The organism is Pseudomonas sp. 25 R 14 (assembly GCF_900004755.1).
Taxonomy (GTDB): Bacteria; Pseudomonadota; Gammaproteobacteria; order Pseudomonadales; family Pseudomonadaceae; genus Aquipseudomonas; species Aquipseudomonas brenneri.
On sequence record NZ_CVTS01000031.1, the window covers coordinates 111,063 to 163,110 of the forward strand.

53 protein-coding genes (1 of these 53 running past the window's edge) are annotated in these 52,048 nt (G+C 60.8%); 25 read left to right on the top strand and 28 right to left on the bottom strand.

Features of this window, described 5'->3' with window-relative positions; genetic code table 11:
* The 9 genes from BFQ03_RS07590 to BFQ03_RS07630 form a co-directional block, all read right to left on the bottom strand.
* Nucleotides 1-502 carry the 5' portion of a LexA family transcriptional regulator gene (locus tag BFQ03_RS07590; RefSeq protein WP_082445637.1) on the bottom strand. The gene continues 272 nt to the left of window position 1, outside the view, so the window shows 502 of its 774 coding nt (coding positions 1-502); the start codon lies at nucleotides 500-502; its stop codon lies off the left edge, out of view.
* 225 nt (nucleotides 503-727) lie between these two features.
* A complete protein-coding gene (gene ppa, locus BFQ03_RS07595) occupies nucleotides 728-1,255 on the bottom strand; it encodes an inorganic diphosphatase (protein WP_003176323.1) in 528 nt (175 codons plus the stop codon).
* A 111-nt stretch (nucleotides 1,256-1,366) separates the two neighbouring features.
* Nucleotides 1,367-2,179, bottom strand: coding sequence for a M90 family metallopeptidase (locus tag BFQ03_RS07600; protein WP_032861660.1), 813 nt, complete (start codon nucleotides 2,177-2,179; stop codon nucleotides 1,367-1,369).
* 6 nt (nucleotides 2,180-2,185) lie between these two features.
* Entirely contained in the window at nucleotides 2,186-2,842 is a 657-nt protein-coding gene (locus BFQ03_RS07605; RefSeq protein WP_029292285.1) for a DedA family protein, read from the bottom strand.
* Nucleotides 2,843-3,130: 288 nt separating this feature from the next.
* Complete coding sequence (locus BFQ03_RS07610) at nucleotides 3,131-3,589, bottom strand: GNAT family N-acetyltransferase (RefSeq protein WP_029292284.1); 459 nt, start codon at nucleotides 3,587-3,589, stop codon at nucleotides 3,131-3,133.
* Between the two features lie 105 nt (nucleotides 3,590-3,694).
* Nucleotides 3,695-4,537 (bottom strand): ethanolamine ammonia-lyase subunit EutC, encoded by an 843-nt coding sequence (eutC, locus tag BFQ03_RS07615; RefSeq protein ID WP_065942791.1) that lies wholly within the window; start codon nucleotides 4,535-4,537, stop codon nucleotides 3,695-3,697.
* Complete coding sequence (locus BFQ03_RS07620; RefSeq protein WP_065942792.1) at nucleotides 4,534-5,928, bottom strand: ethanolamine ammonia-lyase subunit EutB; 1,395 nt, start codon at nucleotides 5,926-5,928, stop codon at nucleotides 4,534-4,536. The genes eutC and BFQ03_RS07620 overlap by 4 nt, the downstream gene beginning before the upstream one ends.
* Nucleotides 5,929-5,980: 52 nt before the next feature.
* On the bottom strand, nucleotides 5,981-7,414 hold the full coding sequence (eat, locus tag BFQ03_RS07625) for an ethanolamine permease (RefSeq protein ID WP_032861664.1): 1,434 nt from the start codon (nucleotides 7,412-7,414) through the stop codon (nucleotides 5,981-5,983).
* A gap of 141 nt (nucleotides 7,415-7,555) precedes the next feature.
* On the bottom strand, nucleotides 7,556-9,076 hold the full coding sequence (locus tag BFQ03_RS07630) for an acetaldehyde dehydrogenase ExaC (protein ID WP_032861665.1): 1,521 nt from the start codon (nucleotides 9,074-9,076) through the stop codon (nucleotides 7,556-7,558).
* Between the two features lie 291 nt (nucleotides 9,077-9,367).
* Between BFQ03_RS07630 and BFQ03_RS07635 the strand changes: the two genes are divergently transcribed.
* The 5 genes from BFQ03_RS07635 to BFQ03_RS07655 all read left to right on the top strand — a co-directional run bounded on the left by BFQ03_RS07635 (nucleotide 9,368) and on the right by BFQ03_RS07655 (nucleotide 15,278).
* Nucleotides 9,368-11,293 (top strand): sigma-54-dependent Fis family transcriptional regulator, encoded by a 1,926-nt coding sequence (locus BFQ03_RS07635; protein WP_065942793.1) that lies wholly within the window; start codon nucleotides 9,368-9,370, stop codon nucleotides 11,291-11,293.
* 425 nt (nucleotides 11,294-11,718) lie between these two features.
* Complete coding sequence (locus BFQ03_RS28920; RefSeq protein WP_139115657.1) at nucleotides 11,719-12,834, top strand: hypothetical protein; 1,116 nt, start codon at nucleotides 11,719-11,721, stop codon at nucleotides 12,832-12,834.
* A gap of 191 nt (nucleotides 12,835-13,025) precedes the next feature.
* On the top strand, nucleotides 13,026-14,375 hold the full coding sequence (gene mpl / locus BFQ03_RS07645; RefSeq protein WP_032861668.1) for a UDP-N-acetylmuramate:L-alanyl-gamma-D-glutamyl-meso-diaminopimelate ligase: 1,350 nt from the start codon (nucleotides 13,026-13,028) through the stop codon (nucleotides 14,373-14,375).
* Nucleotides 14,372-15,001: a flavin prenyltransferase UbiX gene (ubiX, locus tag BFQ03_RS07650; protein WP_032861669.1), complete on the top strand. Its 630-nt coding sequence runs from the start codon at nucleotides 14,372-14,374 to the stop codon at nucleotides 14,999-15,001. The genes mpl and ubiX overlap by 4 nt, the downstream gene beginning before the upstream one ends.
* The gene (locus BFQ03_RS07655; protein ID WP_032861671.1) at nucleotides 14,994-15,278 is read left to right on the top strand and encodes a YceK/YidQ family lipoprotein; all 285 of its coding nucleotides are present in this window, start codon (nucleotides 14,994-14,996) and stop codon (nucleotides 15,276-15,278) included. The genes ubiX and BFQ03_RS07655 overlap by 8 nt, the downstream gene beginning before the upstream one ends.
* Nucleotides 15,279-15,367: 89 nt before the next feature.
* Here BFQ03_RS07655 and BFQ03_RS07660 read toward each other — a convergent pair whose 3' ends face one another.
* The 3 genes from BFQ03_RS07660 to BFQ03_RS07670 form a co-directional block, all read right to left on the bottom strand.
* A complete protein-coding gene (locus BFQ03_RS07660; RefSeq protein WP_032861672.1) occupies nucleotides 15,368-16,009 on the bottom strand; it encodes an oxidoreductase in 642 nt (213 codons plus the stop codon).
* A gap of 29 nt (nucleotides 16,010-16,038) precedes the next feature.
* Entirely contained in the window at nucleotides 16,039-17,757 is a 1,719-nt protein-coding gene (locus tag BFQ03_RS07665; protein ID WP_065942794.1) for a C13 family peptidase, read from the bottom strand.
* A 138-nt stretch (nucleotides 17,758-17,895) separates the two neighbouring features.
* Nucleotides 17,896-18,351 carry a MaoC family dehydratase gene (locus BFQ03_RS07670; RefSeq protein ID WP_032861675.1) on the bottom strand — a complete coding sequence of 152 codons (456 nt, stop codon included), beginning with the start codon at nucleotides 18,349-18,351 and terminating at the stop codon, nucleotides 17,896-17,898.
* A gap of 285 nt (nucleotides 18,352-18,636) precedes the next feature.
* Here BFQ03_RS07670 and BFQ03_RS07675 point away from each other — a divergent pair, with 285 nt between their 5' ends.
* From BFQ03_RS07675 to BFQ03_RS07690, 4 genes are all read left to right on the top strand, one after another.
* Complete coding sequence (locus tag BFQ03_RS07675; RefSeq protein ID WP_032861676.1) at nucleotides 18,637-18,999, top strand: CidA/LrgA family protein; 363 nt, start codon at nucleotides 18,637-18,639, stop codon at nucleotides 18,997-18,999.
* The gene (locus tag BFQ03_RS07680; protein ID WP_065942795.1) at nucleotides 18,996-19,712 is read left to right on the top strand and encodes an LrgB family protein; all 717 of its coding nucleotides are present in this window, start codon (nucleotides 18,996-18,998) and stop codon (nucleotides 19,710-19,712) included. Before BFQ03_RS07675 ends, BFQ03_RS07680 begins: the two co-directional genes overlap by 4 nt.
* Before the next feature lie 21 nt (nucleotides 19,713-19,733).
* A complete protein-coding gene (locus tag BFQ03_RS07685; protein WP_032861680.1) occupies nucleotides 19,734-20,324 on the top strand; it encodes an LON peptidase substrate-binding domain-containing protein in 591 nt (196 codons plus the stop codon).
* Nucleotides 20,325-20,431: 107 nt separating this feature from the next.
* On the top strand, nucleotides 20,432-20,638 hold the full coding sequence (locus BFQ03_RS07690; protein ID WP_032861949.1) for a hypothetical protein: 207 nt from the start codon (nucleotides 20,432-20,434) through the stop codon (nucleotides 20,636-20,638).
* A 1-nt stretch (nucleotide 20,639) separates the two neighbouring features.
* Here BFQ03_RS07690 and BFQ03_RS07695 read toward each other — a convergent pair whose 3' ends face one another.
* Entirely contained in the window at nucleotides 20,640-21,956 is a 1,317-nt protein-coding gene (locus BFQ03_RS07695) for a bifunctional DedA family/phosphatase PAP2 family protein (RefSeq protein ID WP_032861681.1), read from the bottom strand.
* 144 nt (nucleotides 21,957-22,100) lie between these two features.
* On the bottom strand, nucleotides 22,101-22,784 hold the full coding sequence (locus tag BFQ03_RS07700) for a DNA-3-methyladenine glycosylase (protein ID WP_032861684.1): 684 nt from the start codon (nucleotides 22,782-22,784) through the stop codon (nucleotides 22,101-22,103).
* 175 nt (nucleotides 22,785-22,959) lie between these two features.
* On the opposite strand from BFQ03_RS07700, the gene BFQ03_RS07705 reads away from it, so the two are divergent.
* The 13 genes from BFQ03_RS07705 to BFQ03_RS07765 all read left to right on the top strand — a co-directional run bounded on the left by BFQ03_RS07705 (nucleotide 22,960) and on the right by BFQ03_RS07765 (nucleotide 35,436).
* On the top strand, nucleotides 22,960-24,225 hold the full coding sequence (locus tag BFQ03_RS07705) for a glutamate-5-semialdehyde dehydrogenase (RefSeq protein ID WP_065942796.1): 1,266 nt from the start codon (nucleotides 22,960-22,962) through the stop codon (nucleotides 24,223-24,225).
* On the top strand, nucleotides 24,225-24,869 hold the full coding sequence (nadD, locus tag BFQ03_RS07710; RefSeq protein WP_032861688.1) for a nicotinate-nucleotide adenylyltransferase: 645 nt from the start codon (nucleotides 24,225-24,227) through the stop codon (nucleotides 24,867-24,869). The genes BFQ03_RS07705 and nadD overlap by 1 nt, the downstream gene beginning before the upstream one ends.
* Nucleotides 24,870-24,939: 70 nt before the next feature.
* Nucleotides 24,940-25,434 (top strand): ribosome silencing factor, encoded by a 495-nt coding sequence (gene rsfS, locus BFQ03_RS07715; protein ID WP_032861691.1) that lies wholly within the window; start codon nucleotides 24,940-24,942, stop codon nucleotides 25,432-25,434.
* A 9-nt stretch (nucleotides 25,435-25,443) separates the two neighbouring features.
* A complete protein-coding gene (gene rlmH / locus BFQ03_RS07720; protein ID WP_003185785.1) occupies nucleotides 25,444-25,911 on the top strand; it encodes a 23S rRNA (pseudouridine(1915)-N(3))-methyltransferase RlmH in 468 nt (155 codons plus the stop codon).
* A 15-nt stretch (nucleotides 25,912-25,926) separates the two neighbouring features.
* Nucleotides 25,927-27,822, top strand: a complete 1,896-nt coding sequence (gene mrdA / locus BFQ03_RS07725; protein ID WP_032861694.1) for a penicillin-binding protein 2 — start codon at nucleotides 25,927-25,929, stop codon at nucleotides 27,820-27,822.
* Between the two features lie 31 nt (nucleotides 27,823-27,853).
* The gene (gene rodA / locus BFQ03_RS07730) at nucleotides 27,854-28,957 is read left to right on the top strand and encodes a rod shape-determining protein RodA (RefSeq protein ID WP_050593408.1); all 1,104 of its coding nucleotides are present in this window, start codon (nucleotides 27,854-27,856) and stop codon (nucleotides 28,955-28,957) included.
* A 17-nt stretch (nucleotides 28,958-28,974) separates the two neighbouring features.
* Nucleotides 28,975-29,985 carry a lytic murein transglycosylase B gene (gene mltB / locus BFQ03_RS07735; RefSeq protein ID WP_032861698.1) on the top strand — a complete coding sequence of 337 codons (1,011 nt, stop codon included), beginning with the start codon at nucleotides 28,975-28,977 and terminating at the stop codon, nucleotides 29,983-29,985.
* Nucleotides 29,985-30,980 (top strand): septal ring lytic transglycosylase RlpA family protein, encoded by a 996-nt coding sequence (locus BFQ03_RS07740; RefSeq protein ID WP_032861700.1) that lies wholly within the window; start codon nucleotides 29,985-29,987, stop codon nucleotides 30,978-30,980. The genes mltB and BFQ03_RS07740 overlap by 1 nt, the downstream gene beginning before the upstream one ends.
* A 172-nt stretch (nucleotides 30,981-31,152) precedes the next feature.
* Nucleotides 31,153-32,310 (top strand): D-alanyl-D-alanine carboxypeptidase family protein, encoded by a 1,158-nt coding sequence (locus BFQ03_RS07745; RefSeq protein ID WP_029292257.1) that lies wholly within the window; start codon nucleotides 31,153-31,155, stop codon nucleotides 32,308-32,310.
* A gap of 85 nt (nucleotides 32,311-32,395) precedes the next feature.
* A complete protein-coding gene (locus tag BFQ03_RS07750; RefSeq protein WP_015886061.1) occupies nucleotides 32,396-32,671 on the top strand; it encodes a DUF493 domain-containing protein in 276 nt (91 codons plus the stop codon).
* A complete protein-coding gene (gene lipB / locus BFQ03_RS07755) occupies nucleotides 32,671-33,318 on the top strand; it encodes a lipoyl(octanoyl) transferase LipB (protein WP_065942797.1) in 648 nt (215 codons plus the stop codon). Before BFQ03_RS07750 ends, lipB begins: the two co-directional genes overlap by 1 nt.
* Before the next feature lie 25 nt (nucleotides 33,319-33,343).
* Complete coding sequence (gene lipA, locus BFQ03_RS07760; protein ID WP_162237654.1) at nucleotides 33,344-34,345, top strand: lipoyl synthase; 1,002 nt, start codon at nucleotides 33,344-33,346, stop codon at nucleotides 34,343-34,345.
* Nucleotides 34,346-34,503: 158 nt separating this feature from the next.
* Nucleotides 34,504-35,436 (top strand): S66 peptidase family protein, encoded by a 933-nt coding sequence (locus tag BFQ03_RS07765; RefSeq protein ID WP_032861703.1) that lies wholly within the window; start codon nucleotides 34,504-34,506, stop codon nucleotides 35,434-35,436.
* A gap of 86 nt (nucleotides 35,437-35,522) precedes the next feature.
* Here the strand turns inward: BFQ03_RS07765 and BFQ03_RS07770 are convergent, their stop codons facing one another.
* The 5 genes from BFQ03_RS07770 to leuS form a co-directional block, all read right to left on the bottom strand.
* Nucleotides 35,523-36,848, bottom strand: a complete 1,326-nt coding sequence (locus BFQ03_RS07770) for a lytic murein transglycosylase (protein WP_032861704.1) — start codon at nucleotides 36,846-36,848, stop codon at nucleotides 35,523-35,525.
* Nucleotides 36,849-36,909: 61 nt separating this feature from the next.
* Nucleotides 36,910-37,074 carry an alternative ribosome rescue factor ArfA gene (gene arfA, locus BFQ03_RS07775; protein WP_065942798.1) on the bottom strand — a complete coding sequence of 55 codons (165 nt, stop codon included), beginning with the start codon at nucleotides 37,072-37,074 and terminating at the stop codon, nucleotides 36,910-36,912.
* 137 nt (nucleotides 37,075-37,211) lie between these two features.
* A complete protein-coding gene (holA, locus tag BFQ03_RS07780) occupies nucleotides 37,212-38,249 on the bottom strand; it encodes a DNA polymerase III subunit delta (protein ID WP_032861707.1) in 1,038 nt (345 codons plus the stop codon).
* A gap of 39 nt (nucleotides 38,250-38,288) precedes the next feature.
* Complete coding sequence (lptE, locus tag BFQ03_RS07785) at nucleotides 38,289-38,894, bottom strand: LPS-assembly lipoprotein LptE (RefSeq protein WP_032861708.1); 606 nt, start codon at nucleotides 38,892-38,894, stop codon at nucleotides 38,289-38,291.
* 90 nt (nucleotides 38,895-38,984) lie between these two features.
* Nucleotides 38,985-41,591: a leucine--tRNA ligase gene (gene leuS, locus BFQ03_RS07790; protein WP_032861709.1), complete on the bottom strand. Its 2,607-nt coding sequence runs from the start codon at nucleotides 41,589-41,591 to the stop codon at nucleotides 38,985-38,987.
* A 262-nt stretch (nucleotides 41,592-41,853) separates the two neighbouring features.
* On the opposite strand from leuS, the gene BFQ03_RS07795 reads away from it, so the two are divergent.
* Both BFQ03_RS07795 and BFQ03_RS07800 read left to right on the top strand, forming a co-directional pair.
* On the top strand, nucleotides 41,854-42,171 hold the full coding sequence (locus BFQ03_RS07795) for a hypothetical protein (protein ID WP_032861710.1): 318 nt from the start codon (nucleotides 41,854-41,856) through the stop codon (nucleotides 42,169-42,171).
* 84 nt (nucleotides 42,172-42,255) lie between these two features.
* Entirely contained in the window at nucleotides 42,256-43,017 is a 762-nt protein-coding gene (locus BFQ03_RS07800) for a YdcF family protein (protein WP_065942799.1), read from the top strand.
* Between the two features lie 53 nt (nucleotides 43,018-43,070).
* Here the strand turns inward: BFQ03_RS07800 and lnt are convergent, their stop codons facing one another.
* The 5 genes from lnt to miaB all read right to left on the bottom strand — a co-directional run bounded on the left by lnt (nucleotide 43,071) and on the right by miaB (nucleotide 48,506).
* On the bottom strand, nucleotides 43,071-44,594 hold the full coding sequence (lnt, locus tag BFQ03_RS07805) for an apolipoprotein N-acyltransferase (protein ID WP_032861713.1): 1,524 nt from the start codon (nucleotides 44,592-44,594) through the stop codon (nucleotides 43,071-43,073).
* An 8-nt stretch (nucleotides 44,595-44,602) separates the two neighbouring features.
* Nucleotides 44,603-45,442, bottom strand: coding sequence for an HlyC/CorC family transporter (locus tag BFQ03_RS07810; protein WP_032861714.1), 840 nt, complete (start codon nucleotides 45,440-45,442; stop codon nucleotides 44,603-44,605).
* A 42-nt stretch (nucleotides 45,443-45,484) separates the two neighbouring features.
* Complete coding sequence (gene ybeY / locus BFQ03_RS07815; RefSeq protein ID WP_065942800.1) at nucleotides 45,485-45,943, bottom strand: rRNA maturation RNase YbeY; 459 nt, start codon at nucleotides 45,941-45,943, stop codon at nucleotides 45,485-45,487.
* Nucleotides 45,936-46,940 (bottom strand): PhoH family protein, encoded by a 1,005-nt coding sequence (locus BFQ03_RS07820; protein WP_029292238.1) that lies wholly within the window; start codon nucleotides 46,938-46,940, stop codon nucleotides 45,936-45,938. The genes ybeY and BFQ03_RS07820 overlap by 8 nt, the downstream gene beginning before the upstream one ends.
* A 237-nt stretch (nucleotides 46,941-47,177) precedes the next feature.
* Nucleotides 47,178-48,506, bottom strand: a complete 1,329-nt coding sequence (gene miaB, locus BFQ03_RS07825) for a tRNA (N6-isopentenyl adenosine(37)-C2)-methylthiotransferase MiaB (RefSeq protein WP_032861716.1) — start codon at nucleotides 48,504-48,506, stop codon at nucleotides 47,178-47,180.
* Between the two features lie 132 nt (nucleotides 48,507-48,638).
* Here miaB and BFQ03_RS07830 point away from each other — a divergent pair, with 132 nt between their 5' ends.
* Nucleotides 48,639-48,965, top strand: coding sequence for a DUF1820 family protein (locus BFQ03_RS07830; RefSeq protein WP_003215457.1), 327 nt, complete (start codon nucleotides 48,639-48,641; stop codon nucleotides 48,963-48,965).
* A 119-nt stretch (nucleotides 48,966-49,084) separates the two neighbouring features.
* Here BFQ03_RS07830 and BFQ03_RS07835 read toward each other — a convergent pair whose 3' ends face one another.
* The 4 genes from BFQ03_RS07835 to BFQ03_RS30555 all read right to left on the bottom strand — a co-directional run.
* Nucleotides 49,085-49,639, bottom strand: a complete 555-nt coding sequence (locus tag BFQ03_RS07835) for a tetratricopeptide repeat protein (protein WP_032861717.1) — start codon at nucleotides 49,637-49,639, stop codon at nucleotides 49,085-49,087.
* 225 nt (nucleotides 49,640-49,864) lie between these two features.
* Nucleotides 49,865-51,148 (bottom strand): glutamate-1-semialdehyde 2,1-aminomutase, encoded by a 1,284-nt coding sequence (gene hemL, locus BFQ03_RS07840; protein ID WP_065942801.1) that lies wholly within the window; start codon nucleotides 51,146-51,148, stop codon nucleotides 49,865-49,867.
* 17 nt (nucleotides 51,149-51,165) lie between these two features.
* Nucleotides 51,166-51,789, bottom strand: coding sequence for a thiamine phosphate synthase (gene thiE, locus BFQ03_RS07845; RefSeq protein ID WP_065942802.1), 624 nt, complete (start codon nucleotides 51,787-51,789; stop codon nucleotides 51,166-51,168).
* An 18-nt stretch (nucleotides 51,790-51,807) separates the two neighbouring features.
* Nucleotides 51,808-52,048: bifunctional hydroxymethylpyrimidine kinase/phosphomethylpyrimidine kinase (locus BFQ03_RS30555; protein ID WP_239695227.1), on the bottom strand; the 241-nt coding region annotated here is incomplete at its 5' end.

Genomic DNA, 52,048 nt, shown 5'->3' on the forward strand with positions numbered 1-52,048 from the left:
CGATGATTTGCGTGCGGCCACGGTCGATGGCCAGGATGGCGCGGTCCTGGATGATGTCGGTCATGCTGTTGCCGACCATGTAGGCCCCCAGGGCACGTTCGGCGGTGACGTTGAGTTGTTCCAGGGTGTGCAGGGAGAGGCGTAGGCTTTCTTCGGTGTTGAAGGAGGCGTGGAGGGGGATTTCCACGTCGATTTTTTCCGGGCCGCTGCTGGGGCCGCAGAGGTAGTGGCCGCAGTCTTCGCGTGCGTCAGCGTTGTTTGCTGTGTTGGGGCCTTCCAGTTGGTAGTTGGTCGGCGGGTGTTTGGGGCCTTCGCCGGTACGCAGCCAGCGGCTGGTGACACACAGCAGTTCTGCTATTTCGTCGAGCCGGGCCATGGGCACGCCACGCTTGAACCAGTTGTTTACGTGCTGGGGCGTGACGTCGCGATTCTTGGCGAAGTCGGATGCGGAAAGATGAACTTCCCGAAGTAATATTCTTAAGCGATCACCTGATGTATTCATAAACGCAGAGTTTACTGGCCGGAAAACTAGATCAAATAAACTATGTGTTGAGTTGGTGTATGTAGGTATTTCCTTATTGAAAGTGAAATCCTGTCGATAATGTATTCAGTTAAACGTTAGTTGATGATTTGTTTATTCTATTGAACTTGTTGTTTATTTTTTTCCACAAAAAAAGCCCCGGATGATCGGGGCTTTTTTGATTGCCGTGGCAATGAGTAGCGGGTATCAGCCTTTATAGGCGGCTACCGACTTCATGATCTCGGCACGGGCGGCGTCTGCGTTGCCCCAACCGTCGATCTTCACCCATTTGCCTTTTTCGAGGTCTTTGTAGTTCTCGAAGAAGTGCTTGATCTGCTCCAGCAACAGTGGCGGCAGGTCGGTGTATTCCTTCACGTCGACGTACAGCTGGGACAGCTTGTCGTGTGGTACGGCGATAACTTTGGCATCGCCGCCGCCGTCGTCGGTCATGTTCAGGATGCCAACCGGGCGGGCACGGATGACCGAGCCTGGGGTGACCGGGTAAGGCGTCACGACCAGCACGTCGAGGGGGTCACCGTCGTCTGCCAGGGTGTTAGGGATGAAACCGTAGTTGGCCGGGTAGAACATCGGGGTGGCCATGAAACGGTCAACGAACAGGCAGTCGCTGTCTTTGTCGATTTCGTATTTGATCGGCGCATGGTTGGCCGGAATCTCGATGGCGACGTAGATGTCGTTCGGCAGGTCTTTGCCAGCCGGAATCTTGCTGTAGCTCATTGGGCGTTGCCCCCGTTATTGGCCAGGTAAACTGGCCGGATTGGCCTAAAAGTGGCGGCGATTATAGGCATATTCCTGCGCCGATGCCACGCGCCAGACGTCGTACGGTACTTAGCCTTCAGTCTGATAGCGCGGGTCGCTGGCCTGCAGATGTTTCAGGCGGGCCAGTGGGTCCTGGCGGTAAAAGTGGCTCAGTTGCTCGTAGACCTGTGGATAACTTTCTGTGAGTAAATCCGGGGCGCTGAAAAAATACTCGCTGGTGACAGCAAAGAATTCCGCAGGGTTTTCCGCCGCGTAGGGGTCGATGGCGGTTTCGGCGTCGGGGTTGTGGTCGAGTTGGCGGTTGAGGTCGTCATAGGCGCCCTGCATCACGCTCGCCCACTCTTGCACGCGCATGTCGCCATGCAGCGGCGGCAGGCCATTGGCATCGCCATTGAGCATGTCGAGCTTGTGCGCGAGTTCGTGGATTACCAGGTTGTAGCCTTCCCAATTGCCACTGGCCAGCACGCCCGGCCAGGCGAGGATCACCGGGCCTTGCTGCCAGGCTTCACCACTGTGTTCGCCGTCCCATTCATGTTCCACGCCGCTGGCGTCGCGATGGCGCTGGGGGCTGCGAAAGTCATCGGGGTAGAGGATGATTTCGTGGAAGCCCTGGTACCAGTCCAGGTCGCCCAGGTTCATCAGCGGCAGTTGCGCCTGGGCGGCGAGCAGCAGGCGTTGTTCCTGGTGCAGTTCGACGCCGGGCAGGGCCGTGAGGTGTTTTTCGGTGAGGAACAGGATGCTGGCTTCACGCAGCCATTGGTCCTGTTCGGCGCTGATGCCGTCGAGGAAGGTCAGGTGATGGCGCACCCGCTGCCAGGTTTCATCGGCAACGGGATGTTTGGCCAGGATGCGCCGGCGACGCCAGGCGCTGAGGGACCACATGGCCGATCAGTGCGGCTTGGCTTCGGATGAGGTGCGGCCAAAGCGGCTGCGCGCCACGCCAATGATCATCGGCACCAGTGACAGCAGGATGATGAACACCACCAGCAGCGACAGGTTTTTCTTGATGAACGGCACGTTGCCGAAGAAGTAGCCGAGGGTGACCAGGCCGCCGACCCAGAGGATGGTGCCCAGCACGCTGAAGCCGAAGAACCGTGGGTAAGGCATTCTGGCGACACCGGCGACGAACGGCGCGAAGGTGCGCAGGATCGGCAGGAAGCGCGCCAGGGTCACGGTTTTGCCGCCGTGCTTGTCGTAGAAATCGTGGGTCTTTTGCAGGTAATCGCGGCGGAAGATTTTCGAGTTGGGGTTGCTGAACAAGCGTTCTCCGGCGGTTCGGCCGATCACGTAGTTGGTACTGTCACCCATGATCGCCGCCAGCATCAGCAGGCCGCCCAGTAGGACCGGGTCCATGCCACCGCCAGCCGCTACGGCGCCGGCAATGAACAGCAGCGAATCGCCCGGCAGGAACGGCATCACCACCAGGCCGGTTTCGCAAAAAATCACCAGGAACAGGATGGCGTAGATCCACGGACCGTAATTGGTTACCAGCAGGTCGAGGTACACGTCGAGATGCAGGATAAGGTCGAGCGGGTTGAAATCCATGGATGGCACCTGTGTGGACGGCCTGGCTCAGCGGGCCTGTGCGGAAGCTTCGGGTAATAAGGCTACAGGCGTATGCCGATTTTCTTACAGCCCTAAAAGGTCGGCATTATACGGATTGAGTGGTGAAAAGCGTGTTGGTTTTGTAGCGGGGGATGTCGCAGCTATTCTGGCTAGCACTGATCCAAATGTGGGAGCAGGCTTGCCTGCGATAGCATCACCGAGGTCTGACTGACACACCGAGGTGTATGCATCGCAGGCAAGCCAGCTCCTACATTTTTTTGCGGTGTTTCAGTCTTCGCTGATCGGGAGTGTGTAGTTCTTGAACTCGGTGTCTTCACGAAAGCCCATGGATTCATAGGTCTTCTGCGCCACGGCGTTATCGCTGCTGGTCGACACGCGCAAACGCACGGCATTGGTTTCCTTGGCCATTTTTTTCGCGGTGCGCATCAGGTTATCGGCTACCAGTTGGCGGCGGGCGTCCTCGGCGACGTAGATATCATTGAGGATCCACACCCGTTTCAATGACAGCGAGGAAAAGCTCGGATACAGCTGGCAAAAGCCAAGCAGCTTGCTGTCGTCGTCATCCGGCAGCGCCAGGTAGATCACCGATTCCTTGCGGCGCAGGCGCTTTTCCAGAAAGGCCCGGGACGAGTCAGGAAAGGGCAGCGCACCGTAGAACTCACGGTATTTGACGAATAATGGGGTCAACAGGTCCAGGTGTTCCAGAGTCGCTTGAGTAATCCGCATGCTAGGCCTCAACTTCTATAGGAATACGACGGCAAACGATCCATTACTCGGGCGCCCGCTGCTTGATGCTGCCTAAAGCGGCTAAAAATCGCAATCGTGTCGGCATCACTCCTTTGGCGGACTGAGCAGGAAATTGCCTTTCATCAGGTCCGGATCATCCGTTTCAAGGGTCTGAACCTGTGCCTCGTCCTTGAGGTTGACCCCCGACAGTTGTCGCCGGCAGGCCTCGCGCATCAAGTACAGCAGGCGGTGCGCGGCCATGCCGTAGCTCAAGCCCTCCAGGCGCACGTTGGAAATGCAGTTGCGGTACGCATCGGTGAGGCCGACCTTGGGGTTGTAGGTGAAATACAGCCCCAGACTGTCCGGCGAGCTGAGCCCCGGCCGTTCGCCAATCAGGATCACCACCATTTTTGCGCCGAGCAGTTGCCCGATTTCATCGGCGACCGCGACCCGGCCTTGTTCCACCAGAATCACCGGCGATAGCGACCAGCCTTCAGCGTGGGTTTGTTCTTCCATGCGTGTCAGAAACGGCGCGGTGTGTTTATGCACCGCCAGCGCTGATAAACCATCGGCCACCACCACCGCCAGGTCCACTCCGCCTGGGTTGGCCTGGGCGTAGTCGCGCAGGGTCTGTGCTGACTCATCGCTCAGGCGCCGCCCCAGGTCCGGGCGCTGCAGGTAGCTGTGGCGGTCGAGTGCGGCGCTGTGCAGCAACAGGCTGTCGCGGCCGCGCTCGGCCATCTGGCGGCTCAATCCGGCATGGTCGAACGGTAGGTGTACCGCATCGCGGGCCTGGGCGTGGGCGAACTGGAAGTCCAGTTGTGCGCCCGTGGGAATGCTGGTGCCGGTGCGGCCCAGGGCAATCCGCGCCGGGGTCAGGCGCCGCAGTTCCAGCCATGGGTTGTCGTTTTCTGGCGTATCAAGCTGCACTTCGGGCTCCTTCTTCATCCCAGTTGCGCCAAGGCATGGCGGAAGGCCGGTGGCAGGTTGTTGCCAAACCGCACCTTGCCATCGGCTTGCGTGAAGATGCCCATTTTCGCCAGCCACTGTTCAAACTCCGGCGCGGGCTTCAAGCCCAGGGTCTGGCGGGCGTAGAGCGCGTCGTGAAAGGACGTGGTCTGGTAGTTGAGCATGATGTCGTCGGAGCCCGGGATGCCCATGATGAAGTTGATCCCGGCCACGCCCAGCAGGGTCAGCAGGGTGTCCATATCGTCCTGGTCGGCTTCGGCATGGTTGGTGTAGCAGATGTCGCAACCCATCGGCACGCCCAGCAGCTTGCCGCAGAAGTGGTCTTCGAGGCCGGCGCGGATGATCTGCTTGCCGTTGTACAGGTACTCGGGGCCGATGAAACCGACCACGGTATTGACCAGAAACGGCTTGAAATGCCTGGCCACGGCATAGGCGCGGGTTTCGCAGGTTTGCTGGTCGATGCCAAAGTGCGCATTGGCGGACAGGGCGCTGCCTTGCCCTGTCTCGAAATACATCAGGTTTTGCCCCAGGGTCCCGCGATTCAGGCTCAAACCCGCATCGTAGCCTTCCTGCAACACATTCAGGTTGATCCCGAAGCTGGCGTTGGCTGCTTCGGTGCCGGCAATCGACTGGAACACCAGGTCCAGTGGCACGCCACGGTTGATCGCCTCGATGGAGGTGGTGACGTGGGTCAGCACGCAGGCCTGGGTCGGAATCTCGTAGCGCTGAATGATCGCGTCGAGCATCTCCAGCATGGCGCAGATCGAGGCGATGCTGTCGGTGGCCGGGTTGATGCCGATCATGGCGTCGCCGTTGCCATACAAAAGACCGTCGAGAATGCTCGCGGCGATCCCCGCCGGCTCATCCGTGGGGTGGTTGGGTTGCAGGCGTGTGGACAGGCGCCCGCGCAGGCCCAGGGTGCCGCGAAACTGGGTAACGACGCGGATTTTCTGCGCCACCAGCACCAGGTCCTGCACGCGCATGATCTTCGACACGGCGGCGGCCATTTCCGGCGTCAGGCCGGGTGCCAATGCCCGCAGGCTGTGTTCGTCGGCCGCATCGCTGAGCAGCCAGTCGCGCAGGCCGCCAACGGTCAGGTGGTTGACCACGGCAAAGGCCTGCTGGTCGTGGGTGTCGATGATCAGCCGGGTGACTTCATCGCTTTCATAGGGGATCAGCGCTTCTTCAAGGAAGTGCTTCAAGGGAATATTGGCCAGGGCCATTTGTGCTGCCACACGTTCGCCATCGTTCTGCGCGGCAACGCCTGCGAGAAAGTCCCCGGAGCGGGCGGGACTGGCCTTGGCCATCACGTCCTTGAGGCTGTCGAAACGGTAGGTCAAGGCGCCGACCGAATGAGAAAAACTTGCCATACAGACTCTCCATGACGACGCGGGCGGTGGCCCGCGCCGTGGTTTACGGCGTTTAGTGCAAGGCGGCCTCTGCGGCCTGGATCGCCGCGAACTCTTCTTCCGGCGTGCCTGCTACCAAGTGATGCCGACTGTAGAAAGCAAAGTAAGCAATTAATACTCCATAGATGATCGCCGCGCCAATCACCACGCGTGGATCCACCAGGAAGCCCGCGACTACTGCGATACACGCCAGCACCAGAGCCAGGCCCGAGGTGAAGATGCCTCCCGGTGTGCGGTACGGGCGCTCCATTTTGGGGCGACGGATGCGCAGGGTGATATGCGCGGCCATCATCAACACGTAGGAAATGGTCGCGCCAAACACCGCCACCAAAATCAGCAGGTCGCCCTGGCCGGTCAGCGACAGGCCAAAACCGATGATCCCCGGGATCACCAGCGCCAGCACCGGCGCCTTGCTTTTATTGGTCTGCGACAGTTTGCGCGGCAGGTAACCGGCGCGGGACAGGGCGAAGATCTGCCGGGAATAGGCGTAGATGATCGAGAAGAAACTCGCGATCAGTCCGGCCAGGCCCACCAGGTTGACGAAGCTGCCCATCCAGGTCGAGCCGCCGTAGGCCAGGGCCAGGGATTCGACCAGCGGGTTGCCCGATTTGACCAGCGCCAGGGTGCCCGCGCCACCGGGGGCGATCACCAGGATCAGCAGGGCAAAACTGGTCAACACCACAATCGCGCCGATCAGGCCGCGCGGTAGGTCGCGTTTCGGGTTCTTGGTTTCTTCGGCGGCCAGGGGCACGCCTTCGACGGCGAGGAAGAACCAGATCGCATAGGGGATCGCGGCCCACACGCCAACATAACCAAATGGCAGGAAACTGCTGGCGCCCTTGGCCTCGGTCACCGGGATATCCAGCAGGTTGGCGACGTTGAAGTGCGGCACCATGGCCACCAGGAATACCCCCAGGGCAATCGCGGCGACGGCGGTGATCACAAACATCAGCTTCAGCGCTTCCCCGACACCAAAGATGTGGATGCCGATAAAAATGATGTAGAACGCCAGGTAGATCATCCAGCCGCCGATGCCGAACAGCGACTCGCAATAGGCGCCGATAAACACCGCGATGGCGGCGGGGGCGATGGCGTATTCGATCAGGATCGCGGTGCCGGTGAGGAATCCGCCCCAAGGCCCGAATGCACTGCGGGCAAAGCCATAGCCGCCGCCTGCGGTGGGGATCATGGAGGACAGTTCGGCCAGGGAAAAACACATGCACAAGTACATGGTGGCCATCAGCAGCGTGGCGAGGAACATCCCGCCCCAACCACCCTGGGCCAGGCCAAAGTTCCAGCCGGCGTAGTCGCCGGAAATCACATAGGCAACACCGAGGCCGACCAGGAGCACCCAGCCGGCGGCGCCTTTTTTCAGTTCGCGTTGTTGGAAATATTCGGAGCCGACTTTTTCGAAGTCGACGGAGGATCCTGTCGGTTCGCTAGGCATGGGAAAGTACCTTTTTTATTGTTTTAACTCGGCGGATGTCTGCCGAATGCACGTCGCAACTACTGATGAAGATCCAAATGTGGGAGCGAGCAAGCCCGCTCCCACATTTAATTGCATTTCAAGTGTGAGAGCGGGGGAGGGTTAGAAGAACCCCAGCGGGTTGATGTCGTAGCTCACCAGCAGGTTCTTGGTCTGCTGATAGTGATCCAACATCATCTTGTGCGTTTCACGACCCACGCCGGACTTCTTGTAACCCCCAAACGCCGCATGCGCGGGGTAGAGGTGGTAGCAGTTGGTCCACACACGCCCGGCCTTGATCGCCCGGCCCATGCGGTACGCGCGGTTGATATCGCGGGTCCACAAGCCAGCGCCCAGGCCAAACTCGGTGTCGTTGGCGATCGCCAGGGCTTCGGCTTCATCCTTGAAGGTGGTGATGCTGACCACCGGGCCAAAGATTTCTTCCTGGAACACGCGCATCTTGTTGGTGCCCTTGAGCAGGGTCGGCTGGATGTAATAGCCGCTGGCCAGGTCGCCGGTCAGTTTCTCCACCTTGCCGCCGGTCAGCAGCTCGGCACCTTCGCCCTTGGCGATTTCCAGGTATGACAGGATCTTGTCGAATTGCTGCTCGGACGCCTGGGCGCCGACCATGGTGTCGGTGTCCAGCGGGTCGCCACGCTTGATCGACTCGACCTTCTTCATCACCACTTTCATGAAGTCGTCGTAGATCGACTCTTCCACCAGTGCGCGGGATGGGCAGGTGCACACTTCGCCCTGGTTGAAGAACGCCAGCACCAGGCCTTCGGCGGCTTTTTCGATGAACTGTGGCTCGGCTTTCATGATGTCGGCGAAGAAGATGTTCGGCGACTTGCCGCCCAGCTCAACGGTGGACGGAATAATGTTCTCGGCCGCGCAATGCATGATGTGCGAGCCCACTGGCGTGGAGCCGGTAAAGGCGATCTTGGCGATGCGCTTGCTGGTGGCCAGGGCTTCGCCTGCTTCCTTGCCAAAACCGTGGACCACGTTCAGTACGCCCGGTGGCAGCAGGTCGCCGATCACTTCCATCAGCACGTTGATGCCCAGCGGGGTCTGCTCGGCCGGTTTGAGTACCACGCAGTTGCCGGCGGCCAGGGCTGGCGCGAGTTTCCAGGCAGCCATCAGCAGAGGGAAGTTCCACGGGATGATCTGGCCGACCACACCCAGTGGTTCGTGGAAGTGATAGGCGGCGGTGTGTTCGTTGATCTCGGCGCTGCTGCCTTCCTGGGCGCGGATGCAGCCGGCGAAGTAGCGGAAGTGGTCAGCGGCCAGGGGGATATCGGCGTTGAGGGTTTCGCGCACGGCCTTGCCGTTGTCCCAGGTTTCGGTGACGGCCAGCAGTTCGAGGTTCTGTTCGATGCGGTCGGCGATTTTCAGCAGCACCAGCGAGCGGTCCTGGGCCGAGGTCTTGCCCCAGGCGTCAGCGGCGGCGTGGGCGGCGTCCAGTGCCTTGTCGATATCCTTGGCAGTGGAGCGTGGGAAGTCGGCGATGGGCTTGCCGTTCACCGGCGAAGTATTGGTGAAGTAGTTGCCATCGACCGGTGCAACAAATTCGCCACCGATGTAGTTGCCGTACTTGGCCTTGAACGAAACGATAGCGCCTTCAGTACCGGGGTGTGCATAACGCATGGTGGGTATCTCCTGACTTCTTATGTTTATTGGAGTGCAGCGTGGCTGCGCTTGATAAAGCGTAGAGCAAAGGTCGGGCCAGTGCCCTGTGGGCCAGGTAAATCAAGGGCTTGGGGTTTGTTGCAAGGCTTTGCTGTGACAAGTCTGATACAGCCTGTGTGACACTTTGTGCCATAAGCGGTACAGCCTGTGACCCATGGGTCGCCCTGGGATTGCAATGCGCCAAGGCCTGGAGGATGCTGGGCGTCCCGGTCCGCGGTGTGTCCCACGCAGCAGGAGAACAATAAGAACATGCACAACGATCATTTCAGCCGCCATGCTCGGCAAGTCCTGACCGTCACCCGTGGGCAAGACCCACAGCACGGCCCCGGCAGCGATCCGTCGATTGCCCGCTCTTGGCTGCGCTGCCTGGAGGATTACCACCTCGACCCGGCGCTGACCATCGCCCCCACGGTGCTGGAGCATGATCGCCTGCTCGAAAGCCGCGAGCGCCTGCAACAAGTGCTGCACATCGCCGGCAATGAAATGAATAATTTGCATCAACAACTTTCCGGCGCCGGCCACGCGGTGCTGCTGACCGATGCGCGCGGGGTGATCCTCAATTGCGTCACCGCGCCCAGTGAACGCAAGGTGTTCGAGCGCGCCGGCCTATGGCTCGGCGCCGATTGGAGCGAGGCCTGCGAAGGCACCAATGGCATTGGCACGTGCCTGGTGGAGCGCCAGGCGCTGACCATTCATCGCGACGAACACTTTCGCGGGCGCCATACCGGGCTGACCTGTTCCGCGAGCCCGGTGTTCGACCCTCATGGCGATTTACTGGCTGTGCTCGACGTATCGTCGGCCCGCGAAGCGGTTTCGCGCCAGAGCCAGTTCCACACCATGGCGCTGGTCAATCTCTCGGCGAAGATGATCGAGAGCTGCTATTTCCTGCGGCACTTTGAAAACCACTGGTTGCTGCGTTTCCATCTGCAGGCCGAGTCCGTGGGGCTCTTCAGCGAAGGGCTGCTGGCATTCGACGGCGAAGGGCGCATCTGTGCGCTCAACCAAAGCGCGCAGAACCTGCTGGGCCAGCCACGCGGGCGCTTGCTGGGCCTGCCGGTGGAGATGTTTTTCGATTGCACCCTGGACCAATTGCTTGGCCGCGCCAGTGCCAATGCCAGCGCCAGTTGGCCCCTGCGTACCCGCGATGGGCGTAGCCTGTTTGCCGTACTGCGCGGTGAATCCCGCCGCGCACCCAGCCCGGTGGTGCAAGCGCCGCCCAAGGTTGAGCGGCCACGTTTGCCAGGGATCTGCCTGGGTGACGAGGCGCTGCAGAGTGATTTTCGCAAGGCCCTGCGGGTCTTCGAACGTGACGTGCCGCTGCTGATCAATGGCGAAACCGGCTCCGGCAAGGAGGCCTTTGCCAAAGCCGTGCACCACGCCAGCCAGCGCGCCGACAAAGCTTTCGTAGCCCTGAACTGCGCGGCCATCCCTGAAAACCTGATCGAGAGCGAGTTGTTCGGTTATCGCGGCGGCAGCTTCACCGGCGCCCGCAAGGAAGGCATGCGCGGCAAGCTGCAACAGGCCGATGGTGGCACCTTGTTCCTCGATGAAATCGGCGATATGCCCCTGGCGTTGCAGACCCGGTTATTAAGGGTGCTGGAAGACCGGTTGGTGGTGCCTATAGGTGGCGAACCGCAAGCGGTGAACGTGCGCATTATCAGCGCAACCCACCGTGATTTGTTGATGCGGGTGGCCGACGGCACCTTCCGCGAGGACTTGTACTATCGCCTCAATGGTCTGGAGGTAGCGTTGCCGGCGTTACGTGAGCGCAGCGACAAGTCGCAGTTACTGGACTTTCTGCTGACACAAGAAGCTGAAGGGCAGGCGATAGTGCTGGATGGCGATGCCCGTCAGGCGCTGCTGGACTTCGCCTGGCCGGGTAACGTCCGACAACTGCGTACGGTGCTGCGCACCTTGGTTGCACTGTGTGACGGTGGGCGGGTAGAGATGGACGATTTACCCTCGATGGTTCGTCTGGCGCCCTCTCAGGTGCAAATCACCGTACAGCGGGGTAAGCAGCCGCTGGAGGATGCCGAGCGCTTGGTATTGCTGGCCGCGCTCGAACAGCAGCGCTGGCATATGAGCCTTGCCGCAGAGCAGTTGGGCGTCAGTCGCAATACGCTGTACCGCAAATTGCGCAAACATGGAATCGCTTTGCGCTCCGCAACTGAGTGACGCCAAGGAGGGCTTTTGATCTTTTACGCTTTTCCTGGCGAACTTGCTCACGCCTTCACTTTTCGTAAGTTGTCGGTGGGCGAGTCGCCGGTATGTTCGCTAAGTGCTGTAGTCCATAATGTATATAGTCTGAGTGCCAGGCTGTGCAGTCACTTGCTGGGAGTGGTTTGGTGAGGTGCTTGTTTAATATGGATTTTGTTTTTTTGTTTTGGTGCTTGTGCGGTGCGTCAGTGTTGAGGAAAGATGCGTTTGAAGTGTGGGTTGTGATTTTTTGATTTGAATTATGTGTCTTGTGGAACTGAGCATTGTCTTTCTTGTACTAAGAAATAAAGGACGATTCATTATTTTGGAATTGTAGGTTCTAGAGGCGGGTCAGTGTACTAGTGGCGCGTCATAGGCGTGTTTTTTACTATGTAGGTGAAGATATGAATATTACAGGTTCTCCTATTCCAAATTATTTTCAAATGAAAGATTCGGCGGCCGACTTGCCCAGTCAGCAGGCAGCCGCCAGTACGAAAAGTGTGTCAACGTTGAATGAGTCAATGGATAACCAAAAGACCCAGGTGTCCTACCAGGCACATACTGCTGGGCAAAAGCAGCAGGATGAAGGGTCTGTACGTACTAAGCGGGGGATTAAGTTTCCCAAGCGTCCCACGTTTCCCACGCTTCCCTCTCCGAAAAAGTCGAAGCTTCCGCCGTCTAATGGGACGCCAGGTAAATATATACAGACCGCCGGTCTTGGTCACAGCCGGCCAGCAGGCCCTCCAAACAGCCCGGGGGTGACTAAATTCAGGGACATGGTGTTCAAAACGCAGCACCCAGGTTCATCAGTCACTGGCCCGGCCAAGCCTGCTGTTGCCAAACCGAAGACATTTGGCGATGTGGCAGCCAATCTGGTTGTCGCTGATCGCCTAGTCAAGGCTGGGGTGTTTAAAACGGACACCAGTTTGAAAACCGTTACACGTGATGCTTTTGTGAATACTTCCGTAAATGGACTTGTCAGCGCACCGTTGAATATTGGTACCTACGCGGGGTCTGTCTGGGCTGGCGAAACTATCAAAGGTAGTTTTACTGCCAATACCCCGGTACTTCCTCCGATCCATCAGCCTGCCCTAAGTCAGGCCACTAATACTGCGGCGGCGGTAAGCAGTCCCGGAGGACAAGATGATGCCGTGATTAAGTTGCGCCTGGAGAACGCTGAGCTAAAAACTCTGTATGCCGTCAATACAATTCAGACCATGGTTGAGGGCGGGGACGGTAAGGCCCTTGAAAAAAGCTCGACATGGCCCACTGGCACAAATGAACGCCTTGATGTTATGGAAAAGCTTTATGACGCGGCTGAGAATAACATGGTGAAAGTTTCGGAGAAAAATGATTTTATTTACAGGCCATACAAGGACGATTCAGCAGTCGTGTCGAAAGATGCTACTGTCAGATTGGATACGCTGGATAAAAGGTATGAGCATCTCAATAGTTCGGGCATAGGCAGACTTATTGCAGTACGCGAGGTGGAAGACGCGAAAAAAACCCAGACAGCGTGAGATAAATTTCATTGCTTCTGATTCGGTAGCTGGAGTGCGTTTGTTTGTTTCACCAAGGGAGTGCAATCAAGCTGGGTGTTGTGCAGAAATGCCCAAGTACCGGGCTTGATTGCAACTCTTTGGGTTGCAGTAAAAGAGTGCGAATTTTCCCACCCTGCGCTAACCTGCCTCGATGTTTTACGAGGTCGACTATGCACATTCACATTCTCGGTATTTGCGGCACCTTCATGGGCTCAATGGCGGTCCTGGCCAAAGAGCTGGGCCATCATGTCACCGGCTCCGATGCCAACGTTTATCCGCCGATGAGTACGCAATTGCAGGCTCAGGGCATTGAGCTGACCCAAGGCTACGACCCGGCGCAATTTGACCCGGTCCCGGACCTTGTGGTGATCGGCAATGCCATGTCCCGTGGCAACCCTGCCGTGGAATACGTGCTGAACAAAGGCCTGCCCTACGTCTCCGGCCCGCAGTGGCTGGCCGATCATGTGCTGCAAGGCCGCTGGGTGCTGGCGGTGGCGGGTACTCACGGCAAGACCACCACCAGCAGCATGCTGGCCTGGGTACTGGAGCACGCGGGCATGAGCCCCGGCTTCCTGATCGGCGGTGTGCCGCAGAATTTCTCGGTATCGGCGCGCCTGGGCGACACGCCGTTTTTTGTGATCGAGGCCGATGAATACGACAGCGCCTTCTTCGACAAACGCTCCAAGTTCGTTCACTACCGCCCACGCACGGCGATCCTGAACAATCTGGAGTTCGATCATGCGGATATCTTCCCTGATCTGCCGGCCATCGAGCGGCAATTCCATCACCTGGTGCGCACCATCCCCAGCGAAGGCCTGGTGATCCATCCGACCACCGAGCCTGCCTTGCAGCGCGTGATCGAGATGGGCTGCTGGACGCCGGTGCAAACCACTGGCGCGGGCGGCCAATGGCAGGTCAAGTTGCTCCGCGAGGATGGCTCCCGGTTTGAGGTGCTGTTCGAGGGCGAGGCCCAGGGCATTGTCGATTGGGACATGACCGGCCAGCACAACGTCGCCAACGCCCTGGTCACCCTGGCGGCTGCGCGCCATGTCGGCGTGGTGCCGGCGATGGGTATTGCTGCGCTGAGTGCGTTCAAGAGCGTCAAGCGGCGGATGGAAAAGGTCGCTGAAGTGAACGGGATCACCATCTACGACGACTTTGCCCACCACCCGACGGCAATTGCCACCACGCTTGATGGCCTGCGCAAGCGCGTGGGCGATGCGCCAGTAATCGCCATTATCGAGCCACGCTCCAACTCCATGAAACTGGGTGCACACCGCGACGGCCTGCCGGAAAGCGTCAATGATGCCGACCAGGTGGTGTGGTACGCACCGGCCAACCTTGGCTGGGACCTGGCGGCCGTGGCCAAACTCTGCAGCGTGCCGTCGATTGTCAGTGATTCGCTGGAAGGCATCATTGAACGGGTCAAGAGCCAGGCCAAACCCGGCACTCACGTGGTGATCATGAGCAACGGCGGCTTCGGCGGCCTGCACGGTAAACTCGCCGAGGCCCTGCAGTGAGCGGGCCGGAGCGCGTCACCCTGGCGATGACCGGCGCGTCCGGTGCACCTTATGGGTTGCGCCTGCTGGACTGCCTGGTGCGCGAAGACCGCGAGGTGTACTTCCTGATTTCCAAGGCGGCGCAGTTGGTAATGGCCACCGAGACGGATGTCTCGCTGCCGCCTAAAGTGCAGATGATGCAGGCCTTCCTTACCGAATACACCGGTGCGGCGGCGGGGCAGATCAAGGTCTACGGCAAGGAAGACTGGATGTCGCCGGTGGCTTCCGGTTCCGGTGCGCCGGCAGCGATGGTGGTGGTGCCGTGTTCCACCGGCACCTTGTCGGCGATCGCCACCGGTGCCTGCAACAACCTGATCGAGCGCGCGGCAGACGTGACCTTGAAGGAGCGCCGCCAGTTGATCCTGGTGCCGCGCGAGGCGCCGTATTCGAGCATTCACCTGGAGCACATGCTCAAGTTGTCGAACATGGGCGTGACCATCCTGCCGGCGTCCCCGGGCTTTTATCACCAGCCGCAGACCATCGATGACCTCGTGGATTTTGTGGTGGCACGGATCCTCAACCTGCTGAATATCCCCCAGGACATGCTGCCGCGTTGGGGTGAGCATCATTTGAGCAGCGATGAATAAAGCACTGTTGATCGTGCTGGCGCTGCACCTGGCGGGTTGCGCCACGGCGCGCACCCTGGATGCGGCGAAACCCGGCGCGCCGGTGGTCTATGCAGGGACGCGCCTGGACCTGTATGCGCTGCAGGGAGGTTGTTGCGCCATGGACCGTTTTGGTGCGCAAGCGCCGAGCTATCCGGGCCTTGATCTGCCGGCCAGCGCGTTGCTCGACACGCTGCTGTTGCCGCTGTCGGCGTTGACGGTATTGGGGGTTGGGTTTAATGCGACGGGTGGGTTGTAACACTGAGCCAAGGTTTAACACCGACCTAAAATGTGGGAGCGAGCAAGCCCGCTCCCACATTGGGCCGGTGCAAAAACCGTTGAACGGATTCACTTGCCAAGCTTGCGCAACTCATCCGACTCGACAACCCGTACCCCGTCCTGCTCCTCCAGCGCCAGGCGCCACATGGCCCGGGCCAGTTCGCACACTTCGATGCCGCGATACTTACCGGGAATCAGCCGCGACAACGGCCCTGCGAGCTTTTCCGCCAGCCGGGTTTCCAGGCGCTCGCCCAACAGCAGCGAAGGTCGCACGATGGTCAGTTGTGGCCAGCCCTGGGCTTTCAAGGCCTGCTCCATTTCGCCCTTGACGCGGTTATAAAACACCGAGGATTTCGGGTCGGCGCCAATCGCGCTGATCACGATCAGGTGCCGCGCTCCCATTTCCCGGGCACGCTTGCCGAACGTCACGACCATGTCCAGGTCGACGGCGCGGAAAGCCGCCTCCGACCCCGCCTTTTTCAGGGTGGTGCCCAGGCAGCAGAAGGCCAGATCTACCCGGCCGCTCAGTTGCGGCAGGAATACCGCCGGGTCGCCGACGGGGTTTTCCAGGTGCGGGTGCTCGGCCAGCGGGCGGCGGCTGGGTGCCAGTACGCGGGTGACGGTGGGCTCGTTGAGCAGGCGGTCCAGCAGATGTTCCCCGGTCAAGCCCGAGGCTCCGGCAAGCAATATATGCTGAGGCGTCAAGTACATGGTGTTTCCCCCCTTGATACAGTTTCAGCTTAGTTGCTCTTGGCTTCCTTGCTATTGATAGAGACGCTTTCCAGCGCCTTTCGTGCCTGCTGTTTACGTAATGATTGCCAGCGGGCGATGACGCTCTTGGGGGCCCAGATCTGCGGTTCGGAGGCTTCGAAATTGTCGGCCATCTCGCGTTCGGTCACATGCCGTTGCGCCAGCTTGAAGGCGTGCTGCAAGTCGTCGGTCTGGTTCAGGGCCTGGGCGAACAGGGCGTCGCCAAAGTAGGTGAAGTCGGCTTCTTCCGAGCAGCCAAACGACACGCGATCGGCGCGCGAGGCGGTCATGATCAGGGTGTGTTCGTCCTTGAGCGCCGGGATGAACCCACCGGAGTAGCACGCGGAAATAACAATGACCTTGTCGCGGTTTTTCAGCGGCGCCATCACGGCGGCCAGTTCGTCGCTCGGCAGGTCGGCCAGTTCCATGCGCGGTTGGTCGAGCACCAGTTGGTGCTCGTGGGTGCCATGGCTGGTCAGGTAGATAAACACCAGGTCTTCGGGGCCGGTGCGTTCGGCCAGGGTCAGTACGGCCCGGCGCAGGCTTTCGCGGGTCGCCATCGGGCGGTCGGCGATATGGTCGCGGTGGTTGACCAGGCGGATCTGGCCGCGCGCGCCGAAGCGACTGGCCAGCAGGTTGCTGACATAGTCGGCCTCGCGCAGAAATACGCTTTGCTTGCCGTCACCAGCCACCACCAGGCTGTACAGCTCGACAGCCGGGGTAGACGCCGGCACGGCCGCGAGGGCCTCATCGAGCAAGCGGCCCTGGGCCAGTACCCCGACTTCGAGGGTATCGGGCAACAGCTTGCCGTCGGCATCGCGCACGCGCAGGCCGTTGAGCCAGGTTCCGGCTTGCACGGTGCCGTCGGTGAGCACGAGGGTGCCCTGGCCCTGATAACTGTCGTTGTCGAAGCCGCCGACGTAGAAGCTGCCGTCGCTGAGGTTCAGGCGCCCTTCACCGGTAAAGCGCCAGTCACTGAATTGCCCGATGTAATGGCTGCCATCCACACCGGTCAGTTCGCCCTTGCCGCTCAGGGCGCCTTCGCGAAATTCACCGGTCCACACGTCGCCATCGGCGTTTTCATAACGGCCCTTGCCGTTGAGTTGGTTCTGCTTGAAGTGGCCGATGTACATGTCGCCTTCGGCACTGTTGAAGGTGCCGTTGCCTTCCAGTTGGCCGTTGACGAAGTGGCCGCTGAACTGGTTGCCACTGTCGTCGTTGCGCTGGCCTTCACCGTTGGGCTTGCCGTGGGCGAACAGCCCCTGGTATTGACTGCCGTCCGCCAGCTCCAGGCGCCCGAGGCCGGAATACTGGTCGTCCTTGAATTCGCCGCGATAGGTCATTTGCCCCTCTTTGAGGGTGCCTTCGCCATTGCGTCGGCCTTGCTTGAAGCCGCCGACGTAGGTATTGGCCGCCGTGGTCAGGGTGCCCTGTCCATCAAACAGACCTTGCTGGAACTGCCCTTTATAGACTTCGCCGTTGCTGCCGTGCCATTCGCCCTGGCCGTGCCACTGGCCCTTGTCGAATTGCCCGGCGTACCAACTGCCATTGGGATAGTCCACCCGGCCCTGGCCTTGCAGCAGCCCATCGACCACATCCCCGCGATAACGCCCGCCGTCCGGCAGCCGTGCGTCGGGCGGCAACAGGGATTCGCCGTCGCCGCAAGCGGTGAGCAACAAGGCCAGAGCAAGGGGAACGATTGGGCGCATAGCGGGATCCGGATAATTGAGCGCCGAGTATGCCGCAGCGGGGGAAGCTATACCTAGTGGTCTGTGTGGTAATCAGGACTTGTCGGCGATGGCGTCGGCAAAAACGCCGTCGCCGGCAAGTCGGCTCCTACATGTGCATCAGACGAAGCAGAGTGACAACGACTCGGCGATATAGGCGGGTTTTTCCTGGCCGTCGATTTCCAGGGTGCAGGTCGCCTTGAGTAGCCACTGGCCAGGCTTTTTCTCGGTTGCGTCGGTGAGGGTCACCGCCAGGCGCACCTTGGAATTGACTTTAACCGGCTGGATAAACCGCACGCTGTCCAGGCCGTAGTTGACGGCCATCTTCAAGCCTTCAGGCATGATCAGGATGTCTTCGATCAGCTTGGGGATCAGCGACAACGACAGGAAGCCATGGGCAATGGTGCTGCCAAATGGGGTCTGGGCGGCTTTCACCGGGTCGACGTGGATGAACTGATAATCGCCGGTGGCTTCTGCGAACAGGTTGATACGCTCCTGGTCGATGGTGAGCCATGCGGAACGTCCCAGTTCCTTGCCGACATAATCATTGAGTTGCGCTACAGGTACGAAGGGCATTGCGACTCTCCTTGGTTCATCAATCTATTCCCCTGTAGGAGCGAGCTTGCTCGCGAAAAACCCAACGTCACCGCGTACTGCCTGGATGCCCGCGTTATCGTTGACGGCTTTCGCGAGCAAGCTCGCTCCTACAGGGGGTGGGTGTTGTTGTTTTCGGTGGATTACAGAGAACCAATGTAGATCATCATGGGCCAATGGTCCGGTCAACCCACCATGCTTTTGGCGAATGCCAGTTCATAGGGGCTGCATGCTTATAATGGCCAAGGGCTTTTGGAGGGAAGGCAGATGTTGTTACGCGGTTTGACTTGGCTGGTGTTGTTCCAATTGCTGGGCACGGCGATCAATCATTTGTTCCTGCCGGTCTTGCCGGGGCCGATTGTCGGCCTGCTGTTGCTGCTGGCGTATCTGGTGTGGCGCGGCGAAGTCGGCGAGCCGTTGAGCCTGGCGGCCAGCAGCCTGTTGCGTTACCTGCCGTTGCTGCTGGTGCCGCCGGCGGTGGGGGTGATGGTGTATGCCAAGGACATTGCTGCCGATTTCTGGGCCATCGTTGGCGCGCTGGTGTTATCGCTGGTGATCGCCATGGGCTTTGTCGGCGTATTGATGCAAAAGCTGGTCAAGCGCCAGGCGCGGCGGGAGGAGGGGCAATGACCTTCGATTGGCAGGGCGCGTGGGCCGCGGTGATCCACCATCCTTTATTTGGCATCGGCATTACCCTGGGTGCCTATCAACTGGTGTTGGCGGGGTATGAAAAGACCCGCTGGATCTTCCTGCAACCGGTGCTGGTGTCGATGTTGCTGGTGATCGGCGTGTTGCTGGGTTGCGGGCTGACCTACGTCGAGTACCGCAAAAGCACCGAGATCATGAGCATCCTGCTGGGCCCGGCTACCGTGGCGCTGGCGGTGCCGCTGTATCTGAACCTGCGACGGATTCGTCAGCTGTTCTGGCCGATTTTTACTACGCTGGTGGTGGGTGGTGTGTTTGCCACCGGCCTGTGTGTGTGGCTGGGATGGTGGTTTGGTGCCGAACACATGGTGCTGATGACCATGGCGCCCAAGTCGGTGACTTCGCCCATCGCCATGCTGGTGGCCGAGCAGATCGGCGGCGTCGCGGCACTGGCGGCGGTGTTCGTGCTGATCACCGGGGTGATCGGTGCGATGATCGGGCCGGCCTACCTGTCGCGCCTGGGGGTACACAGCCCGGAGGCGCGGGGCATGGCCCTGGGCATGACCGCCCATGCTGTCGGCACCTCGGTGGCCTTGCAGGAAAGCGAGGAGTGCGGCGCCTTTGCCGCATTGGCGATGAGTTTGATGGGCGTGGCCACGGCAGTGTTCCTGCCACTGGCCGTGTCTTTGGCGATTTAAGTCGGGTTTAAGGAACGCTTTATGAGTCTGGCGCTGTTCCCTCTCAATACCGTGCTGTTTCCAGGCTGCACCCTCGACCTGCAACTGTTCGAGGCGCGCTACCTGGACATGATCGGCCGCTGCATGAAAAAGGGCGAAGGCTTCGGCGTGGTCTGCATCCTTGATGGCCAGGAAGTCGGCCTGGCACCCGATGGCTATGCAGTGATTGGTTGCGAAGCGCTGATTCGTGATTTCAAGCAGCAGGACAATGGCTTGCTGGGGATTCGGGTCGAGGGTGGGCGCAGGTTTCGGGTGCGCGAGGCGGATGTGCAGCGCGATCAACTGTTGGTAGCCGATGTCGAGTGGCTGGAAGACCTGCCCGAGCGCCCGTTGGACGAGGAGGATGCTGATTTGTTGGCGCTGCTTGAGGCCCTGGCGGAGCACCCGATGGTCGCCTCGCTGGACATGGGCGCCGATGCGCAGGGGCAGCAGGTGCTGGGCAACCGCCTTGCCTACCTGTTGCCGTTCACCGACGCCGACAAGATCGAGTTGCTGCAACTCGACGATCCCCAGCAGCGTCTGGATGCGATCCAGTTGCTGCTGGATGAGTTGCAGGGTGAACTGTTTCCCTGAGCCGGGTTGCCTCGGATTTATCCACGCAAGGTTCGGATTTTTCTTCGATGCCGGGTGCTCATCGCCTGAAATAGTGGAGCTTCAGCCACTACTGTCAGGGAATGAACATGATTCGATTGTCGCCATCGGAGCAGCCGATCTGGGATGCTTTTTTTGTCAGTGTGACCGCGCAATTGATTCAGCAGGCCGGCGATCGTGGCCCGGAGTACATTGCCGAGCGGGCTGCCGAAATCGCCGATGAGATGTTGTTCGAACGCCGGGAGCGCTGCTCTGAACGGCGTAGCGCTCCCGTGGACTGGGTCGGTCCGGCCTAGATCAGTAGGCGTAGCGCAGCAGGGCGTGGGTGGTCCCGGTCAGGGCAAAGAACCCCAGAACCGCCACGCATCCCGGCACGATCAGCCACCACACCTTTGGCGCCATGGGCGGTAGCGAGCTCTGGCGCTGGCTCAGCGTCAGGCTGAAGGCGCAAACCGTCATTGCTAGCAAGGTGCCAGCCAGGATATCGCTCGGCCAGTGCGCCCCCAGATACACCCGTGACAGTGCAATGGCGGCGGCCGGGATCGCTCCCAGCAGCAGCCAGGCCAGGCGCATGCGAATCGGTTGGTCGCGACCGGCCAGCACCGCCAGCGCGAGAAAGAACGCAAATGAGCCCGAGGCGTGACCGCTGGGCATGCTGAAGCTGGTCAGCGGGTCGACGAGGATTTCTGGTCGGCCACGGGCAAAGAACAGCTTGCTCCCGGTATTGATCAGCGCGGCGCCCAGCAGTGTGGCGCCGACAAAGATCCCCTGGCGCCATTGCCGTGCCAGGAACAGCAGGCCGGTCAGCACGGCGCTGGCGACGAACATCTTCTTGAACTCACCCAACTGCGTGATCATCACCATGACCCGGTCCATGGTTGGGCTGCGATGCTCCTGGACCAGGGCCATCAATCCCTGGTCAAAGTGGTTCAGGTACGGATAACCGATAAACATCGCAATCAACAAGGCCAGGCTGGCGCAGCCCACCCACAGCGTGGCCCGGCGGTGGCCGCGCAGGGTGCTGTTGAGGGCGATACCGAACAACACGGCCAGGCAGGCGGCAACCACCCCAGCCTCAGGCCAGAACCCTTCGGGCAGCGGCAGGCGGAACGCTGCACCTGCGGCCCAGCCAGGCAACAGGTAGGCGACCGACCAGCCGGCGGCGGCCAGCACGCTGACGGCAGCAAAGCGCGGGAATGGCATGTCGCACATCCCGGCGACCATGGGCAGCATGGGGCGCAGCGGGCCAATGAAGCGTCCTACCAGCAGGCTGACGATGCCGTACTTCTGAAAGTAGGCCTCGGCACCGTCCATCCATTCGGGATGATGACGCAGGCCGGGCAGGCGCCGGATATTCTGGTGGAAATGCCTCCCCAGATAGTAGGAAATCCCATCGCCCAGCAGCCCGCCGAGCAAGCCCAGCAGCAGGGTTTCGCCCAGGGACAACGCACCACTGCCGGCCAGTGCGGCAATGGCGAACAGCAACACCGTACCTGGCACGATAATCCCGGCAATGGCCAGGCACTCCACAAACGCGACGATAAACACCGCCGCCGCCAGCCATTGCGGGTTAAGGGTCAGCCAGCCAGTAATGCCATCGAGCCATGGGCCCATACAATCACTCCATCAATGGTCGTATCCTCTGTAGGGGCGAGCTTGCTCGCGAAAATCGCTAACGATAACGCGGGCATCCTGGATAAACCTGGCGCCTGGACGTTTTTCGCGAGCAAGCTCGCTCCTACAAGAGGACGCAGGTTTTCAAATCAAAACGTAGTCGCGGCCTTCGACCTGGCCGCGTCGCAACGGGTTCCGTGTGCAATACACCGCATAGCCTGCATCGACGAAGCGATACATCAAGTGTTCATCCCGCCCACCGGGAATGCCCAGGCGGGTGGTCTGGATAATCTGCGCGGGCGTAAGGTTCACATCCTCGACGTACAGTCGCTGCGGGTCGAAGCGCTTGGCGTCCCACATTGGCACCTTCAAACCCAAGGCCTTGCACAGCAGTGTTTGCCCGGCGCAGAGCTTCTGGGCCGGGCGCGGCCGGCCGCTGGCGTCAGGGTTGTTCAGCAGCATTTGCGCCAGGCTGCCCGGCCCTGAGGCCTCATCCACCCACGGGTAGGCCGACTTGATTAGCACGGCATTGCCCGGCCCTTGGGCGCTGAAGTTCAGGGAGTCGCCACCACGGGCGTAGTACATATAGATGTGCCCGCCATCCAGAAACAAAGCCTTACGCTTTTCTGTGTAGCCGAGGGATGCATGGCTGCCTTTTTCGGCTAGGTAATAGGCCTCGGTTTCAATAATTCGCGCCGACAGCCACACATCGTCGACGCGATGGCGGATGACTTTGCCCAGCAAATCTTTCGCGAGCGTTTGCGCGTCGCGGTCGAAAAAGCCATCAGGCAGGGGGCTGGCGAGGATCTTGGGCGAAAAACTGGACATGACGGTTGACGGTTGCGCAGGCCAAATGTGACAGGATGATATCAACTCCAGGCTTAATCACCGCTGAACGTCGTCTTTTTGCAGTTCATTTCGACCATCCGCCCCTCACCGCTGTCCGTAGGACGGCGCGACAGCTATAATCTGCCGCTTTCCTCTTTGCCAAGACCTCCAGACCATGACTGAGTCCGTTCTTGACTACATGACCCGCCTGGGTCGCGCTGCCCGTCAGGCCTCGCGGTTGATCGCCCGTGCGAGCACTGCGCAGAAGAACCGTGCCCTGCTGGCTGCCGCCGACGCTCTGGATGCCTCGCGCTCCGAGCTGATCGCCGCCAACGAGCAGGACCTGGCCAATGGCCGGGCCAATGGTCTGGAACCGGCACTGCTCGATCGCCTGGCGCTGACGCCGGCACGTATAGACGACATGATCGAAGGCCTGCGTCAGGTGGCCAAGCTGCCTGACCCCATCGGTGAAATCCGCGACATGCGCTACCTGCCGTCCGGGATCCAGGTCGGCAAGATGCGCGTGCCCCTGGGTGTGATCGGCATCATTTATGAGTCGCGTCCGAACGTGACCATTGACGCTGCGAGCCTGTGCCTCAAGTCCGGTAACGCCACCATCCTGCGCGGCGGCTCCGAGGCCATCAACTCCAACCGCGCCATCGCCGCTTGCATCCAGCAAGGCCTGGCCGTGGCCGAGTTGCCGGCGCAAGTGGTGCAGGTGGTGGAAACCACCGACCGCGCCGCCGTTGGCGCGCTGATCACCATGCCTGAATTTGTCGACGTGATCGTGCCGCGCGGTGGCAAGAGCCTGATCGAGCGCGTCAGCCGCGATGCCAAGGTGCCGGTAATCAAGCATTTGGATGGCGTCTGCCACGTATATATCGACATTGCGGCCGATCTCGACAAGGCGATCCGCATTGCCGATAACGCCAAGACGCACCGCTACGCGCCGTGCAACACCATGGAAACCCTGTTGGTCCACGCCGGCATTGCCGAGCGCGTGTTGCCGCCATTGGCTGCGATCTATCGTGACAAGGGTGTTGAGCTGCGCGGCTGCGAGCGTACCCGGGCGTTGCTGGGCGATGACGTAATCGAAGCCACCGAGCAGGATTGGTACACCGAATACACTGCGCCGATCCTGTCGATTCGGGTCGTTGATGACCTGGACCAGGCCATCGAGCACATCAATACCTACGGCTCCAAGCACACCGATGCGATTGTTTCCGAGCATTTCAGCGATGCCCGGCGTTTCCTCACCGAAGTGGACTCCGCGTCGGTGATGATCAACGCTTCGACACGCTTTGCCGATGGCTTTGAATATGGCCTGGGGGCGGAGATCGGTATTTCCACCGATAAGCTCCACGCCCGTGGCCCGGTTGGCCTGGAAGGCTTGACCAGCGAGAAGTACGTGGTCTTTGGCGATGGCCATGTGCGCACTTGATGGGTAAACGCATCGGGCTGCTCGGCGGTACCTTCGACCCCGTGCACATCGGCCATTTGCGCAGTGCCCTGGAAGTGGCGGATACCCTCGGGCTGGAAGAGCTGCGGCTGATCCCCAACGCCAGGCCGCCGCACCGGGATACACCGCAGGTCAGCGCGCAGGAGCGCCTGGCAATGGTGCAGTGCGCGGTGGCCGGGATTGCCCCGTTGGTGGTGGACGACCGCGAGCTCAAGCGCGATAAACCGTCCTACACTATCGACACCCTGGAGCAGACGCGGGCCGAGTTGGCCGCCGATGACCAGTTGTTTCTGCTTTTGGGCTGGGACGCATTTTGCGGCCTGCCCACTTGGCATCGCTGGGAAGAGTTGCTCCAGCATTGCCACATCCTGGTTTTGCAACGCCCGGATGCCGACAGCGAACCGCCGGATGCCTTGCGCAACCTGCTGGCAGCGCGGTCGGTAAGTGACCCACAGGCCCTGACCGGGCCGAGCGGGAATATTGCATTCGTCTGGCAGACCCCGCTTGCGGTGTCGGCCACCCAGATCCGTCAACTGCTGGCCAGCGGTAAGTCGGTACGTTTCCTGGTGCCTGACGCGGTCCTGGCCTACATCGATGCGCACGGGCTTTACCGTGCGTCGAACTGAAAAGGCGCGCTTGAAGGCACGAATAGTCGTGTATTGAAGCGCCCGAACTAATGAGCAAAACGAGTTTTATATGACGAACAAAGACGTAAGCAAAGTTAAGCGCAAAGGCACCTTCAAGAGCGCACCGTTGCCGGTGGAAGCCTTGCTGGTCCCGGCTCCTGAGGGTGAAGCGCTGGTAGCGCTGGCCGTCGCCGCCCTGGAAGACGTGAAGGCCCAGGACATCCAGGTCCTGGACGTGCGCGACAAGCAAAGCATCACCGACTTCATGATCATCGCCACCGGTACCTCCAACCGCCAGATCGGCGCGATGCTGGACAAGGTTCGCGAAGCCGTCAAAGCCCAGGGCGTCAAGCCATTGGGTGAAGAAGGCAAGGGCGACAGCGACTGGGTACTGGCTGACCTGGACACGGTGATCGTACACATGATGACCAGCAACGCCCGCCAGTTCTACGACCTGGAGCGCCTGTGGAAAGGTGCCGAGCAGAGCCGTGCCGCCGATGGCAAGCACCACAGCCCTGAAGTCGGCCACGCGCACTTCGACAAGCTCAACAAAGACCAGGAATAAGGAACGGCTGTGCGCTTGCGCCTGATCGCTGTCGGTTCACGCATGCCCAAGTGGGTGGAAGAAGGCTGGCATGAATATGCCAAGCGTCTGCCATCCGAACTGGCGCTGGAGCTGGTGGAAATACCGCTCAACACCCGGGGCAAGAACGCCGATGTGGCGCGCTTTATCCGTCAGGAAGGCGAGGCGATGCTGGCCAAGGTCGGTCCCAACGAGCGCATCGTCACCCTTGAGGTGCACGGCAAGCCCTGGAGCACCGAGCAGTTGGCGGTGGAACTGGATCGCTGGCGCCTGGATTCGCGCACGGTCAACTTCATGGTCGGCGGCCCCGAGGGGCTGGCGCCGGAAGTCTGCGCGCGGGCCGACCAGCGCTGGTCGCTGTCGCCCCTGACGCTGCCGCATCCGCTGGTACGGATCCTGATCGGTGAACAGCTGTATCGCGCCTGGACAGTCCTGTCCGGGCACCCTTATCACAAATAGTCTGCGCCCTGCCTGATGACCCAGCCGATCCGCATCAAGGACCACGAGAAAGACGCACGTCTTGTACGCGCGCGCGTGATCTTTGGCGCGATCGCGGTGGTGGTGCTGATGTGCGTGTTGATCGCCCGTCTGTATTACCTGCAGGTGATCCAGTACGAATATCACTCCACACTGTCGGAAAACAACCGGGTGCATGTGCAGCCGATTCCGCCGACCCGTGGCTTGATTTTCGATCGCAATGGCGTGGTGATCGCCGATAACCGACCCAGTTTCAGCCTGAGCATGACCCGCGAGCGCTCCGGTGACTGGCAGCAGATCCTCGATGTGATTGTCGAGGTGTTGCAACTGACCCCGGAAGACCGGGTGATCTTCGAAAAGCGCATGAAACAGGGGCGGCGCCCGTTTGAACCGGTGCCGGTCCTGTTTGAACTGACTGAAGAACAGATCGCCAGGATTGCGGTGAACCAGTTCCGCCTGCCGGGTGTAGAAGTGGTGGCGCAGTTGGTGCGCCATTACCCGCAAGGGGCGCACTTTGCCCACTCGGTTGGTTACATGGGGCGGATCAACGAAAAAGAGCTGAAAACCCTCGATCCGGTCAATTACAGCGGCACCCACCATATCGGCAAGACGGGTATCGAGCGTTTCTACGAGCCGGAACTGCACGGCCAGGTAGGTTACGAGGAAGTCGAGACCAACGCCCGTGGCCGCGTGCTGCGAGTGCTCAAGCGGACCGACCCGATACCCGGCAAGGACATTGTCCTGAGCCTGGATATCAAGCTGCAGGAGGCCGCAGAAATGGCCCTTGGCGGCCGGCGTGGCGCGGTGGTCGCACTGGATCCGAATACCGGTGAGGTCCTGGCCATGGTCAGCCAGCCGAGTTTCGACCCCAACCTGTTTGTGACCGGGATCAGCTTCAAGGCCTATGCCGAGTTGCGCGACTCCATCGACCGGCCGCTGTTCAATCGGGTGCTGCGCGGTCTGTATCCGCCGGGTTCGACCATCAAACCGGCGGTGGCGATTGCCGGCCTGGATGCTGGTGTGGTCACCGCTTCCAGCCGAGTCTACGATCCGGGTTACTACATGTTGCCCAACTACGATCACAAATACCGTAACTGGAACCGCACCGGCGACGGCTATGTGGACCTGGATACGGCGATCATGCGTTCCAACGATACCTACTTCTATGACCTGGCCCACAAGCTGGGGATCGATCGTTTGTCGACCTACATGGGCAAGTTCGGCCTCGGTCAGAAAGTGTCCCTGGACATGTTTGAAGAATCCCCAGGCCTGATGCCTTCCCGGGAATGGAAGCGTGCCACCCGTCGCCAGGCCTGGTTCCCTGGCGAGACCCTGATCCTGGGGATCGGCCAGGGCTACATGCAGGCCACGCCCTTGCAGCTGGCCCAGGCCACGGCGCTGGTGGCCAGCAAGGGCAAGTGGATTCGCCCGCACCTGGCCAAGACCATCGAGGGTGAAAAGCCGGTGGATGACAACCCGATCCCGGACATCATCCTGCGCGATCCATCCGACTGGGCCAAGGTCAACCACGGCATGCAACAAGTGATGCACGGCGCGCGGGGCACCGCGCGCAAGGCGGCTGCCGGTGCGCAGTACCGGATTGCCGGCAAGAGCGGTACCGCCCAGGTGGTCGCGATCAAGCAGGGCGAGAAATACGACCGCTCCAAGGTTCAGGAGCGCCATCGTGACCACGCCTTGTTCGTCGGTTTCGCCCCGGCCGACAACCCGAAAATCACCGTAGCGGTCATGGTCGAAAACGGTGAATCCGGTTCTGGTGTGGCCGCTCCGGTGGTGCGCCAGATCATGGACGCCTGGTTGCTGGATCAGGACGGCAAGCTCAAGCCTGAGTTTGCCAACCCTTCAAGCGCGGAGGCTACGGCCCGTGAAGAGTAATTTTGACCGCATCCTCTCCAGTGAAGATGTGATGCGTCGCCGCGCCACCTTGTTGCAGCGCATGCACATTGATGGCCCGTTGCTGATCCTGCTGCTGACCCTGGCGGCTGGCAGCCTGTTTGTCCTGTATTCGGCCAGCGGCAAGAACTGGGACCTGTTGATCAAACAGGCGTCGTCGTTCGGTCTGGGCCTGTTGTCGATGGTGGTCATCGCCCAGTTGGAACCGCGCTTCATGGCGCGCTGGGTGCCGCTGGGGTATGTCGCTGGCGTCCTGTTGCTGGTGGTGGTGGATGTCATGGGGCATAACGCCATGGGTGCCACCCGCTGGATCAATATTCCGGGGGTGATTCGCTTCCAGCCGTCGGAATTCATGAAGATCCTGATGCCGGCCACCATCGCCTGGTACCTGGCCAAGCGCACGTTGCCGCCGCAGCTCAAGCATGTAGGGATCAGCCTGATCCTGATCGGCATTCCGTTCATTCTGATTGTGCGCCAGCCGGACCTTGGCACCGGCCTGCTGATCCTTGCGGGTGGTGCGTTCGTGCTGTTCATGGGCGGCCTGCGCTGGCGCTGGATCGTCAGTGTGCTGGTGGCGGCCGTGCCGGTGGCGATCGCCATGTGGTTCTTCTTCATGCACGATTATCAGAAGCAGCGGGTGCTGACCTTCCTCGATCCCGAGAGCGATCCGTTGGGCACCGGCTGGAATATCATCCAGTCCAAGGCTGCCATCGGTTCCGGCGGGGTGTTTGGCAAGGGCTGGCTGCTCGGCACCCAGTCGCACCTGGACTTCCTGCCGGAAAGCCACACCGATTTTATTATCGCGGTGATGGGCGAAGAGTTCGGCCTGGTGGGCATTTGCGCGCTGCTGCTGATCTACTTGCTGTTGATCGGGCGCGGCCTGGTAATCACCGCGCAAGCGCAGACGTTGTTCGGCAAATTGCTGGCCGGTGCGCTGACAATGACTTTTTTTGTTTACGTTTTCGTCAACATCGGTATGGTCAGTGGCCTGCTGCCGGTGGTTGGGGTGCCGTTGCCGTTCATTAGCTACGGCGGAACTTCGCTGGTGACATTACTGTCAGCGTTTGGGGTTTTGATGTCGATCCATACCCATCGCAAGTGGATCGCACAGGTTTGAATAAGGTGAAGATGTCAATGCAAGCAATGCGCGGCTGGGCTGCTCGGTATGCGTCCTGTCTGGGCCTGTTGGGCGCCTTCGGCGTTTCACCGCAGGCCTTGGCCGGCGATTACGACGGCTCGCCCCAGGTCGCCGAATTTGTCGGCGAGATGACGCGTGACTATGGTTTCGCCGGCGAACAACTGATGGGCGTGTTCCGCGAGGCCCAGCGCAAGCAGGCGATCCTCGACGCCATCTCCCGGCCCGCCGAGCGCGTCAAACAGTGGAAGGAATATCGCCCGATGTTCCTCACCGACGCCCGGGTGGCGCGGGGTGTGGACTTCTGGCGCCAGCACGAGGCCGTGCTGGCTCGCGCCGAGAAAGAATACGGCGTGCCGGCCCAGGTGATCGTGTCGATCATCGGCGTTGAAACCTTTTATGGGCGCAATACCGGCAGTTATCGAGTGATCGATGCCTTGTCGACCCTGGGCTTCGATTACCCGCCCCGCGCCGAATTCTTCCGCAAGGAACTGCGTGAGTTCCTGCTGCTGGCCCGTGAAGAGCAGGTCGACCCATTGACCCTCAAGGGTTCCTACGCCGGGGCCATGGGCTTGCCACAGTTCATGCCCAGCAGCTTTCGCGCCTACGCCGTGGATTTTGACGGTGATGGCCACATCAATATCTGGAGCAATCCCGATGATGCCATTGGCAGCGTTGCCAGTTACTTCAAGCGTCATGGCTGGGTAGGTGGCGAACCGGTGGTGATCCGTGCGGATGTCACGGGGGATCGCGCCGATGAAGGCCTGACCCAGGGTATCGAACCGGTGAAAACCGTCGGGGAGTTGCGAGCGCTGGGCTGGTCAAGTCATGATGCGCTGCGCGATGATATGCCGGTTACTGCCTTCCGCCTGGAAGGCGCCGATGGCCCTGAATACTGGATGGGCCTGAAGAATTTTTACGCAATCACGCGTTATAACCGCAGTGTGATGTACGCCATGGCCGTGCATCAGCTGTCAGACATGCTGGTTCAAGCACGGGGCGTCAAGTAATGCGGGTATCGCCAATCAATAAACCGCTCAAGCTGGTGGCGCTGGCCGCATTGTCCTTGCTGGTTGTCAGTTGTTCCACCAGCCGTGCGCCGACGCAGAAGGCCGCTGGCCCGGTAGTCCGCGCGCAGCCTGGGCTGGATATCAACCGGGCCCACAAGGACGGCGCGCCGTGGTGGGACGTCGACGTCTCGCGTATCCCGGATGCCACGCCGACCCTGCATACCGGCAACTATAAGGCCAACCCCTACACGGTACTGGGCAAGACCTACTTCCCGCTGCAAGAGTCCAAGAACTACGTGCAGTCGGGCACGGCGTCCTGGTACGGCACCAAGTTCCACGGCCAGAACACCGCCAACGGCGAGGTGTACGACCTGTACGGCATGAGCGCGGCGCACAAGACCTTGCCGCTGCCGGCCTACGTACGGGTGACCAACCTGGACAACAACCGCGTGGTGATCCTGCGGGTCAACGACCGTGGGCCGTTCTATTCCGACCGAATCATCGACTTGTCCTACGCTGCCGCGAAAAAACTCGGCTATGCCGAATCCGGCACGGCGCGGGTCAAGGTCGAAGGCATCGACCCAGCCCAATACTGGGCGCAGCGCGGCAAGCCGGCGCCGTTGATGCTCAACGAACCACAAAGCGCACAGCCGCAGATCACCGCCTCGGCGGGCAAGGTCGAACAGTGGACGCCGCCGCCCCAGCAACACGCTGCGCCAGTCGTGGCCGTGCCACAGGCGGCGCCGGGCAGTGCAGCGGGCGGGCAGTACCTGCAAGTCGGCGCTTTCGCCAACCCGGATGCGGCAGAACTGTTAAGGTCCAAGCTCAGCGGGATGGTCAGCGCGCCGGTATTTATCAGCTCCATCGTGCGTAACCAGCAGACCCTGCACCGGGTACGCCTGGGCCCTATCGGCTCGGCGGGCGAAATTGCCCAAGTGCAGAACAGCGTGCGACTGGCCAACCTGGGTCAGCCCAGCGTGGTCAGCGCGGAATAAGTAGCGGATTGAGGGTCCAGGCACGCCTGGGTCCTGGTTGCAGGCTCTTTGGATAATAAAAACCCGAAGGCAAGGGTTGAGCTGGCAACTGAACACGCGACAGCCTGGCAACGGGTTGTCTGAATAGTTTTGCCCGCGAGGGCAAGTTTCCATAAGCAATTTCGAGAGACGGATGAACATCACCACCTTAGCCAAACGCCTGTGCCTGCTTGTCCCGCTGATCATCGCGCCCGCTGCCTGGGCCGTCGAAATGATGCCAGCGCCACCGCAACTGGCTGCCAAGTCCTACGTGCTCATGGATGCCGCCAGCGGCAACGTGCTGGTCGAAAACAACGGTGACCAGCGCCTGCCGCCGGCCAGCCTGACCAAGCTGATGACCGCCTACATCGCGACCCTGGAAATCCGTCGCGGCCAGATCGGTGAAAACGATCCGGTGACCGTCAGCGAAAACGCCTGGCGTACCGGTGGTTCGCGGATGTTCATCAAGGTCGGCTCCCAGGTGACTGTCAGCGACCTGCTGCACGGCATCATCATCCAGTCCGGCAACGACGCCAGCGTCGCCCTGGCCGAGCACATCGCCGGCAGCGAAGATGCATTCGCCGACATGATGAACAAAACCGTGACTGACCTGGGCATGACCAACAGCCACTTCATGAACCCGACCGGCCTGCCAAACCCAGACCACTACTCGTCGGCCCATGACATGGCGATCCTGGCCCGCGCGATCATTCGCGTCGACCCAGTGCACTACGCCATCTACTCCCAGAAAGAGTTCTTCTGGAACAACATCAAGCAACCTAACCGCAACCTGTTGCTGTGGCGTGACAAGACCGTCGACGGCCTGAAAACCGGCCACACCGACGAAGCGGGCTACTGCATGGTGTCCTCGGCAGTACGTGACGGCCAACGCCTGATTGCCGTGGTGTTCGGCACCAACAGCGAGCAGGCACGTGCGGCTGAAACCCAGAAGCTTTTGACTTACGGTTTCCGCTTCTTCGAAACCCAGACCTTCTACCAGAAGGGCGCTGAACTGGCCCAGGCTCCGGTCTGGAAAGGCACCGAGCGTCAAGTCAAGGCCGGCCTGGCTGATGACCTGACCCTGACCATGCCTAAAGGCCAGCTCAAGAAACTGGCTGCCAGCATGACCATGAACCCACAACTGACCGCGCCAATCGCCAAGGGCGATGTGATCGGTAAAGTCGAAGTGAAGCTGGACGACAAAGTCGTACACAGTGCCGATCTGATCGCACTCGACGCTGTTGAGGAAGGTGGTATCTTCCGCCGCGTGTGGGATAGCATCCGTCTATTCTTCTACGGCTTGTTCAACTGATTGTGTGCACCCGCAAAGCCCCGCGTTGATCCGACGCGGGGCTTTGCTCGTCGCCACGGCTTACCGCTTACGAGGCCGTTACGCCATGACCGATAAAGAAGTAAAGGCGCCAAAGATCGAATTCCCGGTGGTGGACTATCCCATCAAGGTGATCAGCGATACCGGTGTCGGCCGCAAAGACCTGATCCTCGAAATCGTGCGCAAGCACGCTACGATCAACGATCAGCGCGTGGATGAGCGATCCAGCTCTACCGGCAAATACACCACGATCCAGTTGCACATCGTTGCGACTGATCAAGACCAGCTCTACAACATCAACAGTGAACTGCGGGCCACCGGCTTCGTGCACATGGTGTTGTGATGTCACAGGTCCTGGGCTTTCGCGAGCTCGGCCAGATGGCCTACGAGCCGGTCTGGCATGCGATGCAACGGTTCACCAACGAGCGCGGCACTTCGGCTCCTGATGAAATCTGGCTGGTGGAACACCCGCCGGTATTCACCCAGGGGCAGGCTGGCAAGGCTGAGCATCTGCTACTTCCGGGTGATATTCCGGTGGTGCAGGTCGACCGAGGTGGCCAAGTGACTTACCATGGCCCCGGGCAACTGGTGGCCTATCTGCTATTGGATGTGCGCAAGCTGGGGTTTGGCGTGCGTGATCTGGTCAGTCGCATGGAAACCTGCCTGATCGAGCTATTGGCCAGCTACGACGTAACCGCGGCAGCCAAGCCCGACGCTCCAGGTGTTTATGTCGACGGCGCGAAAATCGCCTCCCTGGGCCTGCGCATCCGCCATGGCTGTTCCTTTCATGGCCTGGCCCTGAACGTGGACATGGACCTGGCGCCGTTTCGCCGGATCAATCCCTGTGGTTACGCCGGTTTGGCCATGACCCAGTTGAGCGATCACGCAACACCTATAGAATTTGCCGAGGTAAGTGCCCGGCTGCGCGCGCAGCTCGTCAAACACCTCGACTATGCTGAGCAGACGACCCTGACGGGCGGAATCGACTGATATGACTACTGATGTTGTGCAAACCATGATCCCGACGCTGGACATTACCGACCGTCCGGCCCCGGCTCCGCGTGCCAAGGTGGAAGCCGGCGTCAAGCTGCGCGGCGCCGAGAAGGTTGCACGCATCCCGGTGAAGATCATCCCGACCACCGAACTGCCGAAAAAGCCCGACTGGATCCGCGTGCGCATCCCGGTCTCGCCGGAAGTCGACCGCATCAAGGCCCTGCTGCGCAAACACAAGCTGCACAGCGTGTGTGAAGAAGCCTCTTGCCCGAACCTGGGTGAGTGTTTCTCCGGCGGCACCGCGACGTTCATGATCATGGGTGACATCTGCACCCGTCGTTGCCCGTTCTGCGACGTTGGCCACGGCCGGCCCAAGCCTTTGGACGTCAACGAGCCAGAAAGCCTGGCCATCGCCATTGCCGACCTGAAACTCAAGTACGTGGTGATCACCTCGGTAGACCGCGACGACCTGCGTGACGGCGGTGCCCAGCACTTTGCCGACTGCATCCGCGAAATCCGCAAACTGTCGCCGAACGTGATGCTCGAAACCCTGGTCCCTGACTACCGTGGCCGGATGGACGTGGCGCTGGAAATCACCGCCGCCGAGCCGCCAGATGTGTTCAACCACAACCTGGAAACCGTGCCACGCCTGTACAAGGCCGCGCGTCCGGGCTCGGACTATCAGTGGTCGCTGACCCTGCTGCAGAAATTCAAGCAGATGATGCCGCACATCCCGACCAAATCCGGCCTGATGCTGGGCCTGGGCGAAACCGACGAAGAAGTGATCGAAGTCATGAAGCGCATGCGCGAACACGACATCGACATGCTGACCCTCGGCCAATACCTGCAACCGTCGCGCAGTCACTTGCCGGTGCAGCGTTTCGTGCACCCGGACACCTTTGCCTGGTTTGCCGAAGAAGGCTACAAGATGGGCTTCAAGAACGTTGCGTCGGGCCCGCTGGTACGTTCGTCGTACCACGCCGACGAACAGGCCAAGCTGGTCAAGGCGAGCCTGGTTTCGTAAGCCGCACCGCAGAATCAATGTGGAATGCGGGCTTGTGTGGGAGCGGGCTTGCTCGCGAAGGCGCAGTATCAGTCACTTGATCCATTGACTGACACTGCGCCTTCGCGAGCAAGCCCGCTCCCACATTGGGTTCTGCGTTACAGATAGGGAGAACATGGATGACCGCTCAACCGAGTGCCGTCGTACCCGCGTTGCGAGTTGAAGGCACTATCGGCCTGATCGCCCCCGCCGGCCCCTCCGCGCTGGATGTGGAAAAGGCCGGGCAATGGATGCGTACCCGTGGCTACGAGCTGCGGATCTTCTCGGGGGTGTATGAGCGCGACGGCTACCTGGCCGGCAGCGACAAAGTACGCCTGCGTGACCTGCATGCGGCCTTCGCCGACCCCGATATCGACGCCATCTTCTGCCTGCGCGGTGGCTACGGCACCCCGCGCTTGCTCGACGGTGTGGATTTTGCCCTGTTGGCCGCCAACCCCAAGCCTTTCGTCGGCTACAGCGATATCACCGCGCTGCACCTGGCGATCAGCCGCTATGCCGGTTTTGTGACCTTCCACGGGCCGATGCTCAATGCCGACCTGCTCGGTGACAAGCAACAGCCCACCGAATCATCGCTGTTCAGCCTGCTGCGTGGGCAACTAGGGGCTGGCAGTGTGCTGGCGCACCCGGTGGCCTACCCGCTGACCACCATTGAGCCTGGCATCGCCTGCGGGCGCCTGCTGGGGGGCAACCTGTCAATGATCGCGGCCGTGATGGGTACACCGTTCGAAATCGATGCCGAGGGCATCATTCTGTTTATCGAAGACGTCAACGAGCCGATCTACCGCATCGACCGCCTGCTGACGCACTTGCGCCTGGCGGGCAAGTTGGCACAGGTTCACGGTGTGCTGGTGGGGGATGTGGCGGGGGTGGATAGCGTTGCACTGGAGCGGCTGTTGAAGCAGACCTTCGAGCCGTTGTGCATCCCGGTCCTGGCTGGCTGGCGCAGCGGCCATTGCGACCCGAACCTGACCTTGCCGATGGGCGCCTTGGTGCGACTGGATGCGGGGGAGCAGCGGTTAGTGCTGGAGCAGGATGTGGTGTTCAAACCCTGAGTATTTAGTCGTCTGTCAGGCCGTTATCGCGAGCAAGCCCGCATTTGCCCCTGTGGGAGCGGGCTTGCTCGCGAAGGCACGCAGTTCTAGCGGTTCTGCAAGGATTCCAGCAACTTCACCGTCGGATACCCATCCGCCGGCCAGCCCAACGACTGCTGCGCCGCACGAATCGCCTTGCGCGTATTGGCGCCGATAATCCCATCCGGGTTGCCAGCGTCATAGCCCTTGGCGCTCAACACCGTCTGCAACTCGATACGCTGGGAGCGGGTCAGTGGCAGTTCGTCCGTTGGCCAATCCCCGCGAATCACCCCGCCACCGCCAAAGCGCTCGGACAACAGGCCGACTGCCAGGGCGTAGGACGACGAGTTGTTGTACTTGAGGATTGCGCGGAAGTTATCCAGCACCAGGAACGCCGGGCCACGATGGCCGGCCGGCAGCAGCAGGGCGGCGGACAGCGCCTCGACATTGGGCGGGACGCTGGCACCGGCCGGCACCTGCAGCCCGAGTTTCAACCATTCGCCCACCGGTTTGCGCACTACGCCATCAGCCAGGGCGTAGTCGAAGTTTGCCGGCAATTGCTGTACCTCAAAGCCCCACGGCTGGCCTTTCTGCCAGCCGGAGCTTTGCAGGTAGTGCGCGGTGGAGGCGAGGGCGTCGGCGGAACTGTTCCAGATGTCGCGGCGTCCGTCACCGTCGAAGTCCACCGCGTGGGTGTTGTAGGTGGTCGGAATGAATTGGGTCTGGCCCATGGCACCGGCCCAGGAGCCGCGCATCTGCTCGGCCGGGATATCACCGTGCTGGATGATTTGCAGCGCGGCCAGCAATTGCGCCTGGGCGAATGCCGGGCGACGGCCTTCGTAGGCCAGGGTCGCCAGGGAGCGGATCACCGAATTGTTGCCCTGGAACGAGCCGAAGTTGCTTTCCATGCCCCAGACCGAGACCAATACCTGGCGATCCACGCCGTAGCGTTGTTCGATGCTTTGCAGGATATCGGCATGCTTGATCAGCAAGGCCTGGCCGTTACGCACGCGCAGCGCCGACAAGGCGCCGTTGAGGTATTCCCACACCGGCCGGGAAAACTCCGGCTGGCTGCGGTCGGCGCGGATGACTGCCATATCGGGGGTGACGTTGGCGAAGGCGCTGTCGAACACTGCAGGCGTAATGCCGGCTTTCAGGGCTTCGACGCGAAAACCTGCCTGCCATTCGGCGAAGGTCTGGGTCGGTTGGATATCAAGATTGGTCACGGCCAGGGGCGCAACTACGGCGGGTGCGGCAACCGGTACGGGCTGGAACGTAGGCAGGGGCTGAGCGTCGGCGGCGGTGGGTTTTTCGGCGCAGGCGACTAACAGGATCAGGCTGGAGGCAGCAATCAATTGGCGAAGGTGCCAACGACGGGAAAGACTAGAGGGCATGCACAGGTCCAGGAAATACGAATCAGGTGCAGACCTTATCATGCCAGAGGGGCGCTTGCCTTCAGGCAGCCAGAAAGTAAGAAGCCTCCCAGCTATTAGACTGAAAGGCTTCGCGGTGGTAGCTGCCTTTGCCTTTGCCGGCTCGTTCCTGGCGACTGCGGAACAACGGCTGGGCAATGAGGGATTTGGCCTTGTTGGGGCCATGCTTGGATGGCTTTTTGCTCATGATCGGTACTCTCCGATGGGTGGGTAATGCGCTGCGAATCATCTGCCGAAGTTTGCCGGCTGTCCAGCCCGGCGCGATGTAGGAAATGGCCTCGGTCTGAATGTGAAATGCCGGCTTGTGTTGTTCTGGATAATTGATTATTCGGCGGGGAGTGCCAGGCGCTGGCCAGACATAAGCAGCGACAAACGGCTCAAGCTCATCCACGGCGACCCGGCAGCCTGGCCCTTGATCTGTGCATCGATGCGCTGGGCTTCGAGCAACAATTGCGCCCAACGTTGCGCCGAGTGCCGTTGCAGGGCCTTGCTCATCAGTGGCTTGCGCTTGTCCCACACGGGTGGTCGGGCCTGGCTGAAGCATTTGTCCAGTGGCGTGCCTTGGCTGTATTGCAGGGCAATATTGGCCAGTACGCGCAGTTCGCGGGCCAGGGCCCAGAGAATCACGGGCGGTTCCACGCCTTCGCCGCGCAGCCCTTCGAGCATGCGCAAGGCATGTGCCGGTTCGCCATTGAGAATCGCGTCAACCAACCCGAATACGTCAAACCGCGCACTGTCGGCCACCGCACCTTGCACGGTTTCGACGGTAATCTGCCCGTCTTCGGCCATCAGCTTGAGCTTTTCGATTTCCTGGGCGGCGGCCAGCAGGTTGCCTTCGACCCGAGCTGCAATCAGCTCGACAGCATCTTGGGTGGCAGACAGCCCGGCTTGCGACAGGCGCTGACGAATCCATTGCGGCAACTGGTTGCTGTCGACCGGCCAGATCTGGATGAACTGGGTTTGTGCCCCTTCCACCAGCGCCTTGCCCCATTTGGTCTTCTGCGCACTGCCATCGAGCTTGGGCAAGCTGATCAGCAACAGTGTGTCCTCGGCAGGGCGAGCACAGTATTCCATCAGGGCTGCCGCGCCTTTGTCGCCGGGCTTGCCCGAGGGCAGGCGCAATTCCAACAGGCGTTTTTCGGCAAATAGCGACATGCTGGCCCCGGCCTGGAGCAGGGTGCCCCAGTCGAAGCTGGCGTCGGCGCTGAATACCTGGCGTTCATCAAAGCCCTGCTGGCGCGCAGCCTGGCGAATGGCGTCGGCGGCTTCCTGGCACAACAGCGGGTCATCGCCGCTGACGATGTACACAGGCGCAAGACTGCCTTGCAGGTGTTTGGCGAGTTGGGCGGGGGCGAGTTTCATAGGCTGGATGGACGGGGCGCATGACGCGCCCCGTCTGGTTTACTCGGCAGGGACTTCAACAGGCGATTGCTTGGGGATGCTGTTTTCATAGTCCTGCGCGGCTTTCAGCGCTTCGGCATCCGCCTTGGCCTTGGCATCGGCAGTCTGCTGCAGGGCATCCAGTTGGGCCGGGCTGATCATCTGCAGGCGCAGGACCATACGCTGGACCAGGTCGCGGCGCATTTCATTGCGCACCTGGTTGACCTCGGTATCCGAACCGACCAGGTTGTTACCGTCATGTGTCACGACTTTCTGCACTTGCAGCTTGTCGCTGATCAGTGGCAACTGGTCGTGACCCTGGATCTGGAACATGAGCACGCTGCTCATTTCGATGTCCGAAGAGCGGCCGGCACTGGCGTAGCTGATATTACGCTGGGTTTCTTTCTCGTCGACCAGCACCAGTTTGTAAGCTGCCCCTGGATAGACTTTGACGCCGCTGTTTTCCAGGGTTTGACGCAGCTGAGTCACGGTTTCGCCATAGGCGTTGCGTGCGCTGACATCCAGTTCCTTGATCGCCAGTTCAGTGGTGCCGGTGCCGCGCAGCTGGAAGCCGCAAGCGCTCAACAATACGGCAAGGCCCATAACCAGCAGGTTGCGTTTGATCATTTTATTGCTCCCCTTGAAACCATGTGGGCCTTATCGAGGCCCTGGAGGTTTTGTTCGGCGCCGGGGCTCTTGCCCTGGCGCCCGATCCGATTAGCTAGCGACGATATTGACCAGTTTGCCGGGCACCACGATCACTTTGCGGATCGTCAGGCCTTCGGTGAAGCGCAGCACGTTTTCGTTGCAGCGAGCGGCGGCTTCGACTTCTTCGCGACTGGCGCTGGCAGGCATGTCGATCTGGCCGCGCAGCTTGCCGTTGACCTGAATCACCAGTTGCAGCGTGTCCTGTACCAGGGCGCTGTCATCCGCGACGGGCCATTGGGCATCGATCACCGCGCCGCTGTGGCCCAACTGGCTCCACAGGTCGTGGCTGATGTGCGGGGTGATCGGCGCCAGCAGCAGGACGACAGTTTCCAGGCCTTCCTGTACCAGCGCACGGTCCTGCTCGGTGACCTGCGGGGCTTTTTCCAGCACGTTCATCAGCGTCATCACCTGGGCGATAGCGGTGTTGAACTTGTGATGCTGGCCCACGTCCTGGCTGGCTTGCTTGATGGCCAGGTGGGTGCTGCGGCGAATCAGTTTTTGCTCGTCGTTCAGCAACGCCACGTCCAGTTTGCCCGGCAAGCCCTGGCTGATATGGGCATGCGCCAGGCGCCAGACGCGCTTGAGGAAGCGGTGCGAGCCTTCGACGCCGGAGTCTGACCATTCGGCGCTCATGTCGGGCGGCGAGGCGAACATCATGAACAGGCGGCAGGTATCGGCGCCGAACTGGTCGATCATCGACTGAGGGTCAACGCCGTTGTTCTTCGACTTGGCCATCTTCTCGGTGCCGCCGATTTCCACCGGCAGGCCGTCGGATTTCAACTTGGCGCTGATCACCTTGGCCTTGCTGTCACGCTCAAGCTCGACGTCCGCCGGGTTGAACCAGGTATAGGCGCCATTGGCTTCGCGGCGATAGTAAGTCTCGGCGATCACCATGCCTTGGGTCAGCAGGTTCTTGAACGGCTCGTCGGAACTCACCAGGCCTTCGTCACGCATCAGTTTATGGAAGAAGCGCGCGTAGAGCAGGTGCAGAATCGCGTGTTCGATACCGCCGATGTACTGATCCACCGGCAACCAGTGGTCAGCTGCGGATTTTTCCACCAGGCCACCTTCATAGTGCGGCGAGGCGTAGCGGGCGTAATACCACGAGGACTCGACGAAGGTGTCCATGGTGTCGGTTTCACGCTTGGCAGGTGCACCGCATTTCGGGCAACTGCACTCGTAGAACTCGGGCATGCGCGCCAATGGCGAGCCGGCGCCGTCCGGCACCACATCTTCTGGCAGCACGACCGGCAGTTGATCTTCTGGCACCGGCACGTCGCCACAGCTTTCGCAGTGGATGATCGGGATCGGGCAGCCCCAGTAGCGCTGGCGGCTGATGCCCCAGTCGCGCAGGCGGAACTGGGTGCGCGAGGCACCGAGGTTTTTCTTGATCAGTGCGACTTCCATGGCGTCGAAGGCACCGACGAAGTCCAGGCCGTCAAACTCGCCGGAGTTGATCAGGGTGCCGTGCTCGCCGTAGGCGTCTTGCCATGGGGCCGGGTTGGTATCGCCGGAGCTGGTACGCACCACCGACTTGATCGGCAGGTTGTACTTGGTGGCGAACTCGAAGTCGCGCTCGTCGTGGGCCGGCACGGCCATTACTGCGCCATCGCCGTAGTGCATCAGCACATAGTTGGCGACCCATACCGGCAGTTTCTCGCCGGTCAGCGGGTGTTCGACGAACAGCGAGGTCGGCAGGCCTTTTTTCTCCTGGGTGGCGACGTCGGCTTCAGCCACGCTGCCGCCTTTGCATTCGGCGATGAACGCCTGCAGCTCAGGGTTGTTCTGTGCAGCCTGGGTGGCCAGCGGGTGTTCCGCGGCCACGGCCACGTAGGTGGCGCCCATCAGGGTATCCGGACGGGTCGTGAAGACTTTCAGTGCGCCCTCTGCGCCGATGGAATCGACGTTGTACGGGAACTGCACTTCCATGCCCTTGGACTTGCCGATCCAGTTGCGTTGCATGGTCTTGACCTGTTCAGGCCAGCCCGGCAGGTCGTCGAGGCTCGACAAGAGTTCATCCGCGTAGGCGGTGATCTTGAAGTAGTACATCGGGATTTCGCGCTTTTCGATCAGCGCGCCGGAACGCCAGCCGCGGCCGTCGATCACTTGTTCGTTGGCCAGCACGGTCTGGTCGATCGGGTCCCAGTTCACGGTGCCGCTTTTTTTGTAGATCACGCCTTTTTCGAACAGGCGAGTGAACAGCCATTGTTCCCAGCGATAGTAATCGGGCTTGCAGGTGGTCACTTCGCGGGACCAGTCCACGGCCAGGCCCAGGCTGCGCAGCTGGGTCTTCATGTAGGCGATGTTTTCGTAGGTCCACTTGGCGGGCGCTACGTTGTTCTTCATCGCGGCGTTTTCCGCCGGCATGCCGAAGGCGTCCCAACCCATGGGTTGCAGGACGTTCTTGCCGAGCATGCGCTGGTAGCGGGAAATCACGTCGCCGATGGTGTAGTTACGCACGTGCCCCATGTGTAGCTTGCCGCTGGGGTAAGGGAACATCGATAGGCAGTAGAAAGTCTCCTTGCCTGGCTGTTCACTGACTTCAAAGGACTTTTGCTCGTCCCAGAAGGTTTGGGCGGCATTTTCTATTTCACGGGGCTGATATTGTTCGTGCATGGCTACTTTTGAACTGAATAGGGGTGGCCTAATCCTCTTCGGTGCAACGTTCGGGTTGATCGACACCAAACAGCGGCGCGTCCGTGCCCAAACCCTGCGGGAAGTGGAGTTACAGGAAGCGCCGTAGCATACATGACCCCACTCTATCGAGGGAAACCCTGATTGCGCAGCGCAGGCCGTTGGTCGCGGCGTGCGGTTGGTTGCGTCAGCACAGCTACGCTGTTTATTGGGGAGTGAGACTTATCTTTAATGAGGTGAGGGGATGGTAGATTCGCAGCGAATGAGAACGAAACCGCAAGTGTATGAAGGACTGATCGACCGCTTGGGTCGAGCACTGGACGCAGCAAGAACCGCAGGTCGATTGCGTGACGAGCGGCCTGATGAGCTGGAACTGCGAGGCTTGAGCCCTGCAGAGTTTGAAGTGATCAAGGCCTACCTGGACTTGAACGCGTGCCCAATCCCGCAATGGGTGGCTCCTGTGCCAGCCAGGGAGCCGGTGCGATCGTCCAAGGTGGTATGGCTCAAGGACTTGTCGACCGGCCGTGGCCCGGAAAAGCTGCGGTCTGCACGATTCAAGTAACTTGATCAGCGTTATCCGCCGCGTGTAAAGATTGTCGCTAAACCCCGTTACACCTTAGGCTTCGGGCATCTTTGGAGATGCTCGATGCCTATTCGTTATTTCATCAAACAATTACTGTTGCCCCCCGGCATTTTCTTGCTGCTGCTGGCCCTTGCCTGGTGGTTTCGCCGCAGCCGCCCGCGCTTGGCCGGGGGATGCTTTGCCTTGGGGTTTGGCGGGATGTGGCTGATCAGCCTGCCGGTGATGGTGGAGTGGGGCGCCCGCGCGCTGGAAACCGAACCGCCATTGGCCCTGGAAGACTGGGCCGGCCTGGCGCAACGAGCCGATGCCATTGTGGTGTTGGGCTCGGGCCGTGAGCGGGGCGATCCGGCCTGGGGCGCTGATCAGCCGACCGGTATCGGCCTGGAGCGCCAGCGCTATGCCGCGCGATTGGCCAAGGCGTCGGGGCTGCCGGTGCTGACCACCGGCGGCCTGCACTATGGCACGCCGCCCAGCGAGGCAGAGTTGATGGCGGTGTCGATGCAACAAGACTTTGGTGTGACCGTGCGCTGGAAGGAAGAGCGCAGCCGTACTACCTGGGAAAATGCACAGATGAGCGCCGAGATCCTGTTGCCCCAGGGCGTCAAGCGCGTGGTGGTTGTGACCCAGGCCTGGCATATGCCGCGTTCCGTGTGGAGCTTCGAGAAAGCCGGCTTTACCGTGGTGCCGGCGCCGGTCGGTTTCCTGGGCGTGGACAACGCTCGGCCGCTGGGCGGCTGGATGCCGGAGTTCAAGTCGATCTGGCAGAGCGGGCAGTTGATCAACGAGGCGGTGGGGCAGGTGGGTTACCGCCTCTTCTATCGCTAACACCACACATCAAAATGTGGGAGCCCGCTCCCACATTGGGTTTTGTGTGTCTGTCAGACAGTCTTGGCCATGCGCCCGGCCAGCAGTGCCCAGCCAAACAGCCCCAGGCACAGGATGATCAGCGGCCACGAACGCCATTGCAGGTACGGCGTCAGGTTGTGCATCGGCACCACTTCCCCGTAGAGAATGCCGCGCTCGAACTGCGGGATCTGCTCGGTGATCTGCCCAAACGGGTTGATCAGGCCGGTCACGCCGTTGTTGGTGGCGCGGATCATCCAGCGGCCGGCCTCCAGGGCACGCATCTGGGCCATTTGCAGGTGCTGCAAGGGGCCGATGGAGGTGCCGAACCAGGTGTCATTGCTGATGGTCAGCAGCAAGTCGCTGCGGGCGGCGAGGTCTGCAGCGAACTCCGGGTAGACCACTTCGTAGCAGATATACGGGGCGATCTGATAGCCCTTGGCTTGCAGCAGAGCCTGGTCTTCGGGGCCACGGGCAAAGTCCGACATCGGCAGGTCGAAGAACGCAATCAGTCCGCGCAGCACATCCTGCAGCGGCACATACTCGCCAAAGGGCACCAGCTTCTGCTTCAAATAGGTGCCATCACCCTGGCCGACCACGGTGATGCCATTGAAGTAGCGCTTTTCATGGCGTACCTCCTGGCGAATCGGCACACCGGTGATCATTGCGCCGTTCCGGTCGGCGGCGAACTTGCCCATCATCCCCAGATAACCCTCGACGGACTCCTTGAGCACTGGCACGGCGGTTTCCGGCCAGATCAGCAGGTCCACGCGCTTGGAGGCAAAGCTCATGTCGCGGTACAGCGCCAGTTGCTCGTTGAGCTGCGCTGGGTCCCATTTCATGCTCTGCTCGACATTGCCCTGGATCGCCGCGACGGTTAGCGGTTCACCTGCGGGGCTGGTCCAGGCGTGGTGCTTGAGCGCCAGGCCAATGGCCCACGGTGCGACCAGCAGTACCAGGCCGGCGCCGACAAACACGTTGCGCCTGGCTGCCAGCAGTCGCGGCAGGTTAACAATCAGCGCAGCGCTCAGGGCCAGGGCAAAGGAAATCAGCCACACCCCGCCCAGCGGCGCGAGCCCGGCCAGCGGCCCGTCGAGTTGGCTGTAACCGGAGTACAGCCAGGGGAAACCGGTGAGGAACCAGCCGCGAAACGCTTCCTGGCCCACCCACAGTGCAGCAAACGCCAAGGCGTCGGCCAGCGGCGCTTCGTTACGGCGGATCCAGCGGGCCCAGAGCCAGGCAGGCAGGGCAAAGAACAGGGCAATCGCCGCGGTGAACGCCAGCATCAGCAGCCCGGCCAGCAGCACCGAAGCCCCGCCGAAGTGATGGATGCTGTAGTAAATCCAACTGGTGCCCGCGCCAAACAGGCCAAACCCGAAACACCAGCCACGCCCGAAGGCCTGGCGCGGGGTCAGTTGGCGCATCCCGGCATAGAACACCCCGACCGCCACCAGTGCCAGCGGCCAGATATCGAATGGCGCCAGCGCCAGGGTGGTGATAGCACCGGCCACCACGGCCAGCAGGTTACCGGGCCAGCCGGGTGCGGTGAGACGGCGCATATCAGTCCTTAGCGGGCAATAGGTGTCAGGCGGATCAGGTGGATGCGGCGGCTGTCGGCATTCAGGATGCGGAAGCGATAGGCGCCGATCTCGGTGGTTTCGTTACGCTTGGGCAGATGGCCAAACGCACTCATCACCAGGCCGCCCACGGTGTCGAACTCATCGTCGGAGAATTCGCTGTCGAAGAACTCGTTGAAGTTCTCGATCGGCGTCAGCGCCTTGATCAGGAAGTCACCGCTGGGCAGTGGCTTGATGTAGCTGTCTTCTTCGACGTCGTGTTCGTCTTCGATATCGCCGACGATCTGTTCGAGCACGTCTTCGATAGTTACCAGGCCGGCAACGCCGCCGTATTCGTCAATGACGATGGCCATGTGATTGTGGTTGGCGCGAAACTCGCGCAGCAGCACATTCAGGCGCTTGGATTCGGGCACGAAAGTGGCAGGACGCAGCAGGTCCTTGATGTTGAAGCTGTCGCCATTCTCCTTGAGGATCAGCGGCAGCAAGTCCTTGGCCAGCAGGACACCCATGACTTCGTCATGGTTTTCGCCGATCACCGGGTAGCGCGAGTGCGCCGAGTCGATCACGGCCGGGAGAAATTCCCGTGGGGTCTGGGTCGCCTTGATGCTGATCATCTGCGAGCGCGGGACCATGATGTCACGCACTTGCAGGTCAGCCACCTGGATGGCGCCTTCGACGATGGCCAGCGCTTCGCTGTCCAGCAACTTGTTCTGATGGGCCTCGCGCAGAAGCTCCAGCAGCTCCTTGCGGTTTTTCGGCTCGTGGGCAAAAGCCTGGGTCAGTTTGCCCAGCCATGACTTTTGCCCGTTGCTCGATCGGTCTTCGCTCATAGCGATTACTCTAAATCCTTGATTGTTTCAGTTGAGTGTCGATTAGTGTTCGTCGTCTGCATAGGGGTCAGGATGCCCCAACTCTGCAAGCAACGTTCGTTCCAGTGCTTCCATTTCTTCGGCTTCTTCATCATCTATATGGTCGTAACCCAACAGATGCAAGCAGCCGTGCATGACCAAGTGGGCCCAGTGGGCCTCAAGAGCCTTGCCTTGTTCCTTCGCCTCGCGCTCTACCACCGCGACGCAGATCACCAGGTCACCCAGCAGCGGGATATCCAGTAGTTCATCCGGTACGTCGGCGGGAAATGACAGTACGTTGGTCGCGTAGTCTTTCTGGCGCCAGGTGTGATTCAGCTCGCGGCCTTCAGGCTCGTCCACCAGACGAATGGTAAGTTCCGAGTCAGCGGTGCGCTGGCGCAGGGCCAGTGTGCACCATTGGCGAAACTGTTCTTCGCTGGGGGCTGGCGCTTGGGTGGCCAGTTGCAGGTCAAGCTCAAGCATCGCGGCGATTGTCCTTGGACAGGCCGTCGTCGCGGTGTTCGAAGCGCTCGTAGGCCTCGACAATGCGCTGGACCAGTGGGTGACGCACCACATCCTTGGGCATGAAGTGGGTAAAGCTGATGCCCGGCACGTCCTTGAGGACTTCGATCACCTGGCCCAGGCCCGACTTGGTGCCCTTGGGCAGGTCGACCTGGGTGATATCCCCGGTGATCACTGCCGTGGAGCCGAAGCCGATCCGGGTCAGGAACATCTTCATCTGCTCGACCGTGGTGTTCTGGCTTTCGTCGAGGATGATAAAGCTGTTGTTCAGGGTCCGACCGCGCATATAGGCCAGCGGGGCGATCTCGATCACCTGGCGTTCGATCAGCTTGGCGACGTATTCGAAGCCGAGCATTTCATACAACGCATCGTAGAGCGGGCGCAGGTAGGGGTCGATCTTCTGGGCCAGATCGCCGGGCAGAAAGCCCAGTTTCTCGCCGGCTTCTACCGCCGGGCGCACCAACAGGATGCGTCGCACCTGTTCGCGCTCCAGGGCGTCAACCGCACAGGCGACGGCCAGGTAAGTCTTGCCGGTACCGGCCGGGCCGATGCCGAAGTTGATGTCGTTGCCGAGGATCTCTTTGACATAGCGCTGCTGATTCAAGCCGCGTGGGCGAATCATGCCTTTTTTGGTGCGCAGCGCCACGCTGGCTTCGGCCACCGGGTTATTGGCCAGGTCTTCTACGGCGGATTCCTGCAGGTACAGGTGCACGGTTTCCGGCGACAGCTCGCTACCCTTGGTTTCACGGTAGAGGCGGCGCAGCAGGTTTTCTGCAGACGTAGTGTGCTGGGGTTCACCAATGAGCTCGAACTGATTGCCGCGGTTGCGGATCTCGATGCTCAGGCGTTGTTCGATCAGGCGCAGGTGCTCGTCGAACTGTCCGCACAAGTTGGCGAAACGGCGAGCCTCAAACGGCTCAAGGAGAAAACGATGGGGTTCTGCTATGGGTGCGTTCAAGGTTGCTTTTAGCCGCCCTTTGGCTGTTTAGGTGAAATAGAGGATAACGCCAGCCGCCAGTGTGCGAAAGCACTTAAATGGACTGGCTCCACTCTCGATAACAATGAAGAACCCCTGTGGGAGCTGGCTTGCCTGCGATAGGGCCGGCCCATTCAAAAGAGATACTGCCTGTTACATCGCTATCGCAGGCAAGCCAGCTCCCACATTTGATCTACATTTGTCCCCGGATCTGTCCCGTCAGTTGATCAGCGAGCCGCGCAGCGAGTGCGGTTGCGCCGCGTCGATGTGCACGTCGGCGAACTGGCCGATCAGCGTCGGGTTATCGCAGCGGAAGTTGACGATCCGGTTGTTCTCGGTCCGTCCCTGCAATTCGCCCGGGTCTTTCTTCGAGTAATCGGTAACCAGGATGCGCTGGGTTGAACCGACCATTTGTCGGCTGATCTCGAAACCCTGCTGGTTGAGGCGATGTTGCAGTGCGTTCAGACGCTCTTTTTTCAACGCCTCCGGGGTTTCGTCCGCGAGGTCCGCGGCTGGTGTGCCGGGGCGCTGGCTGTAGACGAAGGAGTAGGAGAAATCGAACCCGACGTCTTCAATCAGCTTCATGGTCTGCTCGAAGTCTTTTTCGGTCTCGCCAGGGAAGCCGACAATAAAGTCCGAACTGATGCAGATACCCGGCACGGCGGCGCGCAGTTTGCGCAGCTTGGACTTGTACTCCAGGGCCGTGTGGTTGCGCTTCATTGCCGACAGGATACGGTCCGAGCCCGATTGCACCGGCAAGTGCAGGTGTTTGACCAGCTCCGGCACTTCGGCGTGGGCCTGGATCAGGCTGTCGGAGAATTCCAGCGGGTGCGAGGTGGTGTAGCGGATGCGCTCGATACCGTCCACCGCCGCGACCACGCGAATCAGCTCGGCCAGGTCCGCCAGGCGCCCGTCGTGGGTCTGGCCACGATAGCCATTGACGTTCTGCCCCAGCAGGGTCACTTCACGCACGCCGTTTTCAGCCAGGTGGATGATTTCTGATAGCACATCGTCGAACGGCCGACTGACTTCTTCGCCACGGGTATAAGGCACCACGCAGAAGGTGCAGTACTTGCTGCAACCTTCCATTACCGACACGTAGGCGCTCGGGCCATCGATGCGTGGCTCGGGCAAATGGTCGAATTTTTCTATTTCCGGGAACGAGACGTCCACCTGCGGCAACTTGGTGATGCGCGCAGCGTCGATCATCTCCGGCAGGCGATGCAGGGTCTGCGGGCCAAAGACCACGTCGACATAAGGTGCGCGGTCGCGAATGGCCGCGCCTTCCTGGCTGGCCACACAACCGCCAACGGCGATTACCATGTCCGGGTTGGCCAGTTTCAATTCACGCCAGCGACCCAGCTGCGAGTAGACCCGGTCCTGGGCCCGTTCGCGGATCGAGCAGGTATTGAGCAGGATCACGTCGGCATCTTCGGCGCGCGCCGTGACTTCCAGGGCCTGATGTTCACCCAGCAGATCGACCATGCGCGAGCTGTCGTACTCGTTCATCTGGCAACCGTGGGTTTCGATGTAAAGCTTCTTGGCCATGGGAATCGTCAACTGGTGGTAAAGAACCGCGCATTATAGGGGGCATGCCCATTGGTTCCTAGCACTGTGCATCGGGTGCCATGCTATAGTTCGCGCCCTCATTTATATCCGCCGATGTGCTGCCCGCCCCCCATGACCAAACGTGAAGCTCCAATCTACAAGGTGATTTTCCTTAACCAGGGCCAGGTGTTCGAAATGTACGCCAAGCAGATCTATCAAAGTGATCTGTGGGGCTTCCTGGAAGTGGAAGAGTTCGTCTTTGGCGAGCGCACGCAACTGGTCGTCGATCCGGGCGAGGAAAAGCTCAAGGCCCAGTTCGAAGGCGTGGTGCGCAGTTTTGTGCCGATGCATTCGATTGTGCGCATCGATGAAGTCGAGCGCCTGGGCACGCCGAAGATCAGCGAAGCGCGGGGCATGAGCAATGTCATGCCGTTTCCGATGCCGATGCCTGAGAAGTAAGCTTTTTAGACCGCGTCGCGCCCATCGCAGGCAAGCCAGCTCCCACATTTTGATTTGTGAACACATTCAAATGTGGGAGCTGGCTTGCCTGCGATGGCGTCAGAAGGGTTTAGATAATGTCAGGGCAGCGGCGAGAAAGGCGAACGCCCATCCGCACTCTGCAACTCCAGCAGATAATTGCGGAAAATCTGCCCCAGCACCTGGGTCGCCACTTCCAACTCGTCGCGCTGCATGTGCTCGGCCACTTCGTCGGCGGTGTCGAGCGCATCTTCGGCGCCATTGACCGCCGCCATCTTCAGCACGATATACGCCTGCACGTTATTGGCCGGCACACCTTCACCATGAAAGAACATGCTGCCCAGCTTGAATTGGGCTTGCGCATGCCCCTGCAACGAGGCTTTCTCGAAAAAGCTCAGGGCTTTATTGAGGTCACGGGAGGGATTCTTGTCGTCATAGAAGAATTCGCCCAACTCGTATTGCGCCTGCGCATCCCCGCCATCGGCCAGGGTCTGGCAGGCGCTCAGGGCCTCGGCCTGGCTTTCTGGCTGAGTATTGAGGGTGCAACGACCCATCGCTGGGATCAACAACGAGTTGCCGCCCGCTTGTGCATGCGCAAGCAGCGGTTGAAGGAGCAACAGGCAGCCCAGAACCAGGGTGCGGCCGGTGCGTTTCATGGGAATCGACTTACCTCTGACGGGGCGCGTGGAACCACGTGGGGATCCAATAAGCGCGCATTATGAAATAAGCAGGCCTCTGCTTACAAAGTCTTTACTCGTTTTTCTGCTGCGTGGGCAAGTTATCTGCCGGATTGCAGGTGATTTCTCGAAAAAAGAAGGAAATTTCTGTAAGCAAGGTAGCAAATCTGACGCCGCCAGGGGCGACGTCAGGTTTTGGCTGGCTTACTTCAGTGCGGCGAAGGCACGCTCGGCAGCATCCAGGGTCAGTTTCAGCTCGGCTTCGCCATGGGCGATGGAGGTGAAACCGGCTTCAAAGGCGCTCGGTGCCAGGTACACACCGCCTTCGAGCATCAGGTGGAAGAAGCGCTTGAACAGGTTGGCATCGCTGCCCATCACATCGTCAAAGGTCACGATGTCGTCGGCGCCACTGAAATACAGGCCGAACATGCCACCGGCCTGGGTCGTGACGAACGGGATGCCCGCCGCATCGGCGCGTTGTTGCAGGCCGTCCAGCAGGCGCGTGGTGTAGTCGGTCAACTCGGCATGGAAGTCCGGGCGGCTGATCAGGCGCAGGGTAGTCAGGCCGGCGGCCATGGCCAATGGGTTGCCGGACAAGGTGCCGGCCTGGTAGACCGGGCCCAGTGGCGCGATGTGCTGCATGATTTCGCGCTTGCCGCCGAAGCAGCCCACCGGCATGCCGCCGCCGATGATCTTGCCGAAGGTGCTCAGGTCCGGCGTGACGCCGTAGTAAGCCTGGGCGCCGCCGAGGGCAACACGGAAACCGGTCATCACTTCGTCGAAAATCAATACCACGCCGTGTTTGTCGCACTGCTCGCGCAGGCCTTCGAGGAAACCCGGCGCCGGTGGCACGCAGTTCATGTTGCCGGCGACCGGCTCGACGATGATGCACGCCACGTCCTGGCCGACTTCGCTGAGCATTGTTTCGACGGCAGCGATGTCATTGAACGGCAGCGTCAGGGTGTGCTTGGCGAATGCCGCCGGCACGCCTGCCGAGCTCGGTACGCCCTGGGTCAACAGGCCCGAACCGGCCTTGACCAGCAGGCTGTCGGAGTGGCCGTGGTAGCAGCCTTCGAACTTGATGATGCTGTCGCGGCCAGTGAAGCCACGGGCCAGGCGGATCGCGCTCATGGTTGCCTCGGTGCCGGAGCTGACCATGCGCACCATCTCCATTGACGGCACGATCGAGCACACCAGGTCCGCCATTTCGGTTTCCATGGCGGTTGGCGCGCCGTAGGACAGGCCATGCTCCAATTGCTTGCGCACTGCGTCCAGCACGTCGGGGTGGCTGTGGCCAAGGATCATCGGCCCCCAGGAACCCACGTAGTCCACATAGCGCTTGTCATCTTCGTCGGTGACGTAGGCGCCTTCGGCGTGCTTGAAGAACAGCGGGGTGCCGCCAACGCTCTTGAACGCACGCACGGGGGAGTTCACACCGCCGGGGATGTGTTTCTGGGCATTGGCAAACAGGGTTTCGGAACGAGACATGGGCAGGCTCTCTGAATTCAGGATTTAAGGAGTTCGTTGAAGGCGCGGGCGCGGCGCGTCACTTCCTGGGGGCTGTCGGCACCGAACAGGCCGTGGACCACGGCCAGTAGGTCGGCGCCGTGCTCGACCAGGGGCGCGGCATTTTCCAGGGAGATGCCGCCGATCACGCAGATCGGCACCTGCAAGCGGGTGCGGGCCTGGGCCAGCATTTCGAGGGTGGCTGCCGGGGCGCCGGGTTTGGTGCTGGAATTGAAGAAGCGGCCAAAGGCGACATAGCTGGCGCCTTCGAGCGCGGCCTGTTCGGCCAGCTCGATCTGGCTATGGCAGGTGGAACCGATGATTGCATGGCGCCCGAGTAGCGCCCGGGCCGGGGTCAGCGGGCCGTCGGTCTGGCCGAGGTGGACGCCGACGCCCAGGCGCGCGGCCAGCTCGGCATCGTCATTGATGATCAACTGGGTCTTGTAGCGCGAGCACAGTTCACGCAGGGCTTCGGCTTCGCGCAGGCGCCGGGCCTCGTCGCTGCTTTTATCGCGGTACTGCAGCAAGGTCACGCCGCCTTCCAGCGCGGCCTCGACGTAGGACAGGAACTTACCGGCCAATAGTTGGCTGTCGGTAATGGCATACAGGCCACGTAGTTTCATCGAGCAGGCCCCTTGATATTACGAACAGAAATCCAGTGGCAGGCGACGCGGCACAAACTGCCCCTGGCCCAATTGTTCGGCGTCCCGCAGGGTGCGCCAGGTGTAATTGAGTGCCGACTCCACGGCGCTGGCCAGGCCTTCGCCCTGGGCCAGGCGGCCGGCGAGGGCGCTGGCCAGGGTGCAACCGGAGCCATGATAGCTGCCGGGCAGGCGCTGGCAGGTGAAGGTGCGGCGCGTGCCGTCGCGGCTGTAGAGGCGG

What these genes read in the sequence shown, in the direction of transcription:
- holA (WP_032861707.1), bottom strand. Translation starts at nt 38,249, where the DNA reads ATGAAACTCGCCCCCGCCCAACTCGCCAAACACCTGCAAGGCAGTCTT.
- BFQ03_RS07610 (WP_029292284.1), bottom strand. Translation starts at nt 3,589, where the DNA reads ATGCGGATTACTCAAGCGACTCTGGAACACCTGGACCTGTTGACCCCA.
- BFQ03_RS07810 (WP_032861714.1), bottom strand. Translation starts at nt 45,442, where the DNA reads ATGAGCGAAGACCGATCGAGCAACGGGCAAAAGTCATGGCTGGGCAAA.
- BFQ03_RS07630 (WP_032861665.1), bottom strand. Translation starts at nt 9,076, where the DNA reads ATGCGTTATGCACACCCCGGTACTGAAGGCGCTATCGTTTCGTTCAAG.
- miaB (WP_032861716.1), bottom strand. Translation starts at nt 48,506, where the DNA reads ATGGCCAAGAAGCTTTACATCGAAACCCACGGTTGCCAGATGAACGAG.
- BFQ03_RS07635 (WP_065942793.1), top strand. Translation starts at nt 9,368, where the DNA reads ATGCACAACGATCATTTCAGCCGCCATGCTCGGCAAGTCCTGACCGTC.
- BFQ03_RS07675 (WP_032861676.1), top strand. Translation starts at nt 18,637, where the DNA reads ATGTTGTTACGCGGTTTGACTTGGCTGGTGTTGTTCCAATTGCTGGGC.
- BFQ03_RS07655 (WP_032861671.1), top strand. Translation starts at nt 14,994, where the DNA reads ATGAATAAAGCACTGTTGATCGTGCTGGCGCTGCACCTGGCGGGTTGC.
- BFQ03_RS07620 (WP_065942792.1), bottom strand. Translation starts at nt 5,928, where the DNA reads ATGGCAAGTTTTTCTCATTCGGTCGGCGCCTTGACCTACCGTTTCGAC.
- BFQ03_RS07745 (WP_029292257.1), top strand. Translation starts at nt 31,153, where the DNA reads ATGAACATCACCACCTTAGCCAAACGCCTGTGCCTGCTTGTCCCGCTG.
- BFQ03_RS07765 (WP_032861703.1), top strand. Translation starts at nt 34,504, where the DNA reads ATGACCGCTCAACCGAGTGCCGTCGTACCCGCGTTGCGAGTTGAAGGC.
- arfA (WP_065942798.1), bottom strand. Translation starts at nt 37,074, where the DNA reads ATGAGCAAAAAGCCATCCAAGCATGGCCCCAACAAGGCCAAATCCCTC.
- ppa (WP_003176323.1), bottom strand. Translation starts at nt 1,255, where the DNA reads ATGAGCTACAGCAAGATTCCGGCTGGCAAAGACCTGCCGAACGACATC.
- BFQ03_RS07705 (WP_065942796.1), top strand. Translation starts at nt 22,960, where the DNA reads ATGACTGAGTCCGTTCTTGACTACATGACCCGCCTGGGTCGCGCTGCC.
- leuS (WP_032861709.1), bottom strand. Translation starts at nt 41,591, where the DNA reads ATGCACGAACAATATCAGCCCCGTGAAATAGAAAATGCCGCCCAAACC.
- BFQ03_RS07695 (WP_032861681.1), bottom strand. Translation starts at nt 21,956, where the DNA reads ATGGGCCCATGGCTCGATGGCATTACTGGCTGGCTGACCCTTAACCCG.
- lnt (WP_032861713.1), bottom strand. Translation starts at nt 44,594, where the DNA reads ATGCGCCGTCTCACCGCACCCGGCTGGCCCGGTAACCTGCTGGCCGTG.
- mltB (WP_032861698.1), top strand. Translation starts at nt 28,975, where the DNA reads ATGCAAGCAATGCGCGGCTGGGCTGCTCGGTATGCGTCCTGTCTGGGC.
- rodA (WP_050593408.1), top strand. Translation starts at nt 27,854, where the DNA reads ATGCGTCGCCGCGCCACCTTGTTGCAGCGCATGCACATTGATGGCCCG.
- BFQ03_RS07800 (WP_065942799.1), top strand. Translation starts at nt 42,256, where the DNA reads ATGCCTATTCGTTATTTCATCAAACAATTACTGTTGCCCCCCGGCATT.
- rsfS (WP_032861691.1), top strand. Translation starts at nt 24,940, where the DNA reads ATGACGAACAAAGACGTAAGCAAAGTTAAGCGCAAAGGCACCTTCAAG.
- BFQ03_RS07700 (WP_032861684.1), bottom strand. Translation starts at nt 22,784, where the DNA reads ATGTCCAGTTTTTCGCCCAAGATCCTCGCCAGCCCCCTGCCTGATGGC.
- BFQ03_RS07670 (WP_032861675.1), bottom strand. Translation starts at nt 18,351, where the DNA reads ATGCCCTTCGTACCTGTAGCGCAACTCAATGATTATGTCGGCAAGGAA.
- nadD (WP_032861688.1), top strand. Translation starts at nt 24,225, where the DNA reads ATGGGTAAACGCATCGGGCTGCTCGGCGGTACCTTCGACCCCGTGCAC.
- BFQ03_RS07660 (WP_032861672.1), bottom strand. Translation starts at nt 16,009, where the DNA reads ATGTACTTGACGCCTCAGCATATATTGCTTGCCGGAGCCTCGGGCTTG.
- BFQ03_RS07770 (WP_032861704.1), bottom strand. Translation starts at nt 36,848, where the DNA reads ATGCCCTCTAGTCTTTCCCGTCGTTGGCACCTTCGCCAATTGATTGCT.
- BFQ03_RS07685 (WP_032861680.1), top strand. Translation starts at nt 19,734, where the DNA reads ATGAGTCTGGCGCTGTTCCCTCTCAATACCGTGCTGTTTCCAGGCTGC.
- mrdA (WP_032861694.1), top strand. Translation starts at nt 25,927, where the DNA reads ATGACCCAGCCGATCCGCATCAAGGACCACGAGAAAGACGCACGTCTT.
- lipA (WP_162237654.1), top strand. Translation starts at nt 33,344, where the DNA reads ATGATCCCGACGCTGGACATTACCGACCGTCCGGCCCCGGCTCCGCGT.
- eat (WP_032861664.1), bottom strand. Translation starts at nt 7,414, where the DNA reads ATGCCTAGCGAACCGACAGGATCCTCCGTCGACTTCGAAAAAGTCGGC.
- thiE (WP_065942802.1), bottom strand. Translation starts at nt 51,789, where the DNA reads ATGAAACTACGTGGCCTGTATGCCATTACCGACAGCCAACTATTGGCC.
- BFQ03_RS07605 (WP_029292285.1), bottom strand. Translation starts at nt 2,842, where the DNA reads ATGGATTTCAACCCGCTCGACCTTATCCTGCATCTCGACGTGTACCTC.
- lipB (WP_065942797.1), top strand. Translation starts at nt 32,671, where the DNA reads ATGTCACAGGTCCTGGGCTTTCGCGAGCTCGGCCAGATGGCCTACGAG.
- BFQ03_RS07600 (WP_032861660.1), bottom strand. Translation starts at nt 2,179, where the DNA reads ATGTGGTCCCTCAGCGCCTGGCGTCGCCGGCGCATCCTGGCCAAACAT.
- eutC (WP_065942791.1), bottom strand. Translation starts at nt 4,537, where the DNA reads ATGAAGAAGGAGCCCGAAGTGCAGCTTGATACGCCAGAAAACGACAAC.
- BFQ03_RS07665 (WP_065942794.1), bottom strand. Translation starts at nt 17,757, where the DNA reads ATGCGCCCAATCGTTCCCCTTGCTCTGGCCTTGTTGCTCACCGCTTGC.
- BFQ03_RS07795 (WP_032861710.1), top strand. Translation starts at nt 41,854, where the DNA reads ATGGTAGATTCGCAGCGAATGAGAACGAAACCGCAAGTGTATGAAGGA.
- BFQ03_RS07750 (WP_015886061.1), top strand. Translation starts at nt 32,396, where the DNA reads ATGACCGATAAAGAAGTAAAGGCGCCAAAGATCGAATTCCCGGTGGTG.
- BFQ03_RS07835 (WP_032861717.1), bottom strand. Translation starts at nt 49,639, where the DNA reads ATGAAACGCACCGGCCGCACCCTGGTTCTGGGCTGCCTGTTGCTCCTT.
- BFQ03_RS07690 (WP_032861949.1), top strand. Translation starts at nt 20,432, where the DNA reads ATGATTCGATTGTCGCCATCGGAGCAGCCGATCTGGGATGCTTTTTTT.
- BFQ03_RS07830 (WP_003215457.1), top strand. Translation starts at nt 48,639, where the DNA reads ATGACCAAACGTGAAGCTCCAATCTACAAGGTGATTTTCCTTAACCAG.
- hemL (WP_065942801.1), bottom strand. Translation starts at nt 51,148, where the DNA reads ATGTCTCGTTCCGAAACCCTGTTTGCCAATGCCCAGAAACACATCCCC.
- BFQ03_RS28920 (WP_139115657.1), top strand. Translation starts at nt 11,719, where the DNA reads ATGAATATTACAGGTTCTCCTATTCCAAATTATTTTCAAATGAAAGAT.
- BFQ03_RS07740 (WP_032861700.1), top strand. Translation starts at nt 29,985, where the DNA reads ATGCGGGTATCGCCAATCAATAAACCGCTCAAGCTGGTGGCGCTGGCC.
- ybeY (WP_065942800.1), bottom strand. Translation starts at nt 45,943, where the DNA reads ATGCTTGAGCTTGACCTGCAACTGGCCACCCAAGCGCCAGCCCCCAGC.
- mpl (WP_032861668.1), top strand. Translation starts at nt 13,026, where the DNA reads ATGCACATTCACATTCTCGGTATTTGCGGCACCTTCATGGGCTCAATG.
- lptE (WP_032861708.1), bottom strand. Translation starts at nt 38,894, where the DNA reads ATGATCAAACGCAACCTGCTGGTTATGGGCCTTGCCGTATTGTTGAGC.
- BFQ03_RS07680 (WP_065942795.1), top strand. Translation starts at nt 18,996, where the DNA reads ATGACCTTCGATTGGCAGGGCGCGTGGGCCGCGGTGATCCACCATCCT.